General features: G+C 70.2%; 43 protein-coding genes and 5 pseudogenes (2 of these 48 cut by a window edge). 31 read left to right on the plus strand and 17 right to left on the minus strand.

The features are described from left to right. The 3 genes from OG900_12680 to OG900_12690 all read left to right on the plus strand — a co-directional run. A protein-coding gene (locus OG900_12680) for an IS982 family transposase (protein ID WUH90867.1) crosses the window boundary here: on the plus strand, positions 1-632 show its 3' portion. 235 nt of this gene lie to the left of the window's left edge; 632 of the gene's 867 nt are visible here — the last part of the coding sequence; its start codon lies beyond the left edge, outside the window; it ends in the stop codon at positions 630-632. A gap of 25 nt (positions 633-657) precedes the next feature. Further along, positions 658-1,895 (plus strand): IS3 family transposase gene (locus OG900_12685; protein ID WUH90868.1). Its coding sequence is split into 2 segments (ribosomal slippage): positions 658-981 and positions 984-1,895, totalling 1,236 coding nucleotides; the frame shifts between segments, so codons are not numbered across the junction. Next, positions 1,892-2,017 (plus strand): hypothetical protein, encoded by a 126-nt coding sequence (locus OG900_12690; protein WUH90869.1) that lies wholly within the window; start codon positions 1,892-1,894, stop codon positions 2,015-2,017. Before OG900_12685 ends, OG900_12690 begins: the two co-directional genes overlap by 4 nt. Positions 2,018-2,275: 258 nt before the next feature. Here OG900_12690 and OG900_12695 read toward each other — a convergent pair. From OG900_12695 to OG900_12710, 4 genes are all read right to left on the minus strand, one after another. Further along, a protein-coding gene (locus tag OG900_12695; protein ID WUH90870.1) for an IS3 family transposase occupies positions 2,276-3,513 on the minus strand; the annotation gives its coding sequence in 2 pieces (ribosomal slippage) (positions 2,276-3,187 and positions 3,190-3,513; 1,236 coding nt in all). A gap of 168 nt (positions 3,514-3,681) precedes the next feature. Further along, positions 3,682-3,990: a hypothetical protein gene (locus tag OG900_12700; GenBank protein WUH90871.1), complete on the minus strand. Its 309-nt coding sequence runs from the start codon at positions 3,988-3,990 to the stop codon at positions 3,682-3,684. Then, positions 3,987-4,277, minus strand: coding sequence for a hypothetical protein (locus OG900_12705; GenBank protein WUH90872.1), 291 nt, complete (start codon positions 4,275-4,277; stop codon positions 3,987-3,989). Before OG900_12705 ends, OG900_12700 begins: the two co-directional genes overlap by 4 nt. After that, complete coding sequence (locus OG900_12710) at positions 4,270-4,776, minus strand: bifunctional DNA primase/polymerase (GenBank protein ID WUH95733.1); 507 nt, start codon at positions 4,774-4,776, stop codon at positions 4,270-4,272. The genes OG900_12705 and OG900_12710 overlap by 8 nt, the downstream gene beginning before the upstream one ends. A 394-nt stretch (positions 4,777-5,170) precedes the next feature. On the opposite strand from OG900_12710, the gene OG900_12715 reads away from it, so the two are divergent. Further along, on the plus strand, positions 5,171-6,424 hold the full coding sequence (locus OG900_12715) for a hypothetical protein (protein ID WUH95734.1): 1,254 nt from the start codon (positions 5,171-5,173) through the stop codon (positions 6,422-6,424). A gap of 10 nt (positions 6,425-6,434) precedes the next feature. On the opposite strand, the gene OG900_12720 is transcribed toward OG900_12715, so the two are convergent. After that, positions 6,435-7,373 (minus strand): aminoglycoside phosphotransferase family protein, encoded by a 939-nt coding sequence (locus tag OG900_12720; GenBank protein WUH90873.1) that lies wholly within the window; start codon positions 7,371-7,373, stop codon positions 6,435-6,437. Positions 7,374-7,923: 550 nt separating this feature from the next. On the opposite strand from OG900_12720, the gene OG900_12725 reads away from it, so the two are divergent. The 3 genes and pseudogenes from OG900_12725 to OG900_12735 all read left to right on the plus strand — a co-directional run bounded on the left by OG900_12725 (position 7,924) and on the right by OG900_12735 (position 9,825). Then, entirely contained in the window at positions 7,924-8,382 is a 459-nt protein-coding gene (locus tag OG900_12725; GenBank protein ID WUH90874.1) for a winged helix-turn-helix domain-containing protein, read from the plus strand. Continuing rightward, positions 8,379-8,905, plus strand: a pseudogene (locus OG900_12730) (transposase). Before OG900_12725 ends, OG900_12730 begins: the two are co-directional and overlap by 4 nt. Before the next feature lie 98 nt (positions 8,906-9,003). Then, positions 9,004-9,825, plus strand: coding sequence for a maleylpyruvate isomerase family mycothiol-dependent enzyme (locus OG900_12735; GenBank protein ID WUH90875.1), 822 nt, complete (start codon positions 9,004-9,006; stop codon positions 9,823-9,825). Positions 9,826-10,038: 213 nt separating this feature from the next. On the opposite strand, the pseudogene OG900_12740 reads toward OG900_12735, so the two are convergent. Further along, positions 10,039-10,876: pseudogene (locus OG900_12740) on the minus strand (IS5 family transposase). A gap of 855 nt (positions 10,877-11,731) precedes the next feature. Here OG900_12740 and OG900_12745 point away from each other — a divergent pair. From OG900_12745 to OG900_12770, 6 genes and pseudogenes are all read left to right on the plus strand, one after another. Beyond that, positions 11,732-12,649: a tetratricopeptide repeat protein gene (locus tag OG900_12745; GenBank protein WUH90876.1), complete on the plus strand. Its 918-nt coding sequence runs from the start codon at positions 11,732-11,734 to the stop codon at positions 12,647-12,649. Between the two features lie 182 nt (positions 12,650-12,831). Beyond that, positions 12,832-13,920, plus strand: a complete 1,089-nt coding sequence (locus OG900_12750; protein WUH95735.1) for an integrase core domain-containing protein — start codon at positions 12,832-12,834, stop codon at positions 13,918-13,920. 103 nt (positions 13,921-14,023) lie between these two features. Further along, positions 14,024-14,350, plus strand: a complete 327-nt coding sequence (locus OG900_12755) for a hypothetical protein (GenBank protein ID WUH90877.1) — start codon at positions 14,024-14,026, stop codon at positions 14,348-14,350. 10 nt (positions 14,351-14,360) lie between these two features. Next, positions 14,361-14,648 carry a nucleotidyl transferase AbiEii/AbiGii toxin family protein gene (locus tag OG900_12760; GenBank protein ID WUH90878.1) on the plus strand — a complete coding sequence of 96 codons (288 nt, stop codon included), beginning with the start codon at positions 14,361-14,363 and terminating at the stop codon, positions 14,646-14,648. A gap of 2 nt (positions 14,649-14,650) precedes the next feature. After that, positions 14,651-15,136 (plus strand): nucleotidyl transferase AbiEii/AbiGii toxin family protein, encoded by a 486-nt coding sequence (locus OG900_12765; GenBank protein ID WUH90879.1) that lies wholly within the window; start codon positions 14,651-14,653, stop codon positions 15,134-15,136. Positions 15,137-15,387: 251 nt separating this feature from the next. Further along, a pseudogene (locus OG900_12770) lies at positions 15,388-16,311 on the plus strand (IS256 family transposase). Positions 16,312-16,890: 579 nt separating this feature from the next. Here the strand turns inward: OG900_12770 and OG900_12775 are convergent. From OG900_12775 to OG900_12795, 5 genes and pseudogenes are all read right to left on the minus strand, one after another. After that, the gene (locus OG900_12775) at positions 16,891-21,663 is read right to left on the minus strand and encodes an alpha/beta fold hydrolase (GenBank protein WUH90880.1); all 4,773 of its coding nucleotides are present in this window, start codon (positions 21,661-21,663) and stop codon (positions 16,891-16,893) included. Continuing rightward, the gene (locus OG900_12780) at positions 21,660-22,250 is read right to left on the minus strand and encodes a phosphopantetheine-binding protein (protein WUH95736.1); all 591 of its coding nucleotides are present in this window, start codon (positions 22,248-22,250) and stop codon (positions 21,660-21,662) included. The genes OG900_12775 and OG900_12780 overlap by 4 nt, the downstream gene beginning before the upstream one ends. A 390-nt stretch (positions 22,251-22,640) precedes the next feature. Further along, positions 22,641-24,104 (minus strand): annotated as a pseudogene (locus OG900_12785) (polyketide synthase). Positions 24,105-24,176: 72 nt separating this feature from the next. Next, positions 24,177-27,110 (minus strand): annotated as a pseudogene (locus OG900_12790) (acyltransferase domain-containing protein). Between the two features lie 86 nt (positions 27,111-27,196). Beyond that, positions 27,197-33,400 carry a type I polyketide synthase gene (locus OG900_12795; GenBank protein WUH90881.1) on the minus strand — a complete coding sequence of 2,068 codons (6,204 nt, stop codon included), beginning with the start codon at positions 33,398-33,400 and terminating at the stop codon, positions 27,197-27,199. A gap of 1,008 nt (positions 33,401-34,408) precedes the next feature. Between OG900_12795 and OG900_12800 the strand changes: the two genes are divergently transcribed. Continuing rightward, entirely contained in the window at positions 34,409-35,392 is a 984-nt protein-coding gene (locus tag OG900_12800) for an acetylserotonin O-methyltransferase (protein WUH90882.1), read from the plus strand. Positions 35,393-35,645: 253 nt separating this feature from the next. Here the strand turns inward: OG900_12800 and OG900_12805 are convergent, their stop codons facing one another. After that, the gene (locus OG900_12805; protein WUH90883.1) at positions 35,646-37,520 is read right to left on the minus strand and encodes a hypothetical protein; all 1,875 of its coding nucleotides are present in this window, start codon (positions 37,518-37,520) and stop codon (positions 35,646-35,648) included. A 512-nt stretch (positions 37,521-38,032) separates the two neighbouring features. On the opposite strand from OG900_12805, the gene OG900_12810 reads away from it, so the two are divergent. Beyond that, positions 38,033-38,275 carry a transposase gene (locus OG900_12810; protein WUH90884.1) on the plus strand — a complete coding sequence of 81 codons (243 nt, stop codon included), beginning with the start codon at positions 38,033-38,035 and terminating at the stop codon, positions 38,273-38,275. Between the two features lie 43 nt (positions 38,276-38,318). Here OG900_12810 and OG900_12815 read toward each other — a convergent pair whose 3' ends face one another. The 3 genes from OG900_12815 to OG900_12825 all read right to left on the minus strand — a co-directional run bounded on the left by OG900_12815 (position 38,319) and on the right by OG900_12825 (position 40,325). Further along, positions 38,319-38,483 (minus strand): hypothetical protein, encoded by a 165-nt coding sequence (locus OG900_12815; GenBank protein WUH90885.1) that lies wholly within the window; start codon positions 38,481-38,483, stop codon positions 38,319-38,321. A 67-nt stretch (positions 38,484-38,550) separates the two neighbouring features. Further along, entirely contained in the window at positions 38,551-39,510 is a 960-nt protein-coding gene (locus OG900_12820; GenBank protein WUH90886.1) for a sensor histidine kinase, read from the minus strand. Then, the gene (locus OG900_12825) at positions 39,507-40,325 is read right to left on the minus strand and encodes an MEDS domain-containing protein (GenBank protein WUH90887.1); all 819 of its coding nucleotides are present in this window, start codon (positions 40,323-40,325) and stop codon (positions 39,507-39,509) included. Before OG900_12825 ends, OG900_12820 begins: the two co-directional genes overlap by 4 nt. Positions 40,326-41,153: 828 nt before the next feature. Here OG900_12825 and OG900_12830 point away from each other — a divergent pair. Beyond that, on the plus strand, positions 41,154-41,288 hold the full coding sequence (locus tag OG900_12830; GenBank protein ID WUH90888.1) for a hypothetical protein: 135 nt from the start codon (positions 41,154-41,156) through the stop codon (positions 41,286-41,288). 246 nt (positions 41,289-41,534) lie between these two features. Here OG900_12830 and OG900_12835 read toward each other — a convergent pair whose 3' ends face one another. Further along, complete coding sequence (locus OG900_12835) at positions 41,535-42,029, minus strand: DinB family protein (protein ID WUH90889.1); 495 nt, start codon at positions 42,027-42,029, stop codon at positions 41,535-41,537. A 315-nt stretch (positions 42,030-42,344) separates the two neighbouring features. Here OG900_12835 and OG900_12840 point away from each other — a divergent pair, with 315 nt between their 5' ends. From OG900_12840 to OG900_12905, 14 genes are all read left to right on the plus strand, one after another. Beyond that, positions 42,345-44,507, plus strand: a complete 2,163-nt coding sequence (locus OG900_12840) for a glycoside hydrolase family 27 protein (GenBank protein ID WUH90890.1) — start codon at positions 42,345-42,347, stop codon at positions 44,505-44,507. 175 nt (positions 44,508-44,682) lie between these two features. Continuing rightward, on the plus strand, positions 44,683-45,990 hold the full coding sequence (locus OG900_12845; GenBank protein WUH90891.1) for an extracellular solute-binding protein: 1,308 nt from the start codon (positions 44,683-44,685) through the stop codon (positions 45,988-45,990). A gap of 1 nt (position 45,991) precedes the next feature. Beyond that, on the plus strand, positions 45,992-46,939 hold the full coding sequence (locus OG900_12850) for a sugar ABC transporter permease (protein WUH90892.1): 948 nt from the start codon (positions 45,992-45,994) through the stop codon (positions 46,937-46,939). Further along, positions 46,939-47,841, plus strand: coding sequence for a carbohydrate ABC transporter permease (locus OG900_12855; protein ID WUH90893.1), 903 nt, complete (start codon positions 46,939-46,941; stop codon positions 47,839-47,841). Before OG900_12850 ends, OG900_12855 begins: the two co-directional genes overlap by 1 nt. Next, a complete protein-coding gene (locus OG900_12860; GenBank protein ID WUH90894.1) occupies positions 47,838-49,949 on the plus strand; it encodes an alpha-galactosidase in 2,112 nt (703 codons plus the stop codon). The genes OG900_12855 and OG900_12860 overlap by 4 nt, the downstream gene beginning before the upstream one ends. A gap of 88 nt (positions 49,950-50,037) precedes the next feature. Beyond that, complete coding sequence (locus OG900_12865; GenBank protein ID WUH90895.1) at positions 50,038-50,799, plus strand: SDR family oxidoreductase; 762 nt, start codon at positions 50,038-50,040, stop codon at positions 50,797-50,799. A gap of 48 nt (positions 50,800-50,847) precedes the next feature. Next, positions 50,848-51,582, plus strand: a complete 735-nt coding sequence (locus OG900_12870) for an FCD domain-containing protein (protein WUH90896.1) — start codon at positions 50,848-50,850, stop codon at positions 51,580-51,582. After that, entirely contained in the window at positions 51,579-52,724 is a 1,146-nt protein-coding gene (dgoD, locus tag OG900_12875; protein ID WUH90897.1) for a galactonate dehydratase, read from the plus strand. Before OG900_12870 ends, dgoD begins: the two co-directional genes overlap by 4 nt. Next, positions 52,718-53,575: a hypothetical protein gene (locus OG900_12880; GenBank protein WUH90898.1), complete on the plus strand. Its 858-nt coding sequence runs from the start codon at positions 52,718-52,720 to the stop codon at positions 53,573-53,575. Before dgoD ends, OG900_12880 begins: the two co-directional genes overlap by 7 nt. A 106-nt stretch (positions 53,576-53,681) precedes the next feature. Beyond that, complete coding sequence (eda, locus tag OG900_12885; protein WUH90899.1) at positions 53,682-54,335, plus strand: bifunctional 4-hydroxy-2-oxoglutarate aldolase/2-dehydro-3-deoxy-phosphogluconate aldolase; 654 nt, start codon at positions 53,682-53,684, stop codon at positions 54,333-54,335. A gap of 172 nt (positions 54,336-54,507) precedes the next feature. Further along, the gene (locus OG900_12890) at positions 54,508-55,449 is read left to right on the plus strand and encodes a sugar kinase (protein WUH95737.1); all 942 of its coding nucleotides are present in this window, start codon (positions 54,508-54,510) and stop codon (positions 55,447-55,449) included. Next, positions 55,440-55,760 carry a hypothetical protein gene (locus OG900_12895; GenBank protein WUH90900.1) on the plus strand — a complete coding sequence of 107 codons (321 nt, stop codon included), beginning with the start codon at positions 55,440-55,442 and terminating at the stop codon, positions 55,758-55,760. Before OG900_12890 ends, OG900_12895 begins: the two co-directional genes overlap by 10 nt. A 159-nt stretch (positions 55,761-55,919) precedes the next feature. After that, a complete protein-coding gene (locus OG900_12900) occupies positions 55,920-56,447 on the plus strand; it encodes a sigma-70 family RNA polymerase sigma factor (GenBank protein ID WUH90901.1) in 528 nt (175 codons plus the stop codon). Between the two features lie 139 nt (positions 56,448-56,586). Next, positions 56,587-57,174 (plus strand): hypothetical protein, encoded by a 588-nt coding sequence (locus OG900_12905; protein WUH90902.1) that lies wholly within the window; start codon positions 56,587-56,589, stop codon positions 57,172-57,174. Here OG900_12905 and OG900_12910 read toward each other — a convergent pair. Continuing rightward, positions 57,161-57,505 carry a hypothetical protein gene (locus tag OG900_12910; protein ID WUH90903.1) on the minus strand — a complete coding sequence of 115 codons (345 nt, stop codon included), beginning with the start codon at positions 57,503-57,505 and terminating at the stop codon, positions 57,161-57,163. The two genes, OG900_12905 and OG900_12910, sit on opposite strands and share 14 nt — an antisense overlap. A 40-nt stretch (positions 57,506-57,545) precedes the next feature. Between OG900_12910 and OG900_12915 the strand changes: the two genes are divergently transcribed. Further along, positions 57,546-57,671, plus strand: partial view of a PQQ-like beta-propeller repeat protein gene (locus OG900_12915; protein ID WUH90904.1) — the beginning only. It continues 921 nt past the right edge of the window; the window shows 126 of its 1,047 coding nt (coding positions 1-126); it begins with the start codon at positions 57,546-57,548; its stop codon lies off the right edge, out of view.

Consider the following 57,671-nt stretch of genomic DNA (forward strand, 5'->3'; position numbering starts at 1 on the left):
GGCAGTCCGGCTACGGCAAGCGACTGCGGGCCGCGGCATCCCTGCTCACCAGCATGATCCGGATCCTCGCCCGGGACACCTCGCTGTGGAGCGACGATGTCTGGCTGGTCGACTCCACCCCGGTGGGCTGCGGGTGCTCCCGGGAGACAGCCAAGCGCTCGGACCTGGCCGGCTGGGCCCAGTACGGCTACTGCGCGTCGCACTCACGGTATTTCTGGGGCTTGCGTCTGCACCTGGTCTGCACGCTCGGCGGCCTGCCGATCCTGTTCGCACTCACCGGCGCAAAGGCCGACGAGCGCGAGACTCTGCGCGACATGCTCGACACCGCACCCGACGTAACCGCCTCCCATCGCGGCCAGACCATCATCGGAGACAAGAACTACTACGGCCGGGAGTTCGAGAACGACCTCACCGGACGTGACCTGATGCTGCTGCGTCCGGCCCGCAAGGGCGAGCCCGAACGGGCCGGCGCGCACCTGTTCAAACCGCTGCGTCAGGTCATCGAGTCGATCAACCAGACCCTCAAAGGGCAGCTCGACCTGGAAAGACACGGCGGTAGGACCCCGGCGGGAGTCACCGTCCGGGGGGGCCTCCCCCTGAGTGGTGGACACGCTGATACTGGATCTGCTTGATCCGGAGGAAGCGAGAAGACCGCCGATGGCGATGAAGGACTACTCGGACGAGTTCAAGGCCGATGCCGTGGCCCTGTACGAGTCCACACCCGGGGCGATCTACAAGAGCATCGCTGCTGACCTGGGCGTCAACCGGGCGACCCTGCGTGAGTGGGTGCTGCGGGACCGCGAACGCCGTGGCGTCACAGCCGCGGCTGCGACGCCGGGCGCCCGGCCTCGGGAGGCCGTTGCGTCCGCTGATCCGGTCGAGCGTGTGCGGCAGCTGGAGGCGAGGGTGGCCGAACTCGAGGCAAGTGAGCGCAAGCTCGCCACCGAGCGGGACATCCTCCGCAAGGCGGCCAAGTATTTCGCCGGAGAGACGAACTGGTGAGGAGCCGCTTCCAGTTCGTTGACGACCACCGGGACACCTACGAGGTGAAGCGGCTCTGCCAGGTCCTGGACGTGAACCGGTCCAGCTACTACAAGTGGCTCGCCGGCGCCGAGGTCCGGGCTGGCCGGCAGCGGCAGGACCGGGTCCTGGCCGAGGAGATCCGTCAGATCCACGGCGAGTCCGGCGGCGCTTACGGCTCCCCGCGAGTGGCGGCCGAGCTCCGCGAGAAAGGGCAGCGGGTCAACGAGAAGCGGGTCGCCCGGATCATGCGGACGTTCTCCATCACCGGCATCCGCCTGCGCAGACGCGTGCGCACCACCGTCCCGGACCCGGCCGCCTCACCGGTCCCGGACCTGTTCCAGCGGGACTTCACCGCCACCGAGCCGGGGCTCAAACTCATGGGCGACATCACGTATCTCCCGCTCGCGGGCGGGGAGTTCCTCTATCTCGCGACGGTGCTGGACTGCTTCAGCCGCAAGGTCATGGGCTGGTCCATCGCCGACCACATGCGCACCAGTCTGGTCTCCGACGCGTTGCGGATGGCCGCCGCGACTCGCGGGAGTCTGGACGGCGCGGTGTTCCACTCCGACCACGGGGCCCAATACGGCTCCCGGGCCTACACCGACCTCTGCGACCAGCTCGGGGTCACCCGGTCGATGGGCGCGATCGGCACCAGCGCCGACAACGCGGCCTGCGAAAGTTTCCACGCTTCTCTGAAACGCGAGACCCTCCAGGGCGCCCACGACTTCGGCGACGCCGGCACCTGCCGTCGGACTGTCTTCGCCTGGCTGACCCGCTACAACACCCGCCGCCGGCACTCCGCCAACGGCTACCTCAGCCCCAACGAATACGAACACCGACACCACACCGCTAAACTCACACTCGCCGCGTGATCAATAACCGCGTGCCCACCTTCATGGGGGAAGGCCCCATCCTCGCGCTGACCGCAGCGATCTGGCACAACGATCAGACAGACCAGCCAGTCAAGCGATCACTGATCGCCTACGACCACTAACCGTGACCCCATCCCTGGGACTCATTCATCTAGTCATGCCGTGCCTCATCCGTGGCCGATCCACGGGTGGGCCACATGGAACCACAGTCACCAGCGGGCAGCGCCCATGGCGATGGCCCCTGACCGTCATGCCTGGTCAGAGGCCATCTTCCGTGGTGTTAGAGCGGACGCTGCGGGATTTGAACACACGGTGGGTTCACTGCCACAACGGTTGTCAAGATGGGCCTTCCCCCATGAAGGTGGGCACGCGGTTATTGATCACGCGGCGAGTGTGAGTTTAGCGGTGTGGTGTCGGTGTTCGTATTCGTTGGGGCTGAGGTAGCCGTTGGCGGAGTGCCGGCGGCGGGTGTTGTAGCGGGTCAGCCAGGCGAAGACAGTCCGACGGCAGGTGCCGGCGTCGCCGAAGTCGTGGGCGCCCTGGAGGGTCTCGCGTTTCAGAGAAGCGTGGAAACTTTCGCAGGCCGCGTTGTCGGCGCTGGTGCCGATCGCGCCCATCGACCGGGTGACCCCGAGCTGGTCGCAGAGGTCGGTGTAGGCCCGGGAGCCGTATTGGGCCCCGTGGTCGGAGTGGAACACCGCGCCGTCCAGACTCCCGCGAGTCGCGGCGGCCATCCGCAACGCGTCGGAGACCAGACTGGTGCGCATGTGGTCGGCGATGGACCAGCCCGTGACCTTGCGGCTGAAGCAGTCCAGCACCGTCGCGAGATAGAGGAACTCCCCGCCCGCGAGCGGGAGATACGTGATGTCGCCCATGAGTTTGAGCCCCGGCTCGGTGGCGGTGAAGTCCCGCTGGAACAGGTCCGGGACCGGTGAGGCGGCCGGGTCCGGGACGGTGGTGCGCACGCGTCTGCGCAGGCGGATGCCGGTGATGGAGAACGTCCGCATGATCCGGGCGACCCGCTTCTCGTTGACCCGCTGCCCTTTCTCGCGGAGCTCGGCCGCCACTCGCGGGGAGCCGTAAGCGCCGCCGGACTCGCCGTGGATCTGACGGATCTCCTCGGCCAGGACCCGGTCCTGCCGCTGCCGGCCAGCCCGGACCTCGGCGCCGGCGAGCCACTTGTAGTAGCTGGACCGGTTCACGTCCAGGACCTGGCAGAGCCGCTTCACCTCGTAGGTGTCCCGGTGGTCGTCAACGAACTGGAAGCGGCTCCTCACCAGTTCGTCTCTCCGGCGAAATACTTGGCCGCCTTGCGGAGGATGTCCCGCTCGGTGGCGAGCTTGCGCTCACTTGCCTCGAGTTCGGCCACCCTCGCCTCCAGCTGCCGCACACGCTCGACCGGATCAGCGGACGCAACGGCCTCCCGAGGCCGGGCGCCCGGCGTCGCAGCCGCGGCTGTGACGCCACGGCGTTCGCGGTCCCGCAGCACCCACTCACGCAGGGTCGCCCGGTTGACGCCCAGGTCAGCAGCGATGCTCTTGTAGATCGCCCCGGGTGTGGACTCGTACAGGGCCACGGCATCGGCCTTGAACTCGTCCGAGTAGTCCTTCATCGCCATCGGCGGTCTTCTCGCTTCCTCCGGATCAAGCAGATCCAGTATCAGCGTGTCCACCACTCAGGGGGAGGCCCCGATCGTTCATGCATGTAGTGGTTCGGCCTCCCGTCCGGGCTGCGGCGCTGGGGCGCCGGTCCCGGCCGGGAGGCCGAACTCCTCTGTATGACCTGGTCAGGAGGCGGTGGCGGCTGCGTCCTCTGCGGACCACTCGTCCATCTTTTCCGCGAGCAGGCCGACCGCCAGCAGCGCAGAGAGGCGGAGGGCCGTTTCCGGGAGGACCTTGCCCAGACTTACCACGCCGTCGCCGAGGATGTTGACGTCCGCGCGCAGGGTCTCGAAGCCGTCTGCCAAGTCGGCGAGGGCGAGTTGTTCGGCCAGGATCTCGGCCGCGCGCCTGCCCTGCGCCCAGCCGCGGACGTACGGGACGCCGGGAGTAAGGGTGCCTGCGGGCTGGGCGCAGGCGCCGCGGGGGTCGGTCATGTCGGGTCTCCCTCTTCGGCAGAGTATGGGTGGACGAAGGCAAGGCCGCGACGGAGGAGTTCCGCCAGGCGTTCAGCCGTGTCCGGGGCTACGCGGCCGAGTTCGACGTACCCCTGCCCGCAGGCGTCGAGATCGGCGCGCAGGAAGGGGACGTCACTCTCCAGACCAGCCAGGGTCAGCGACTCCCGCAGGTTAGTGACCGCTTGCCGGGCCGCCCGCCACTCCGGGCTGTCGATCGCCGGAACAGTCAGGTCGTCGCGGCTCACGGTCGAGTCGTCTTCACGCATCGGCCATCTCCTCCCCGTACCGCTCGGCCCGCGCGATCAGGCGGGCGGATGCCGCGAGCATCACGCCGAGGGCAACGGTCTGGAGCGGCGAGCAGTGTTGAGGCCGCAGCATGGGGCTCAGCCACTCGAAGCGGTCTCCCGGCAGGGGGACAGGCCCCGGCAGGACGACGTACGAGCCGTCGCCCAGGTAGCGGTACGCAGGAGGCGTCACCGTCTCCCGCGCCACGGTCCGCTCGAAGAGGCCGCGCGTGCCGGGCGGCACCAGGAAGCCGGTCCGGCCCGCCGCACGGTCGATCAGCGCCGCACCGGCCGGCATCCCACGGCGCCGGAGTTGGTCCAAGGTCTCGATGCCGAGGTGCTGTGCCGTCACCACCACGTCGAACAGCGCCCCCGCCGCCACCACTTGAGGCTGGCGCGGGTCGTCCGACCAGATCATCCGGAACTGTTGCGGATCACCGGAAGCCTCGCTGAGCCATTCGATGCTTCGCCGCGTCACCATCTGCACGCGCCATCACCCCATGCCACCCCGCGACGGTCCTTCCGCCGCTGAGTCCAGCGTCGGGCGCCACGGCTGAGCAGGGCAGATGACGACGGGTGACGTCCAGGGGTGACGTGGGGGTGACGCGCCAGATACCCGCGTCGCTGTCCGTCATCCCCCGCGAGAGGGTGGGCGCCGTAAACGGGCCGAGCAGTGACGGTGCACGCGCGTACAGTGATGGGCCAGTCACCCGCGTGAGACAGGCGAGGAGGGCGCGGTGGAGCAGCCGAACGGGCGGGTCGCCGACGTGATCCGGAGTGCCCGTCATTCGCTCGGCTGGGGACAGCTACGGCTCGTGAGCGAGCTGCGGCGCGCAGCTGCACGACGGGGGAAGACGTTGGCCTCCGACGCCAGCGTGAAGCGCCGGATCGCGAGTTGGGAGAACGGGCACAGCCAGCCTGACGAGTTCTACGGTGGGCTGTTGGCCGACGCCTTGGGCGTCACGGCCACGGACCTCGGGCTGACGGCCGACGAAGCGCCGGACGGCTTCGTCGTCGCAGAAGCGCAGTACCCGGACAGCTCCGAGGGCGCCCTCACGACGATAGCGGGGCTGTGGCAAGCGGATCTTGCGGACGTGCCGACGCTGACGCAGTCACCCGTGTCGGATCGGGCATGGGCCGACGCGTCCTTACGCTGGCTGGTCTCCCCGGAGCGCAAGGTCCCCGCGTCGAGCCATCAGGGCGGAGCACGGGTCGGGATGGCCGACGTCGCCATGGTGAAGGCCACTGCGGACACCTTTGCCACGCTGGACGACCGGTTCGGCGGAGGTCACGCTCGCCGAGCCGTCATCCAGTACCTCAGCCACGATGTGGCTCCCCTCCTGCACGGCACCTACACGGAAGCGGTCGGCCGCGCCCTCTTCGCGACCGTCGCCGAAGCGACGTTGCTCGCAGGCTGGATGTCGTACGACGCCGGCCATCACGGGCTCGCGCAGCGGTACTACCTGCACGCCCTCCGACTCGCCCATGACGCCGGCGACCGGCGCCTTGCGGGAAGTGTGCTCTCCGCGATGAGCCACCAGGCCACCTTCGTCGGCCGGTTCACCGACGCTGCCACGCTGGCGCGAGCCGCACGGATGGGGATCTCCGGGGTGGCGACCCCGACTCTCATGGCGCAGTTCTGGGCGATGGAGGCCCGCGCTCTGGCCCGCACGCCCGACCATCGCGCGACGCAGCACGCACTCACCGAGGCCGAGCGCTTCTTGGACCGGCGCAACCACGCTGACGAGCCCGAGTGGATCACCTACTTCGACGACGCCGAGCTGTCCGCCGAGGCCGCGCACTGCTTCCGCGACATCAACAGCGCGCAGCGGTCCGTCGAGCACGCCGGAAACGCCATGAGCGGCAGCCACATCCGCAGCGACTTCTTCGCGACGATGGTCCTCGCCGACGCGCACCTACGGGCGGGCGACATCGAGGAAGCGTGCCGCGTAGCTCTGGACGCGCTCGACCTCGGCGAGCAGCTTCGGTCGGCGCGGGCCGTCAGCTACCTCGCGGAGTTCCGCACCGCGCTCACACCGGTGCAGGCGAACGCCCACGTACGGGACCTGCACGAACAAGTGAGCGACCACAGGCTGTGGACAGCAGCCGACAACGACCTCAGCGCGTAAAAACGCGGAGTCAGAAGGGTCGCCAAAGGTGCCGGTCGCCCCCTGTGCGGATCGACTCGACACGGCGGGCGAACTCCTCGGCCGCCTTGGGTTCCGCCGCCGCCTTGCCCCCGAGCCAGAGCGTCATCATCAGCTCGCGCAGGTCGGCCAGCACTTCATAGCCGGGCCAGTTCATGACGTCGAAGCCGTAGTGGTCGACGAACGACTCGTACTCGGCGCGGGTGTGCCAGCCGATGCGGTCGTAGAAGAGGGCGGTCTGGATCAGGTCCCATTCGCGTGGTGCGAGCGCGAAGCCGTCCAGGTCGATGAGCACGGCCCGGCCCGCGCGGTCGCGGAGCACGTTGCCGATGTTCGCGTCCCCGTGGATCAGGCCGAAGGGCAGGACGAAGTCGAGCCGCCCGTACTCCTTCTCCAAGCGGTCCGCCCGCTCACGGAGATACGCCGCATCCTCCGGCCGCACACCCGCGCCCAGTCCCGCCAGCCCGGCTCGCACCTTCGGCGCGGGATCGAAGTACGGCAGCCTCAGCGACTCCGGCTCGTCCAGCCAGTGCAGTTGCTTGAGCAGGTCCGCCAACTCCGGCAGGGTGGCGTACTCCTCCTCGTCCTGGACGCTCTCCCAGTACGTCACCGCGTGTCCCTGGATCACCCGCGGCTGCGCGATGGCCGGCACCAACCGGTTGGCCGGGAGGTCCACCTCCGCCAGCCACCGGGCGACGCCCACGGCCCGCTCCACCTCGGCCAGGTCCTCAGCGTCAGCAGCAATACGGACGATCACCCGGCCGTCAGCGAGGGCGTACACAGCATTGGACCCCAGCCGCACCAGCCGGGCACCCTCAGCGTCGAGCCCCACGGCCGCGCACGCCTCCCCCAGCGCGCGCCCCGCAGCGTCGACCGTGAACCCGGACTCGCCCCTGCCCGCCACATCCGCGCCCTGACCACCGCTCACCATGACCTCGACCCTACGGGCCACGCACGTCCCTCGCGTGGGGCTTAACGTCATAGGGGCGTAATGATCAAGCCGTTCCCCAGCCCTCACCACGCCGACCGCCCAGGTCAGCCCCTCAGATGGAGCAACGGCCTACCCAGCCTCCGGAGCCGTGTGCGCAGGTTCGAATCCTGCCGGGGGCACCACCGGATTTAGGCTCTGACCTGCAGAAATGCCGGTCAGAGCCTTTCTTGTACCTGTCAAAACGCACACGGTCTTTTGACCATTGCTCTTTTCGGATACAGCAGGGCCTGATCGAGACGTTCCCGACCACCTCTCCCCTGTATTTCCGCTGGTCAGCAGCCTTGGGTGACGCAGCGGGCGGGCGTTGCGGCCTGCATTCAGGACGGTTCGGACGGCTTGTGCGCCCTATGGGCACTTCCCTCGGGAAACCGCCCGTGACCTGCTGCCATGCCGTGAGAGCGCTCTGAAACGCAACTGAACTTGATTGGGCGATGTCGGGGAGGTTCGCCTGACGGCGGGCGGGCGGGCGGTGCCGGTAGCTCTGGGGTCCGTGAGGTACGCGCAGGGCGGTGGGTTGACCGACGCTGAGAGGGCAGTGCGAGAGCGGGTGCGGCTACAGGCCGTGGAACGCTTTGAGCGTGGGGCGCTGCGGGTGAGCGAGCGGTCGATCGAGCGGTGGCGCCGGGGGTGGCGTAATGCCCAGGTCGCGCGGTCGGAGCGGGAGTTGGAGCGTGGCCCGTTGGGGCACGGGTGGGCGGATCAGCGGTGGACGCTGGCGCGGGTGAAGACGGTGATCGGTCGGCTGTTCCACGTCTCCTACACGGTGGAGGGCACCTGGGGGCTGCTGGAGCGGCACGGCTGGTCGTGGCAGCAGCCTGCGCGGCGGGCGATCGAGCGCGACGATGGAGCGGTTGAGCTGTGGAAGAAGGAGGTCTGGTCGCGGGTAAGAGCACCGCGGCGGCACTCGGCGCCTGGATCGTCTTCCAGGACGAGGCCGGGCAGTCGATGACGCCGCCGCGCGCCAGGACCTGGGGACGTATCGGCCGCACACCGGTGGTGCGGGTGCGCGGCCGGGGCTCCGGTCGGGTGTCGATGGCCGGGATGGTCTGCTACAAACCCGGCCAGCGTTCAAGGCTGATCTACGCCGTGCGCGAGTACCACGGCCGCAAGGACGAGCCGAAAGGCTTCGGCTGGAAGGATCTGCGCAACCTGCTGGTGCGCGCCCGCATCCAGCTCGGCGGACCGATCGTGCTGGTGTGGGACACCGTACGCCTGCACCTGACTGTCGGCATGCGGGAGTTCATCGCCGCGAACGCGCATTGGCCCACCGTCTTCCAGTTGCCCCCTACGCGCCGGACATCAACCCGCAGGAAGGTATCTGAGCACTGGTCAAGCGTGAGATCGGCAACCTCGCCGCCGCTGACCTCGATCAGATCACTAGAGCCGTCAAGCGCCGGCTCAAGCAGATCCAGTACCGCCCCGACCTGGTAGACGCCTGCCTCGCCGCCACCGGACTGATGGCGGACGGGTGACGCAGTGCGTCACCCGGACACTCACAGGCGGGAGTATTCGATGGCAGGCCACGGCTCCTGGCTGACAAGCTGTGTCCATGTGTCCCGAGTCCAACGGCATGTCCGGCATTTCTTGGCTGGGTAACCCGATCGACGCGCGTGCGCTATTCGGTCCGGAGCTCAGGTCGCTGCTCGATACCCTGCGCGGTCTGACACCCTCCGACTGGAGCCGGAAGGCAGCTGGCCACTGGACGGTGCACGATGTTGCCGCCCACCTCCTCGGTGACTACTACGGCCGCCTCGACCACGGCTACCGGAGCGGCTTCGCCGATGGTGAGACGCTCGAGGCGTTCATCCACCGCACGAATCAGGAATGGGTCGACCTGCACGCCGATGACAGCCCTGCTTCGCTCATCGACGCCCTGGCAGCGGCGGGCATCCAGCTCGCCCAGCGATTCGCCACAGCCAACCTTGACGCTCCCGCCCTGGGCGTGTCGTGGGCAGGCGTCGACCCCGCGCCGGCGTGGCTGGACATCGCCCGGGAGTTCACCGAGCACTGGACTCACCGGCAGCAGATCCGCCACGCCATCGGCCGCAACACCGACCCGGAACCGCATGCCCTGGCCATGGTCCTCGATACCTTCATGCGGGCCCTGCCCCACACGCTCCGCCACACGTCAGTACCGATCGGGGTGCAGGTCCAGGTGATCGCCGAGGGCCCTGCCGGCGGCGGCTGGACGGCGACTGCCACAGCGGACCGATGGTCGTTGTCCGAAGCGCCGAGCGGCCGACCAACCGCAGTCGTACTGCTGGATTCAGAGACCGCCTGGCGATTGTCTACGCGGAACATCGATCCTGCGGATGCCTTCTCGCGCGCCCATGTGCGAGGAGATCGTCGGCTCGTCGAAGCCGCGTGCCAGATCGTGTCCATCATCTACTGAATCGACGCTGGCCTCACCGGCCACCGTGCCTGACAACAACAGCGCCGGCGATGGGCACCGACATCACGCATTCAACTTCAGAAGCGGCGTCGAGGGTCGTTGCTCTTGGCTAACAGCTTCGCGCCGCGGCGGATTTTGTAGGATCCCGACACTCGTTTTCCGCATCGAATCTTAAAGAGCGTTTTGTCCTGCGAGGTGTGTTTGATTCGGGCTTCAGGTGTCGCGCCAGTTCGGGGTGGATTCATGGGTGAGTCTGCGGCTTATGAGATCGATCATGGCGAGGTGGATCATGGCTTCGGAGCGGTGTGGGTGGGTTTCGTAGTCGCGGGCGAGGCGGCGGTGGTGCATGAGCCAGCCGAAGGTCCGCTCGACGACCCACCGTCGGGGAATCACCTTGAAGCCTTTGACGCCCGGCTCGCGTTGGACGACTTCGACGTCGATGCCGAGGGTGGCTCCGTGGTCGATGACTTTGGTGCGGTAACCGGAGTCGGCCCAGGCCTTGGCGATGCGGGGGTGGGTTTGGGCGATGTGGGAGAGCAGGTGGATGCCGCCGGTGTTGTCCGACAGGCTCACGGCGGTGACCCAGACGGCCAAGAGGAGACCGAGGGTGTCGACGCCGATATGGCGTTTGCGGCCGGCGATCTTCTTACCTGCGTCGATGCCCTGGCCTGAGGCAGGCACGTTGGCGGGGTCTTGACGCTCTGGGCGTCGAGAAGGCAGGCGCTCGGTTCGGCATCGCGCCCCTCGGCCTGCCGTACCAGTTGGCGCAGCAGACCGTTGAGCTGGGTGGACACGCCGTCTTTCTGCCAGGCGGCGAAGTAGCCGTAGACCGTTTCCCAGGGCGCGAAGCCGTGGGGCAGGTAGCGCCAGGGGATTCCGGTCCGGTCGACGTACAAGATGGCGTCCATGATCCGCCTCAGGTCGTGCCGGGGAGGGCGTCCGATGTCCAGAGCGTTGCCACGGCGGTCGGCTCGCCAGGCTGTGAGGGCGGGTCCGATCAGCTCCAGCGGGCATCGGACAGGTCACTGGGGTACGGGCGCTGTCGCGTCATGTTTCGGTAGTACCGTCGGGCGTGGTCCGGCCGCAGGGCGTAAATGGGGGCGGACAGAGGCTTCTTGGGATCAGACAGGAGTGAACGGGTCGAATCCGGCTCGCTTCAGTCCTCGTTCGTTACACCTGCCACAGAAGCCTCTGCAGACTCAGTAGCCCCGGCACTCCAGTACTGGAGATGCCCACCAAACACACCCCACAGGACAATACGCTCTTTTACTGAGCTTCTTCGAGTTGGTCCCCGATCGGGTGACGTTCCACGAGGTGCAACGAGCGAGCAATCCGATCAACAGATCCCGTCCGGAGGCCTGATCGCCGGCTGGGGGCGCGTGTTGCAACAAAATTCACCTCTGTGCGCTTCCATGCGCCCGCGCAGATCGGACACGGATGCAAGACAGTAGTGCTGGGTACTCGCAGGGGTGACGCCGATGGCGGCCGGGGGCGACCATGACGATATGGGTGGCGTGCGCATGGGGACTGCTAGGGGCCGTGCTCGTGGAGATGCGCGGTCTGTGGATCGCGCTCCAGCCGTTCCGGGCCCCGAAGTGGCCCTGGCGCGATAGCAGAGGCCGCGCTCAGGTGGCGGGCTATGCCATCGCTGTGGCCTGCCGGTTCGGTATGGCGGCCGGGCTGAACGCTGTGTATGCCGCTGCCCACCAGATCGCGGGTCCGCTGGGAGCCGTGACGATGGGCATTGCGGCACCGCTACTAATTCAACAACTGGCTCTCCAGAACGAGCCTTCCCCCATGGATCCGCCCAGGGCGAAGGCATCTGCGTTGCCTCGGCACGCCTCAACTAGTGGGCGGAACGAGGCAGAACTGGCCACCGGGGCCGGTGAAACGACGGGAGGCGTAGATGCCCGTTGACCTGAGCAATGTGTTCCGAACAGCCCGAGTACACCTGAGGGGCCGCCCGCTTGAGCCCCTGCCGCCGCGCCGGACTCTGTGGGGCTGGGTCCGTGCTGCGCTGGCGTTCCAGCAGGCCCATCCGCAACTGCCCGACGATCTCGCTCCAGACGATAACCATTTTCGCTACCTCAGACGGCTCCACGCCAGGATCGGCTCACGGCTCGGCAATCAGATGGACCGGTCTGCCGACCGTGGGTTCCGGTATGCCGTATCCCAACTGGCCGTCGGGGACTACGAGGAGGGGACAAGGGCCTTGTCGGCCGTTCTACAGGCGGAACCGGAACACGCCGCGGCCCTGGCTGCCAGAGCCGCGGCGTACCGCCTGAAGGAAATGGACGATCTTGCGATCGCCGACGCTTCCCGAGCCGTGGAGCTCCAGCCGGACTTGGCCTGGGCGTACGCCACGCGTGGAGCGATTCACCGCGTAGAGAAGAACTACTCGCAGGCAATTGCGGACCTCGACAGAGCGATCGAACTGCGACCCAACTATGAGTGGTGTATCGCGGGCCGCGGCGAAACCTACCGTCTGATGGGGCAGCCCCAGAGGGCGCTCGTCGATCTCAACCGCTCCTATGAGCTGAATCCGCGCAACGAGTGGGCCCTCCAGTGCAGGATCTCGGCGTACATGGACTTGCAGGATGGGCTGACTGCGTTCCGTGTCTTTCGTGAAGGCATGAACGCATTCCGCGACGGTGATGTCCTGCTAGGCATGGGACTGCCAGCGCTGACCTACCGTCTGATGGGCATGGATCTCACTCGGTATGCCGACGACCCTGACGCCAGCGAACCGCCCCCACGGTCGGCTTCGGAACGTCGGCGGTGGGGGTGGACCGGCCGCAGACGGCGTTCAGACCGGGTGCACTGAGCTTTTTCGAGATGGCCACCCGGTCCGGTGACGGTCCGCGAAGCGCAATGAGCGCGGCTCCCGAGCTGTTGATCGAGATGTCTGACGTCTCAACCTGTCCCGCTCGGAAACACGATTCTTGGCGTGACCTGCAAACTCTTCCTCCCGGGCAGAGTCCGCACAGCATCTGGGACGATGCCTCGATGGTGCTGTCGATCGTTACCGCGTTGGCCAGGAACCTGGTCATGGTGCCCGTTGCCGTGCTGCGCAGCCGCGTGGCCAAGGACGCGGAGGTGTTGGCGCTCCGGCACCAGATTGCGGTGCTGCGCCGTCAGATCGCGCGGGTCCACTACGAGCCAGCCGACCGGATCTGGCTGGCCGCGCTCTCGCGATTGGTCCCCCGCGGGCGATGGCGCGAGGTCTTCGCGGTCACGCCGACCACGCTGCTGCGCTGGCACCGGGAGCTCGTCAAGCGGAAATGGACGTTCGCCCAGCACCGTCGTCGCCCGGGTCGCCCCTCCACTGCGCCGACGGTCAAGCAGCTCATCCTGCGCTTGGCCCGCGAGAACAGTAGCTGGGGGCACCGCCGCATACAGGGCGAACTCGCCCGCCTCGGCTTCCCGATCGCCCCCTCCACGGTCTGGGAGATCCTGCACGCCGCCGGCATCGACCCCGCCCCGCAGCGATCCGGACCGACCTGGCGCCAATTCCTCACCGCCCAGGCCCACGGCATTATCGCCGCCGACTTCCTGCACCTCGACACCATCACCCTCAAACGCCTGTACGCCCTGGTCTTCATCGAGCACGGCACAAGGCGCGTTCACCTCGCCGGCATCACCGCCCACCCCACCGCCGAGTGGACCACGCAACAGGCAAGGAACCTCACCATGACGCTGGGATGCCGGATGGACTCACTACACTTCCTGCTCCGCGACCGAGACTCGAAGCACACCCGGTCATTCGACACCGTCTTCACGGCAGACGACGTGGAAGTCCTACTCAGCCCACCACGGCCACCGAAATCCAACGCAATCTGCGAACGAGTCATCGGCACCCTACGCCGCGAGATCCTCGACCGGACACTCATCCACAACGAAGCCCACGCCCACGCAGTACTCACCGCCTACCTCAAGCACTACAACCAGCACCGCCCCCACCAATCCCGACTACAACTACCCCCGGACAGCAGCGAACCACCGACCCCGGCCACCGTCACCGACCTCCACGCCCATCGCATCCAGCGACATCCCGTCCTCAACGGCCTCATAAACGAGTACCACCACCCGGCCTGACCAAGCCGCATCACCGCAGCTCACAGGTCTGAACCGTATTTCCGAGCGGCACACGCCTCCCGCAGGCTCGCCCCTCCCCAGCCGCGCGGGGCATACTGCCTGTATGCAGCCAGGGGTGCGCTACGCGGACATCCGCCCATACACGGTTCCCGAGGTGCTCAACGAGTTGGCCGGGCCGACGAGCGGGATCGTCAGCCTGCCCCTGAGCCTGGACTGGTCCCAGCAGAGCCGCTACGACCTCAGCATCGACAAGGACCGGCGTCGCCTCTACGAGACAGTCATCCGCGAAGCCATGGACGTCTCCGACCTGCGGATGTTCCTCGACGAAGGATTGCTGCTGCGTCTGTGGCCCTCGCTCTGGCTCCCTGTACGCGCGAAATCGCTGTGGCAGGAGAGATTCCCCCAGCTGAGGCCCGCTGCCGCCGCATAGTGTGATCCGCATGGACCACCTCCACGCCCGTCTCACCCGGCTCGCCCTGGCGGCCGCAGCCGGGGACGGCTTCGTACTCGCCGGCGGATACGCCGTCCAAGCCCACGGCATCCTGAACCGCGTCTCCGACGACGTCGACCTCTTCACCAATCAGGGTGATCCGCAAAGATTCGGCACCGCGGTGGACGCAGTACAGGACGCCTACACGTCCGACGGACTGACGGTCGAGGTGATGCGATCCGGAGACTCCTCGCCCGCCTTCTGGTCACCGATGAAGACGGCCGACAGACGAAGGTAGAGATGGGCTACGACTGGCGCGCTGAACCGCCCGTCATGATGGAATTCGGCCCGGTCCTGCACCCCGACGACGCCGTCGCCAACAAAGTCTCCGCCCTCTACTCCCGCGCGGAAGCCCGCGACTACGTCGATATTCACGCCGCGCTCACCAGCGGACGCTACTCGGCAGAGGACCTCCTGCGCCTGGCCGAAGAGCGCGATCCGGGCTTCGACCACCCCATGTTCGCCCAGGCGCTGCGCGCCTCACGACGCTGGGACGACGAGGACTACATGAGGTACGGCCTCGACGCCGAAGCCGTCACCCGCCTGCGTTCCGCAATGGAGTCATGGGCCGATGAACTGGAACTCGACCCCCGACAGGCCGGCGGGCAGCCGCAGTCACCGGGCACCCACCGGAACCCCACCACCCAGCCGCCGACCAGCCATCTAACTGCCAAGGCCCCGAGGCCTCTACCAGGCGACGACTCTGGGACCAGCAGGAACCACTGACCGCCCGCCGGGGTTGCGTCCTTGGAAGTGGTGTAGCGGGTTGGACCTGATGCGGGGGTTTGCTCCGGCGTCCGGGTTGGTGCCCGCATAGAGAGACGGCCACCGGCTGATCTTCGAAGTGTCGAAGCCTCGAAGGAGATCAGCACGATGACCGCACCAAACAGTCTGCCCCTGCATGCCCTCACCGAGGACAACCTCGCTTCGGCGAGTCCGGATCTGCTGCGGGCGATGGTCAAGACGTTCACCGACGCGTTGACGCCACCGCCTACCTCCTCGGCGTCAGCACCCGCCGGGTGGAGAAACTCGCCCAGCCCCTCGGCGTGACCCAGCTGTCGAAGTCACAGGTCAGCGCGATGGCGAAGCACCTGGACGAGCAAGTCGCGGCTTTCCGGAACCGGCCGCTGGACGCCGGGCCGTATGCGTTCGTCTGGGTCGACGCCCTCACCCAGAAGGTCCGTGAGGAAGGCCGGATCATCAACGTCCACGCCCTGGTCGCGGTCGGCGTCAACGCCGACGGACACCGCGAGATCCTCGGCTTGGACGTGGCCACCGCCGAGGACGGCGCCGGCTGGCCGGCGTTCCTGCGATCGCTGACCGCCCGCGGCCTGGGCGGAGTCCAGCTCGTCGTCTCCGACGCCCGCACCGGACTCGTGGCCGCGATCGGAGCCGTCCTGCCAAGCGCATCCTGGCAGCGCGGCCGCACCCACTATGCGAGGAATCTGCTCAGCCAGGTTCCGAAATCTGCCCAGCCCTGGGTGGCCACCTTGCTGCGGACCGTTTTCGAGCAGCCCGATACCGACGCGGTCAACGCCCAGATGCGGCACGTCCTGGACGCCCTGGAGACCAAGTTCCCCAAGGCCGCCGACCACCTCGACGCCGCCCAAGCAGACCTGCTGGCCTTCACCGCGTTCCCCCGCGAAATCTGGCGGCAGATCTGGTCCAACAACCCCCAAGAGCGGCTGAACAAGGAGATCCGCCGCCGCACCGATGTCGTCGGGATCTTCCCCGACCGCACCGCCGCCATCCGCCTGATCGGCGCCGTCCTGGCCGAGCAGAACGACGAATGGACCGAAGCCCGCCGCTACATGAGCCGTGAACTCCTCACCAAAACCCGAACCCACCCGAACGAGTCACAAAACGACGAGACCACCCTGCCCACCCAACTCACCGCATAGCCTCAAAACAAGATCACCGAGTGGCCGTCGATACCACTCCAGCGGACATGACCGGGGGTTTTTGCTTGCAGCAGGTCTAGGCCACTACAGGCGCCCAAAGGCACCTCCAGGGCGGAGTCTGTGGCGCATTTGTGGCGCGAAATCGCGGCGCGGTTCAGCGTCGAGCGCCGAACGGGGTGCGGCCTCGGACAGGTGTCCGGGGCCGCGTCGGGTCGTGCAGAGAGGGCGCGGACCCCGCTCCAGCTCCCGCTCCAGTCTGGCGATCTGGTCTTCGCTGAGCCGAGGCCTTCCTGGAGACCCCTTCGACAGGACTCCCGCTACTCCGCTCTCACGCCAGGGTGCCGGCAGCCAACTGTCAGGCGAACGGCTCCGACATCACCCGATCAAGGTCAGCAGCTCTGGAGGCGTCGGAGAAGGCTGTGGGCCTGGCGGGGACACCTGGGAAATTCTCGTGCCGGGTGACCAAGGTGACGCGGTACGCCGCTCCATAGGGGAGGGGTCCGGGTGCTTCCTGAGTGGGCGAGTTCCGGGAACACTCCTTTCCTTGGCCGGCTGACGGACCTGTTTCCGTGGGCGGCGTCAGCGTCGGCCCTCTCTGTCCTGGTTGAGGAATCGTTCCAGTGCGGTGTTGAACGGGGAGCCGGTGTTCTGCGTGCCGTGCCCGCCGGGGATGATCAGCCGGTCACCGGCCGTCTGGTCGGCGAGCGCGTCGCTGATGTCCTCGAACATCTGGCGCTGACCGCCGCTGATGACCAGCTTGCCGAACGGCGTGGCACGCAGCGCCGCCAGGTCGACTGCGGCGTCCCAGGGCCATCGCACGCTGCGGCGTGCCATCCGGGCGAAGGACACCAGCGGTTCCGGGAGCGGTTCCGGGTAGCTTGCTGTCGGTTCCAGTACGGCGAACAGGGTGCGGAAGAAGTCCTCCGGACGGTCCGGCGGCGCCGCGATCAGCTTCCGCATCGCCCGTTCGTACTGGTCGACCGCGGGCTTGCCGCGGGCGATCGCGCTGAGTGGGCTTTCGATCATGGTGAGTGAGCGCACTCGATCGGGGCGACGCAGTGCCGCTTCCATCGCGCCGAGAGTGCCGTAGGACTGCGCGACCAGGTGTCCACCGCCGTCGAACTCATCGAGCAGCTCCGCTACCAGCCGCCCGTCCTGGAGGTAGTCCTCGGGGTCTCCTTGGGCGCTGCTGCCGTAGTTGAGTCGGGAGATGACGACCAGTCGCCAGCGTTCGGCCAACGGTATTTGGGTGTGCCAGGCGTCCAGCCCGCCGAAGGCGCCGCCGTGGACGAACACGATCGGCTCGCCGGCGCCGAACTCCACGATGTGCATTCCCCCTGGGCCGAATCTCTCGGACCCCTGTGGCACGGCCGGTGCGGCGGAAAGCAGCGTCGAGAGAACCCGGTCGCGCAGGCCCTGGACCGTGGGCGTGTCCAGGAACCAGGCGGCGGGCGGTGATGTGCCCAGCGCCGCGGCCACCCGCTCCCTGATCTCCATCGCGAGCAGCGAGTCCATTCCGAGCTCGTGCAGCGGTACGTCCGGTGTGATGCCCGCGCGCTCGGTGCCGAGCACGCCTGCCGTCTGGTCGATCAGGACGGATTCGACCAGGCCGGCGGCCGCTTGGTGGTCACCGCGACGGACCAGTTCGGCGAGTCGGGCCGACTCGTCCGGACTGTTCACGAGGGCAGCGGCCGGCACGCGCGGCCTGGCGACGGGGGCGGTCCTGATCGCGTGCTCGAGCGCGTCGCGATCGGTGATCTTCAGATGCGCGCCGGTTATGCGCGCCACATCGGTACCGTTCTCGCTGGTGAGAGCGATGTCCGCGCAGACCGTCCCGGTTGGCGTGGGGTCGTCTCTGAGCACAATGTGGCAGAGCAGTTGGCTGCCGTCGTAACCCTGGAACGAGTACTCTTCGATCTCCAGGAGTATGACGACGGCCTGCTGTGATGTGCTTGGCGGGAGGCAGGCGAACGTCATCTGCAGCACCGAGTCGATGATTCCCGGGTGCAGGTGGTAGCCCTGGCGCAGTTCTTCCTCGTCCGCCGCGCGTAACCATGCGACGGCTTCGCCGTCGCGGCGCGCGATCCGCGCCAGCCATCGCGCCGACCGTCCCAGATGGATCTTGCGCTGCCACAATGACCGGTAGAAGGTCCTGCCGTCGATCTGCTCGGTGCAGCGGGTGAGTGCGTCGTCCATGTCCGCCGGCGCCTGTGGTCTCGGCGCCGAGCCGAGCGTTCCTTGGGCGTGCAGGACCCATTGCCCGGTTTCCTGCCGTCTGCTGTGGTAGCTGAACCGGGTCCGGCCACCGGCGGAGTCGGCGAGCACCAGCTGGCTGGTCACCCGGCCGTTCTCGGGCAGGACCATGGCCTGCGGGATGGTCAGTCCTTCGAGTCGTATGGCCGCGTCACCGCGGGTCCGTTCGGCCGCCTGGGCCACGGCCTCGATGTAGAAGCCGGCGTTGACCACCGTGGTGGACCCGGATGTGCAGTCGGCTAGACCGGGATGCAGGTCCACGGTGAGGTCCGCCTGGAACTGGGCGGCATCCAGCGGAGAGCTGACCGGAAAGCCGAGCAGGGTTGCGCTGGGCTCCGAAAGGCTCGCCACCGGCTGTGGTAAGGCGACCGGGACGGTCTGTTCCGGCACGGTGAACCAGTGCCGCTTGCGCGTGAACGCGTACGTCGGCAGCTCGACCCGACTGCGGCGGTATGCGCTGTCCAGGCCGCCCCAGTCGATCTGCACCCCCGCGACGTACGCCTCTCCCAGACTGCGCAGCAGCATGCGCCAGTCGTCGTTCCCCTTGCGCATCGACGGGAGCAGCCGATGGTCCCCGTCCGGCATGCCGTCCCTGGCGATGCCGCACAGATGCGGTGACGGGCCGATCTCGACCAGCACCTGGCAGCCGAGTTCGGTCAGTGTGGCCAGACCGCCTGCGAACTGGACAGGCTGGCGCGCGTGGTTGCGCAGGTAGGCGGCGTTCATCGAGTCCGGCCCGAGCACCTCGCCGGTGAGGTTGGAGATCAGCGGCAGGTCCGGTGCGCGGTAGGCACGTTCGGCTGCGGACTTCTCGAACTCGTCGAGCACCGGGTCGAGCAGCGGCGAGTGGAATGCCTGAGAGACCGCCAGGTCCCTGCTTTTCACACCACGCTGGGCGAGCTGGTCGAGGACGCGGCGCAGCACCTCGCTGACGCCGGAGAGCACCACGTGCCGCGGGCCGTTGACCGCCGCGATCGCCAGGTCGTCCGGGTACGGGGCGACGGCTTCCCGCACCTCGTCGAGGGGGGCGAAGACGGCCGCCATGGCGCCTCCCGCGGGGAGGCGGTCCATCAGGCGTGCCCGTTCGGCAACCAGCGCCAGACCGTCTTCCAAGGTGAACACGCCCGCCATGCAGGCAGCCGCCAGTTCGCCGACGCTGTGGCCGAGCACAGCGTCTGGGACCACACCCCAGCGCACCCACAGCCGCGCCAGCGCGTACTGCAGGACGAACAACGCCGGCTGCGTATAGCGGGTCCGGTCGAGCAACCCGTCCGGCTCCCTCTCGCCGAACATCACGGCGAGAAGCCCCGGCTCCAGACGTCCGCGCAGGATGTCGTCGCAGTGGTCGAGATCCGCACGGAACGCGGGCTCCGTGTCGTACAACTGCCGTGCCATCCCGACGTACTGGGAGCCCTGACCGGTGAACAGGAAGCCGACCTTGGGGCGGCCGGTGCGCACTGTCCCGGCACGCACGTCCCGGTCGGCTTCGCCCCGCAGGTAGTGGTCGAGGCGATCACCCAGCCGGGCGCTCGTGTCGGCGACGACGGCGAGACGGTGCCGGAAGTGCGCCCGGCCGGTGTTGGCGGTGAACGCGACGTCCGCGAGCTCCGGATCGTTCTGCGACAGGAGCCGACGGTACCTGTCGGCCAGCTGGGCGAGGGCTTCGTCGTCGCGGGCGGACAGTGTCACCAGATGGACCGGGCGCTCGACACCCGTCCGCGCCTGCTCGGCTACGGGCCCCTCCTCAAGGACGAGGTGGGCGTTCGTGCCGCTCGCCCCGAACGAGCTGACACCGGCCAGGCGGGGCCGGGATCCCCGCTGCCACGGGAGCAGTTCGGTCGCCAGCCGCACGGGCAGCGCGTCGATGCCGATGTCCGGGTTGACCTCCCGCAGGTGCAGCAGCGGGGGAATCTCCTCGTTGCGCAGGGCCAGCACGGTCTTGATCAGGCCGGCGACACCCGCGGCGGCCTCCAGGTGCCCGATGTTCGTCTTCACCGAGCCGAGCACGACCGGTCGCGCCGGGTCACGCTGCGGCCCGAGTACGGCGGACAGGGCACGCACCTCGATGGGGTCTCCCAGCGCGGTGCCCGTGCCGTGGGCCTCCACGTAGTCGATGTCGGAACCCGCCACGCCGGCGGCTGTCAGCGCGTCGCGGATGACCTTCTGCTGGGCCTGGGCATTCGGGACGGTGATCCCGCTGCTGCGACCGTCGTGGTTGACCGCGGAGCCGCGGATGAGCGCGAGGATCCGGTCGTTGTCGCGCTGTGCCGCGGACAGGCGTTTGAGGACCACCACACCGCAGCCTTCGCCCCGGACGTAGCCGTTGGCGGACCTGTCGAAGGTTTTGCACCGGCCGTCGGGGGAGAGCATGCCGGCGTTGCCCACCACCAGGAAACCCTCCGGTGCGAGCAGCAAATTCACGCCACCGGCCAGTGCCGTGTCGCAGTCGCCCGTACGCAGGCTCTGGCAGGCCTGGTGCACCGCCACCAGCGAGGACGAGCATGCGGTGTCGATGGACAGGCTCGGCCCTTGCAGGCCGAGCCAGTAGGAGAGCCTGCCCGCCATGAAGGTCGACGCCGAGCCGCTCATGACGTATCCGTCCAGCTCGGCGGGCGGCAGGTGCTTGAGGAGCGTCATGGTGTAGTCGAACCCGGTGACCCCGACGAAGACCCCCGTCCGGGTGCCGCGCAGCTGGTCCATCGGTGCACCGGCGTCTTCGAGCGCTGCCCAGCCCACCTCGAGGAAGAGACGCTGCTGCGGATCCATGTGCTCCGCCTCGCGGGGGGAGATACCGAAGAACGCCGCGTCGAAGCTGTCGACCCCGTCGAGGAACGAGCCGCGCCAGGTCTGCCCGAGACCGGCGGGAGCCACGGCGCTCCAACGCGACGACGGCACTTCGGTCACCGCGTCGGTGCCGCTGCGCACCAGTTCCCAGAATGCGCCGGGATGGTCAGCCCCCGGCATCCGGCAGGCCATGCCGACGATGGCGATCGGTTCGGTTCGTGCCCGCTCCCCTGCCTCCACCGTCTCGCGCAGCTCGCGTATCTCGGCGATCGCGCGTCGCACGGCGACATCGCGTCGGTCTTCCTGGCCACTCATCGCGTTCGTACCCCTTCGCGAGTGCTTCGGGAGTGCTCGATCTCGGCTTCCAGCAGAGCGACCAGATCATCGCCGTACATGTCCGGTGCGGCGCGTTCCGGCGGCTCAGGAACGTGGGATGGCAGTACGTCGGCGGGCGCCGGCTCCGGTGTGCCGGCCGAGGAGTCGGACAGGAAATCCACGAGTGCCGCCACGGTGGGCTGCTCGAACAGCACGGTGCTGGGCAGCTCTGTCCGCAGACGGGTTTCGAGTTCCTTGCGCAGCTCGACGGCCAGCAGCGAATCCATGCCCAGCTGGAAGAAGCCGTCGTCCTGGTCGATGTCGCCGGCCGGCAGTGCGAGGAGATCGGACGTGAGGCCCACCACCAGGTCGAGCAGTTGCTCTCGGCCCGCGCGCGAGACGGCGCGGACGACCGGCGGTGCCTTGACCTTGACCGGCCTGACCGGGGCGCGTTCCTTCACGGGCGTCGCGGTGGGAGCAGCCTCAGGTACCGCAGGGGGCCAGTAACGCGCTCGCTGGAATGCGTACGTCGGCAGTTCGACCGGACGGACGTCATCGCCGAAGACCCGCCGCCAGTCGAGCGCCATCCCGTGCACGTGTGCCTGTGCCAGGGCGTGGAGGAAAGCGTGCTGCCCGTCCTCGTCGGGTGCGGGAACCACGATGACCGGTGCCTGCTTGCCCGACGCTTCGACCGTACGGCGCAGTTGGTCGGTCAGCGCCGGATCACGGCCGAGCTGGACGACGGCGTTGTGTCTTTGCGCCAGCAGGTCGGGAACCGCCTCGGCGGTGATCACCGTGACCGCGTCCGCACCGGTGCACTGCTGCCACAGCTCGGCCAGGTCGTCCCCGGACAGGGGGTCGGGGCTGACAAACACCGGCCGGATGGTCCGAGCCGTGGCGGTGACGACACGGGCGTCGTCCACACCGTCCGCCACCGCGGCAAGCCCCGCGAGCAGTTCCGCGCGAGTCCCGGCAACCACCGTGGCCCGGTGCCGCAGTGCACTGCGGGTGGTCGCCGCCGACCACCCGATGTCGGCGACGGCCAACTCGGGCCGAGCCGTCACGTGGTCGTGGAGCCGCTGCGCCTGCGCGCGCAGGGCGTCCCGGGTGTGACCGCAGACCGGCACCACGACCGGCACGGGCGGCGCAGCGGCATCGTTGACGGCCGCAGGTGTGGACACGGCGGCCTGCTCGATGATCACGTGCGCGTTGGTCCCGCTCATCCCGAACCCCGACACCGCCGCTCGTCGCGGCTGCGGCCACGGTTGTTCCTCGGTGAGCAGCCGCACCGTGTCGGCCGACCAGTCCACCTGCGGGCTGGCCTGACCGGCGTGCAGCGTCCTGGGCATCAGGCCGTTCCGCATGGCCTGGACGACCTTGATCACGCCGCCGACGCCGGCCGCGGCCGCGCTGTGCCCGATGTTCGACTTGAGCGAGCCGAGCCAGACCGGCCGATGAGCGGGTCTGCGCACGCCGTAGGTGGCCAGCAGCGCGTTGGCCTCGACCGGGTCGCCGAGCGCGGTGCCCGTCCCGTGTGCCTCGACGAGGTCGATGTCCTCGGGGCTCAGCCCGGCATGTGCCAGTGCCGAACTGATGACCCGCTGCTGGGCCAGGCCGTTGGGCGCGGTGAGGCCGTTGCTGGCGCCGTCGGAGTTGACGGCGCTGCCACGCACGACTGCCAGGATCTGGTGGCCCAGCCGGCGGGCGTCGGGCACCCGTTCCAGCACGAGCATGCCCGCGCCCTCGGCCCACCCGGTGCCGTCCGCGCCCGCGCCGAACGCCTTGCACCTGCCGTCGGCGGCCAGTCCGCGCTGCCGGCTGAAGGCCACGAAAGCCTCCGGCGTCGCCAGCACGGTCGCGCCGCCGGCGAGCGCGAGGCTGCTTTCACCGGACCGCAGTGACTGGGCGGCCATGTGCAGGGCCACCAGGGACGACGAGCACGCGGTGTCCACCGTCACCGCCGGTCCCTGGGTTCCCAGGCAGTAGGCGATCCGTCCCGAGGCGACGCTCGGCGCCCGTCCCGTGCCTTGGTAGGCGCTCAGTTCGTCGCTCCGGCACTCGTAGTCCTGCATCGCGATGCCGACGAAGACGCCGGCCTCGGTGCCGCGCAGGGACCCTGGGTCGATACCGGCGTGCTCGCATGCCTCCCACGCGGTCTCCAGCAGCAGCCGTTGCTGCGGGTCCATGGCCAGGGCCTCGGGATCGGTGATTCCGAAGAACGACGGGTCGAACCCGGCGGCATCGTCGAGGAATCCGCCCTCGCGGGTGTAGCTGGTGCCGGGATGATCGGGGTCGGGGTGGAAGAGGTCGCTCGGCCAGCCGCGGTCAGTGGGGAAGCGGGAGATCGCGTCTACCCCGTCCGCAACCAGGCGCCACAGGCCGTCCGCGCTGGTCACTCCGCCCGGGTAGCGGCAGGCCATCCCGACGATGGCGATCCCCTCGTCCTCCTGCGGGTGCGGCGGGTCGGAGACGGCTTCCTGCGGCCGCAGGACGCTCAGAGATGCCAGTAGCGCCTCGGGCGTGGGGTGCTCGAAGGCGAAACTGCTCGGCAGGGTCAGGCCGGTCGCGGACTCCAGGCGCCGGCGGAGCTCCATGACACCGACCGAGGTCAGGCCCAGGTCGCGGAAGCTGGTCGTCAGCTCGACGGCGTCGGGTTCGCCGATGCCGGTGACCGCGGCGAGGTTCTGGACGAGCACCGACTCCAGCCAGGCCGGGGAGGCCTCGTGCGGCGGGGTGCCGGGGTCCGGCTCCGGCTTGTCACCGGCGGGTTCACTGGTCGGTGCGGGGGACCGGGCGACGGTGTGCGACCACCAGTACCGCTGGTTCTGGAACGCGTAGGTCGGCAACTCCACGCGCCGCGGGTCGGCCTCCGCATATACCGCGGCCCAGTCGACTTCGGCGCCGTGGGCGTGGATACCGGCCAGCGCGGCCTGGACTGCGCGCACCTCCGATCCGTCCGCCCGAACGGCCGGGATGGTGACCGCGCCGGGCCGGACGTCGAGGCAGTCCCCTGCCAGTGCCGCGGCGCTGCCGTCGGGACCCAGGTCGACGAACACGGTCGCACCGAGGTCGCGCGCGGCACGGATGCCGTCCAGGAAACGCACGGGGTGCCGTGCCTGCCGCACCCAGTGCGTCGGCACTGTCAGGTCCGCGTCGGTATCCAGGCAGGAGATGACCGGGATCCGTGGCGCCCGGTGTACGGCACCGGCGACGAACGCCTCGAACTGGCCGAGCATCGGGTCGAGATGAGCCGAATGGAAGGCGTGGCTGACCCGAAGTGTCGTGGCCCGGTGGCCGGCGGTCTTCCACTGCTCGACAAGTTGCAGCACCGCGGCGTCGTCACCGGAGACCACCACGGAGGACGGCCCGTTGACGGCGGCGATCTCCACTCGCCCACCGAAGGGGCGCAGCGCGGCCAGCACGTGCTGCTCGTCCGCCTGCAGCGCTGCCATGGCGCCGCCGGCCGGCAGCGCGCCCATCAGCCGGCCGCGCGCCGCCACCAGCGCAGCGGCCTCGGGCAGCGTCCAGACCCCGGCCACGTAGGCCGCGGTCAGCTCGCCGATCGAGTGACCGATCAGCACGGTGGGCCGCACTCCCCACGACCGCAGCAGGGCGTACAGCGCAGCCTCGAAGGCGAACAGCGCCGGCTGCGCGAACACGGTGTGGTCCAGCAGCGCCTTGCTCTCCGGGCCGGTGCTGAACATGACCTGACGCAGCGGCTGTTGCAGGTGCTGGTCCAGCTCCGCACAGATCTCGTCGAGGGCAGCGGCGAACACCGGGTACCGCTCGTGGAGTTGCGCTCCCATGCCGGCTCTCTGAGTGCCCTGACCGGCGAACACGAACGCGAGTCCCGCTTCCTGCGCGGTGCCGGTCACCACGTTCGCATGGTGAAGGCCGCCGGCAACGGCGTCGAGCCCTTGGCGCAGATCCTCGAGCGCGTGAGCCGTGACGACGGCCCTGCGCTCGAAGTGCGAGCGGGTGGTCGCCAACGAGAAGGCGAGATCGGGCAGCCGCACCTCATGGCTGTCGAGATGGGTCCGCAGCGCGGCAGCCTGCGCACACAATGCGGCCGGGCTTCTGGCGCTGAGGGTGAACAGCAGCGGGCCGTTCGGCTGCGGGTCCACGCGATCCTCGCGGAGCTCGTCCTCGCCGGCGCCGGCCTGTTCCAGGACGAGATGGACGTTCGTGCCGCTGATGCCGAACGACGACACCCCGGCCCGGCGCGGCCGGGACACATCCGGCCATGCCCGCGCCTCGTCCAGTATCCGGACGTCTCCTGCGGCCCAGTCGACGTGGGGCGTCGGACTGTCGACATGCAGCGTCGCGGGGAGCCAGCCGGCGCGCAGCGCAAGCACCGTCTTGATCACGCCGGCCATGCCGGCGGCGACCTGCGGGTGCCCGAAGTTCGACTTGAGCGAACCGATCAGCAGGGGCTCGCCGCCCGCGCGGTCCCGCCCGTAGGTGTCCAGCAGCGCGTCGGCCTCGATGGGATCACCGAGCTTCGTGCCGGTTCCGTGCGCCTCGACGACATCGACATCCGCCGGGGACAGGCCGGCGTCGGCCAGCGCCGCCCGGATGACGTCGCGCTGCGCGGTCCCGCTGGGAGCGGTCAGACCGTTGCTCGCACCGTCCTGGTTGATCGCCGACCCGCGGATCACGGCCAGCACGGGAAGGCCCAGCCGCTCGGCCTGTGACTGGCGGGCGAGCAGCACCACGCCGACGCCTTCGCCGAGCACCGTGCCGTCGGCCGACGCGGCGAACGGCTTGCAGCGGCCGTCGGCGGCCACTCCTTGCTGGACGCTGAACTCCACCAGCGCCTCGGGGGCGGCCATCACCGAGCCGCCCGCGGCCAGTGCCAGGTCGCAGTCGCCCGCACGCAGTGCCCGCATGGCCTGGTGGATGGCTGTCAGCGAGGTCGAGCACGCGGTGTCGAGTGTGATGGCCGGCCCTCGCAATCCCAGCAGGTAGGAGATCCGTCCTGAGGCGACGCAGACCGCGCTGCCGAGCGGGGCGTATCCGGCCAGTTCGGGTGGTGTCCGGTCCATTCCGGGGTAGTAGAAGGACTCGCCGATACCCGCGAAGACGCCGGTCCGGCTGCCACGCAGCCGCAGCGGATCCATCCCGGCTCTCTCGACCGCTTCCCAGGCGGTTTCCAGCAGCAGTCGCTGAGCGGGATCGATCGCCACTGCTTCCCGGGGGGAGATGTCGAAGAAGGCGGGGTCGAACTCACCGGCGCAGTCGAGGAAACCGCCATGGCGCGTATAGCTCCGGCGGGGGCGGCCGGGAACCGGGTCGTACAGCTCGTCCACGTCCCACCCCCGGTCCTCCGGTAACGGGGACACCACGTCGGCCCCGTCGCACAGCACTCGCCACATGTCCTGAGGCGTACGGACGCCGCCGGGAAGACGGCACGCCATCGACACCACGGCGACCGGCTCGGTCGGCATGGCGCGCAGAGCGGCGTTCTCCGCGAGCAGCCGCTGGTTCTCCTTGGCGCTGTGCCGCAGCGCGGTGACGATCTCCTCCCGCGTGGTCACCGGCGCTCACGTTCCACTTCGGTGGAACCGGGGTTCACCATGGCCACAAGTGCCGTGATGTCCATCTCGTCGATCTGTTCCGCCGAGACCACCTCCGCCGTATCCGGCGCAGCCGCGGCGGAAACGGCTTCGGGGGACGCGCCGTCGCCGTTCTCCGCCGATGGCCCGAGCAGCGTGGCGAGGTGTTCGGCCAGTTCGGCGGGGTTGGGGTACTGGAACACCACGGTGGGCGCCAGCCGGACACCGGTCTGGGAGGTCAGCTTGTTGCGCAGCTCGACCGCGGTGAGCGAGTCGATACCCAGCTCCTTGAACGCCCGGTCGCGTCCGATCGCCTCCGGGCCGGAGTGGCCGAGCACGGCGGCCGCGTGCGCCCGGACGATCGCCACGAGCGCTGCGGTTCGTTCGGGTGCAGCCATCCCCGCGAGCCTGCTTGGCAGTGACCTGTCCGAGGTCGTGGAAGGGCTGCCGGCGGCCACCCGGCGGGCGGGCGCCGCGAGGCCGCGCACCAGCGGAGAAGCCCCGCTGCCGCTGATCTCCACGTTCATCGCGGCGGTGGCCAGCACCGCCCCGCCGTCCGAGCGTGCCGCGTCGAACAGGGCCAGCCCCAGCTCATCGGGCATCGGTCGCATGCCGCTGCGAGCCAGCCGTTCGCGGTCCAGGTCGGCCAGGTGGGCGGTCATCCCGCTGGCGCTCTGCCAGAATCCCCAGGCCAGGGATTGGCCGGGCAGGCCGGCGGCCTGCCGCCGGACGGCGATCGCGTCCATCGCGGTGTTCGCCGCGGCGTAGTTGGCCTGCCCCGGTGAGCCGAGCGTGCCGGCCATCGACGAGAACAGCACGAACATCGCAAGGTCGAGGTGACGGGTGAGCTCGTCGAGGTGGGACGCCGCGTCCGCCTTGGGGCGGAAGACCGCCTCGAACCGCTCGGGCGTCAAGGACTCGACGGTGCCGTCGTCGAGGGTGCCCGCGGCGTGCACTATTCCGGTCAGGCCGGAACCGATTCCGGCCACCAGGGCTTCCGCCTGGGGCCGTTCGGCCACGTCACAGGCGACCACCCGGGCATGTGCTCCGAGCTCGGCCAGTTCCGCCACCAGTTCGGTGCTGCCCGGGGTGTCCGGCCCCCGGCGGCCGGTCAGCACCAGCTCCCGGACGCCGTGTTCGGCCACCAGGTGCCGGGCCAGCAACCGGCCCAGTTTGCCGGTGCCGCCGGTGATCAGAACGGTACCTGCGGGCTCCAGCGCCCGCGGCAGGGTGAGCACGTTCTTGCCGACGTGCTTGCCCTGGCGCATGAAGCTCATCGCCTCACGGGCCTCCCGCACGTCCCAGGCTCGCAGCGGCGGCAGTTCGGTCAGTTCACCGGTCTCGAACAGACTCAGGACATCGCTCAGCAGGCGGCCCAGCACGTCGGCATCCATAGCCGTCAGATCGAACGGCCGGTAGGCGACGTCCAGCGCGGTGGGGTCACGCAGGTCGGTCTTGCCCATCTCGACGAATCTGCCGTTCGAGTCGAGCAGCTGCAGGGAGGCGTCGAGCAGCTCGCCGGTCAGTGAGTTCAACACGACATCCACCGTCCCGAACCGATCGGCGAACTCCGCTGTGCGGGACGAGGCGATGTGGTGGTCGTCGAGTCCGAGTCCGCGCAGCACCGGCCACTTTCCGGGGCTGGCCGTGCCGAACACCTCGGCGCCGAGCCACTTGGCCACATGGACCGCGGCCACGCCGACGCCGCCGGCTGCGGCGTGCACCAGCACTCGTTCGCCGGGGCGCACACCGCCGACGTCGCGGAGTCCGTGCAACGCGGTCATGTAGGCGACAGGGACCGACGCCGCCTGTGCGAACGACCATCCGGCCGGGATGCGGGCCACCAGCCGCCGGTCGGCGATCACCACGGAGCCGGCCCTGTCGGGCCAGTAGCCCAGGACCCGGTCGCCGACCTTCAGGCCGGACTCTCCGGGGGCGACCTCCACCACCACACCGGCGCCTTCCAGACCGGTCGTCGACGAGCCGGGCACCATTCCCAGTGCGATCAGGACGTCCTTGAAGTTCAGCCCGATCGCGCGGGCCGCGATACGGACCTGCCCGGCCTCAAGCGGCGTGCTCGCGGATTCGTCCGGCACAGCGGCCAGACTTGTGAGCGTGCCGACCTCGGTGGCGGTCACGTGCCACGACGGTGCCGCCGGGAGGATCATCCGCCGCGGGTCGGCCGCCCGTACCAACCGGGGCACCGACACGATGTCACCACGGATCGCCAGCTCGGTCTCGCCGAGAGCGAGCGCGGACGACAGCGACGCATCCGATGTGTCCCGGTCGTCCACATCGACGAGCACGAAACGGCTGCCGTGCTCGGCTCTGGCCGTGCGCACCAGACCCCATACGGCCGCCTGGGCCGCGTTCACCTCGTCGCCCGGATCGCACACCACGGCGTTGTGTGTCACCAACGCCAGCATCGCCGACCCGGTGCTGTCCTCGCGCAGCAGCCACTGCACCGCAGCCAATGCCCACGCGGCGGCTCGCCGCGGGTCGGTCTCCTCGCAGCGGCGCACGGTGATGTCCAGGATCGGGCCGCCGGCTCCTGGCGGTGCCGCGACCGCGGACCACTGGACGCGTAGCAGTGAGTCCGCGGTCGACAGCCGGCCGGCGGACAGCTGATCCAGCGAGAGCGGGCGGGTCGTCACGGCCTCGATCGACAGAACGGGCTGGCCGGCGGGGTCGGTGGCGGTGATCGCGACCTCGTCGCCGTGGAAGGCCAGCCGCACCCGTAGTGCCGATGCTCCCGCGCTGTGCAGCCGCACCCGGTTGAACGTGAACGGCACGCGCGTCTGTCCACTCGCGGCGGAGTCGACGGCTGCCGGCAGCAACGCCGCGTCCAGGAGAGCCGGATGCAGGATGAACCGTCCCGCGTCGGCCCGGACCGGTTCGGTGAGGGCCGCCTCTGCGAACATCTCCGTACCCCGACGCCAGGCCGCCCGCAGACCGCGGAACGCCTCGCCGTAGAAGTAGCCCGCAGCGGCGAGTTGGTGATGGAAGGCTTCCACGTCGATCGGGTCGGCACCGGTCGGCGGCCAGGCTTCCGCGCCGTCCTGCTCATCCTGCCCGGCCGGCAGGACCGACCCGGTCGCGTGACTGGTCCAGCTACCGCCGACGGTGCTGCGGTCGCCCGCCGCGAGACGGGAGCGGACGCTCGCTTTCCGCCGCCCGGTGTCGTCCTGACCGCCGATGACGACCTGCACCGCGACCGCGTCCTGCCCGGGAAGCACCAGCGGTGCGGCCAGCACGAGTTCCTCCAGGAAACCGCAGCCGACCTCGTCCGCGGCCCGGACGACCATCTCGACCAGCGCCGCGCCAGGCACGATGACCGAGCCGTGCACACCGTGATCGGCCAGCCAGGGATGCGTGCGCGTGGACAGCGTGCCGCTCAGCAGCACGCTGTCGTCGGCGAGTTCGACCGTCGCTCCCAGCAAGGGATGGCCGGTCGACCCGAAGCCGTGCAAGGCCGAACTCGCGGTCGCCGATGCGTTGCCCAACCAGAACCTCTGCGTCTGGAACGCGTAGGTGGGCAGATCCACCCGGCGGGCGTCGAGACCGGCGAACAGGGCTTCGCCGTCGATCGGCAGACCGTCCACGAACGCCTGGGACACGTAGCGCATCACGTGCTGCACGGCACTGTCCGTGCCCGCCTCACCGCGGCGCAGCGAACCCACCGTTGCGGCCTCGGGGGCGCCGGCTTCCGCGGCCACCTCCTCGATCGCCGCCAGCAGCAGGGGGTGGGGGCTCGCTTCGACGAAGTGAAGGACGCCGTCACCCAGCACGGTGCGGACGGCGTCAGCGAACCGCACCGTCTGCCGGAGGTTGGTGTACCAGTACTCCGCCGTCAGCGCGGCGGTGTCGAAGAGCTGTCCGGTCACGGTGGAGTAGAAGGGAACCGCCGATGTCCGCGGCGCGATGCCGGCCAGTTCGGCGAGCAACTCCTCGCGGATCTGCTCCACTTGTGCGGAATGGCTGGCGTAGTCCACCGGCAGCATGCGCGCCCGCTCGTCCTTGGCGGTCAGGTCGGCGACCAGTTCCTCCAGCACGAGGCGGGGACCCGCGAGCACCGTCGCACTCGGCCCGTTGACCACCGCGATGCTCACGCCCTCGGCGAGGTGGGGCCGTACCTGCTCGGGTGTCATGGCGAACGAGGCCATCGCGCAGTCGCCGGTCAGGTTCCTGATGGCCTTGCTGCGCAGCGCGACCACCTTCGCCGCGTCGTCCAGCGACAATGCACCCGCGACGCACGCGGCGGCGATCTCACCCTGCGAATGACCGACGACGCACGTCGGTTGCACGCCGTAGTGCGCCCACATGCGGGCGAGCGAGACCATCATGGCGAACAGCGCCGGTTGCACCACGTCGACCCGGTCCAGCGACGCTGCACCCGGTGCACCGTTCAGGACGTCGAGCAACTCCCAGTCGCAATAGGGCGCGAGAGCCTGGGCGCACTCGTCCAGGCAATCGGCGAAGACCGGCGACGCCTTCGCCAGTTCCCTGGCCATCCCCGGCCATTGCGCCCCCTGGCCGGGGAAGACGAATGCCGTACCGCCGGAGGTCTTGGTCCGTCCCGCCACGACGGACTCGGCGGGTCTGCCCTCCGCGATCGCGTTGAGCCCGGTCGTGAATCGCTCGAGATCGGAGGCGATCACGACGGCCCGATGCTCGAACCGTGCGCGGCTCGTGGCGAGCGAGAATCCGACGTCGACCAGGTCCAGTCCCGGATGCGCGGCCACATGCCGTCGAAGAGCCAGCGCCTGGTCGCGTAACGCCTCCTCGGTGCGTCCGGACAGGACCCACGGCACGATCGCGGCGTCGCCCCGGTCCGCTGTCCGCACCGGGGCGAGTTCCTCGGCCGGCGGGGCCTCTTCGAGGACGACGTGCGCGTTGGTCCCGCCTATGCCGAACGAGGAGACCGCGGCACGCCGCGGCCGTTCTCCGCGCGGCCAGGGGGCCGCCTCCTCCAGCAGCTGTACGGAACCGCTCGACCAGTCGATCCGGCTGTTCGGCTTGTCGACGTGCAGGGTCCGGGGCAGCACGTCCTGCCGCATCGCCTGGACCATCTTGATGACGCTTCCGACCCCGGCCGCCGCGGTGGTGTGACCGAGGTTGGACTTCAGCGAGCCCAGCAGCAGCGGCCGGTCCGACGCCGGCCGCTGCCCGTAGGTGGCCAGGATCGCCTCGGCCTCGATCGGGTCGCCGACGCTGGTCCCGGTGCCGTGCGCGTCGACTGCGTCGACCTCGTGCACGGCCAGACCCGCATCGGCCAGCGCCCGGCGGATCAACCGCTCGTGGGCGCCGCTGTTGGGCACGGTGAAGCGGTTGCCGTCGCCGTCGTGGTTGACCGCCGAGCCGCGGACGACCCCCAGAACGCGACGGCCCGCGCGTTGCGCGTCGGACAGCCGGGCCAGCAGCAGCAGGCCCACTCCCTCGCTCCATGCCGCGCCGTCGGCCGACTCCGCGAACGCCTTGCACTTGCCGTCCGACGCCAGTCCGCCCTGTCTGGTGAATTCGGTGAACTGCCCCGGGGTCGCCTGGAACGAGGCGCCTCCGACGAGAGCCATCGAACTCTCACCCGAACGCAACGACTGCATCGCCAGATGCACACCGACCAAAGAGGCCGAGCAGCCGGTGTCGACAGTGATGCAGGGCCCGGACAGGCCGAAGAAGTGGGAGAGCCGGCCGGATGCCGCGCTGTGCATCGTCCCGGTCATCAGCTTGCCCTCGACATCCGCGGCGGATTCGTGCCACAGCGGCCCGTACTCCGGACTGTGGATGCCGACGAACGTCCCGACGTCCTGGCCGCGCACGGCGTCCGGAACGATCCCCGCGTGCTCGAACGCCTCCCACGCCGTCATCAGCAAAAGGCGCTGCACCGGGTTCATCGCCACCGCGTCGCGCGGCGAGATCCCGAAGAAGTCGGCGTCGAACATGGCGGCATCGGCCACGACACCGCCGCAGTAGCGGCTCGAACTTCTCCCCGGCAGTGTTTCGTCCGGATGAAACAGCCGCCCCAGGTCCCAGCCGCGATCCTGCGGCATCTCGGCCACGGCGCACCGCTCGGCCGCGACGAACTCCCACAGGTCTTCCGGAGACACGATATCCCCCGGATATCGGCAAGCCATCCCTATGATCGCTATAGGCGCGGCGACGTGATCACCGGGCAGTTGTCTCATCACTCTGGGCGTCCTCATTCTCTACGAGGTCGTGGACACAGGGGAGGAACTCTTCGGAACGATGGTTACGGTGGAGTTACGAATAGCTGCGCCACACCCTCGGGGCGGCAGAGAATTGCGAACGACCGATTGCATCGTCGTGAACGCGATGGAGAAACCGGCGCCCGAAAGGTGAAGATCAACGAAAGTCAGGGGCTTCGCAGAACGCGCCGCCCTTACGTTCTCTCCGCTTCCGGGGTAACGCCGACCGCGGGCCTGTTCGGCCGGAAATCGGCGAGCCGGCGACTGCCTTGTGCGGACTCTCGTTTCTGCCCGGGTTCTGGCGCCGCGCTGCTTGTATTGCAGTCCGGTCGCAGTCCGGCGGTGAGATCGGCACGAGCCATTCGGGAGCCTCGGCACTCGTGTGTGCGGTGGCTGACGCGGGTCAGGCACCCCTGCTGACCTGGCCGTCAAGAAGCTCTTGGCGCACGTGCGTCATGCCGCCCCTGAGGAGAGGGGCGGACCGGTCGCTCACTCTCACAATGCTGATCTGTCATCGGACTCGCCAGGGTCATCGATCCGGGAACCCGGTCTGGCGATCACGCGGACAAAGTGAGTCGGTACGTTAAGTCGTGGCGCGACTCTATACCGTGACCGTCACGGAAGCAAGGGCCGCAAGGCCGGTGCCGTTCGGGTCGTGGAACGCTTGACGCACTCCCTGCGTGGAGGCGAAGCTGCTCGGAAAAGGTAATTCGGCATTGGAAGATCGCCACCCCGGGAAGGCACACCCACGGACGGGACATCGGTTTTGCGCCAACGGTGTCCCAGCCGTCCGGTTCCGTGCTGCACGGCTCTCGGTCACGCCCGCACAGCGCCTCTTCCGCGACAGTGTGGGAATCAGCCACGCCACGACCTGAATGCCCGCCCTACCCGCACTTATCTGCCTCAACGCAGCCTTTGGCAATCGCCGGGCTCGGAGCGAAGGGTTATGCTATGACGAGCGCAATTGAGGCTTCACAGGTCCAGATCATGCGCATGTTGCAAGCGCCATTGGTCACCCAGGCGCTGACCGTGGCCGCCGAGTTGGGGATCGCCGATCTCGTCGCCGGGGGACCACGCACCGTGGAGGATCTCGCGGCCCAGGTCAAGGCCGATCCTGCCGCGCTGTACCGGCTGTTGCGGGCGCTGGCCGGGTCGGGTGTCTTCACCGAGGTGTCCCCCCGGACGTTCGCCTCCACCGCGCTCGCCGAGCCGCTGAGGCAGGACGGGGAGGGCTCCCTGCGGAACATCACGAGGCTGTGGGGGATCCCGGAGCGGCAGGCGGCCATCGGGGCGCTGCTGCACAGCGTGCTCACCGGTGAGCCGTCCTTCCCCCACCTCCACGGCATCACCTGGTGGTCGCACCTGGCGGCGCGACCCGACCAGGCCGCGGTTTTCGCCGCCGCCATGGGGGATCTGTCCCGGCGTCTGCACGCGGCCGCGTGCGACGCCTACGACCTGTCGCACGTGGGAGAGCTGGTGGACGTCGGTGGCGGGCACGGGCACCTCGTGGCCGCGCTGCTGCGCCGCCACCCCGCCCTCAGGGCCACCGTCTTCGACCAGCCGGACGTGGTCCAGCACGCCTCGGACGTCCTGGCGGGAGCGGGGGTTGCGGACCGGGCGCACGTCGTGGGCGGCGACTTCTTCGCCGAGGTGCCCGCAGGCGCCGACGCCTACCTGATGTCGATGATCCTGCACGACTGGGACGACACCGGGGCGCTGTCCGTCCTGAAGAACGTGCGGCGGGCCATGGGCGCAGGCAGCGAACTGCTGGTGATCGACCTCATCCTGCCGGAGGGCGATGTCCCGCACGTCGGCAAACTGAGCGACCTCGTCATGCTCACCCTGCATCCCGGACAGGAGCGCACGAGGGCAGAATTCGAAAACTTGTTTGAGTGTGCGGGGCTGCGGCTGCGCGAGACGCGTGACATGGCGTCCTCCACCGGTCTGCTGGTCGCAGTCCCAGCATCCTGACCGCGTGCGCCGCCTGCGCAAAGTCCTGGTGAAAGCCCTGTACTCCGCGATGGAGCAGGGGAGCTGCGCAGTCATCCGCTGAACCACATCCGGTGCCGGGTTCCGAAGCAGGCCAGGTCCGTCGACCCGATGGGCGGTCGAGGCCTCCCGATCCTCGACCACGCGCCGGCCCCATGGCACCCCCGTTGCCCAGCGGATGCGCGTACCGCAGCCGGTCCCATCACCGAATCCGTCGGCAGCGGGCGGCCGCCCTCTACGGCAGGGCGCCGACGGGGACGGTCAGGGCGGTGGCTTCGGCTTCGGTGTCGGGGGCGATGGGGATGTCCGGGGTGCGGAACCAGTCGAGGAAGCCGAGGGCGATCGCGGGGATCACCAGGTACAGGAGGAGGACGATGAGGGCCTGGGTGGTTCCGTGGCCGTCGAAATAGACGGTGTTGCGGAGCAGGATGTAGGCGTTGCGGGGCGGCAGGTACGGGCCGACGTCGCGCCAGAAGGCGGGGAGGTAGGGGACTCCGTTGGCTCCGCCGGAGGAGGGGTTGCCGAAGAACACGATGAGGACGACGGTCACCAGAGTTCCGGCGGCGCCGAGGAGCTTTTGCAGTACGGCGGCCACGGCGGCCACGGCGGCGATGACCAGGGCCATGATCGGCCAGATGATCCAGAACTCGTGGGCCGGGTAGCCCTGTAGCCAGAAGGTGGCGATCAGGTCGATCACCAGGGCGGCGACGATGGCGTAGGCGTACAGGGCGAGTCCCCGCCAGCGTCCTGTCGGGGTACCGGTGCTCGCGCGGAGCATGGTGGAGCTCATGTAGCCGCCGACGAGCAGCGGCACCAGAACCAGTGACGAGACGAGGCCGAAGGGGTCCTTCTTCGGCAGGGCGTGCGGCGCGTGCTGCTGGATGGTGAGTGGCTGCCTGAGCGCTGTCGCGGCCGCCTTGAAGTTCCCGGCGAGGTCGAGGGGGGAGACGTCGCTGATGGTGGGGACGACGATCAGGGTGCTCGATTTCGGCCCGGCGACGAGTGCTCCGTAGATATCTGCCTGGTCGATCGCGTGTTTCGCGGCCGCCTCGTCCGGATACCGGGTGACCTTCAGCGAGAGATGCGTCTGTGCTGTCGGCAGCAGCAGAGATCGGCCGACCGCACCGAACGGCATATCGGTGGCGACGGGTTCGTGTGCGGAGCTCATGTAGTTGGCGGTGAGCAGGCACTGCATCAGCCCGGCGATCGCCAGTGCGAAGACGACCCGCACAGCCCTCTTCCGGCCCGAGCCGGATGCCGCGGTGCCGGCGGGCTCGGCGGCATGTGCGGCCCCGATCCTCCTGACCGGCCGCCACCGTCCCAGATACCCGATGACGGCGGCCCCGCCCAGCGCATACAGGCCGAGGACGATCAGCGGCTCGGTGATGTTGTTCCCGTTGAAGTACAGGACGTTGCGGATCAGGGTGATGGCGTGCTGGGGCGGGAAGACGGCGCCGAGGTGCTGCCAGTACACGGGCAGCAGGGAGAGCCCGATGCCGCCGGCGGCCGATCCGCCCAGGATGATGAACAGCACCACCACGACCAGGGTGCCTGCTGCTCCGACGAGTCGCTGGAAACCTGCGGCGGCCAGCGAGACCGCGGCCGCGATGAGGATGAAGCACGGCAGCAGCGGCCAGAAGCGGTTGTTGGTGTAGGCGCCGATCCCCGGCCCGGCGATCAGGTCGGTCACCAGCGCGCCGACCGCCGAGTAGCCCACGAGCATGGCCACATGCCAGGGCGCCGCGGCGGTCTTCGTGGCCTTGAGTACCAGGACGGCGGCAAGGTAGGCGCCGATCAGCAGTGGGATCAGGAGCAGGCCGGCGACACCTCCGAGCCGGTCCCTCTTCGGCAGGGGTTTGGCCGTCTGGACCGTCAGCGGCCGGTGCAGCTTCTTGGCCGCGTCCTCGAACGCCGCCTGTAGTTCCACGCGGCCGAAGAAGCTCTTGGCGGGGACGACGATCAGCGTGTCGTTCCTGAGACCGGGGAGGTACGCGCCGTAGAGCTTGCTCTGGTCGATCGCACCGCGTACTTCGGACGCGTCCGAGTAGCTGAGCTTCTGGAGGGACACCTTCGACGACACCGCTGTGACGACCGGGGAAGCGCCGGTCACCGAATGGCACGTTGCGCACCACCAGCAGTTGCAGTGCGCTGATCAGGCACAGTGCGAAGAGGGCTTGCAGGACCAACACGATCCCCAGCGCAACCAGAGTCTTTTTCAGCACGCGAACTCCCACCGGTGTGCGGAGGCCTCACGGGGTGACCCGTGCCCGCCTTGACCGGGACGGCCTCCGGACAGCAGCCCGGTGCTCCCGCCGGCGACGCCTGCTAGACCGGGGGTGGTGCGTTCCACGCTCATGCGCGCACGCTAGGCGTGTGCCACCGGGTGCCCCGAGAGGCGCAACCGGACAAGCTGCCACGCCACCCCATTGGCCATCCCTGCAGGCAGCCGCCAGGTGCCGTTCAGGAGCTTGCCGAGACGCTGCGCGGCCGCACCCGGGTGCGCTTTCCGCCTCTGAACAAGCACACAGAGCAGCTTCGGTCGCGGATGCCCGGATGCCCTGTGGACGCCGGCCAGCTAGGGCGTGTCGTTCGGATCATCTGATCGTTGGTCCGGGTGTGCCGTTGACTGACGCACAGTGGGCGCGGATCGAGCCGTTGCTGCCGGACCGGACGCCCAGGCGGGGCGGTGACCGCAGGGCTCCCGTCGTCGCCTTCCACCTCGGCTCGGCAGGGACCGAGACAGAGGCAGGCTCGGGCGACGGTCCCGCGGCTGGCGCGGTCCTCCTCGCGGTCCGCGTCAACGACGACCTGCTCGGCGGATGGGAACTCACGCCGTCCGGGGAGATCACCTTCGCTGAGCGTTGATACACCGAGCCAGCCGGCTGTCCACGTCATAGGGGCGTAATGATCAAGCCGTTCCAGGCCGCCCAAACGGCCGAGCGCCCAGCTCAGCGCCCCGAGCCCAGCGGCAGGCGCCGTAGCCCAGGTGGGGGACGGTGTCCTGGTCGATGTCGCCGCTGACGCGCAGGACCGCGCTGGTCGCGTCGAGGTGTTCGACAGTCACCAGGAGCACGTCGTTCCTCCTCGTTCCGGATCTGGGCTGTGTGCCGTTTGTCCGATGGAGGTGAGGGCGAACCGGGTCAGCTCAGGGCGGTGATCATTCTGACTGTTGTTCCGTCCTGGGTGGTGCGGATCTGGACGAGGTCGCAGAGCTGGTGGATGAGCCACAGCCCCCGGCCGCCGATCTGGTCGTGGCTCGGGCGCAGGCGTCCGGCCAGGGGGTCCTGGAGGTGTCCGGTGTCGCGGACTTCGCAGATGAGTTCGTTCTGTTCGGTCCAGATGCGCAGGGTGCCGGTGCCGCCGCCGTGGCGGATGCTGTTGGCGGCGGCCTCGGTGACGGCCGCGAGCAGGTCCAGCAGCCGCGCGGACTCAAGGTGGTGGGCGCCGGCGCAGGCGGTGACCTTGTCCCGTACCTGGGCCAGGTCCCCGGCGTGGAAGACGAACTCCTGGTGGGGGTCGCAGGGGGCGCTCAGGTCCGGGAACGGGTAAGGGCCGTCCTGGTAGTCGGCATTGGGGCCGCTCTGCGCGTCACGCAGCAGCGGATGGTTGCTGCGCGCTGATCGCAGGACATCCGCCTCGACGCTGGTGGTGTCGTAGGGGCACAGCAGCCACCAGGCCGGAGTGGCGGTGAACGCCCGGTTCAGGAGCCATTCGTGGTAGTGGAGTTCGGCGCGTTCGCGCGGTGTGCGGCCCGTCCACTGGGATTCACTGATCGCGCGGACCGGTTGTCCTTTGGCCGTGCTGTCGGTGATGCGGTCGGCCCAGGCGGCGATCAGCCGCCCTGGGCGGCGGCCCAGTTCTGCGGCATCCAGGTAGGTGACGGACTTGGCGGCGTCGGTGCCGGCCAGTTCCTGGCGCAGGATCTCCTGCTTGGTGGCGCCGACGGCCACCAGGACGGTTTCGCTGCCGGCCACGGCGTCCTCGATGAAGGATACGGCGCCCTCCAGGAAGGCGGTCTCGCCCTGGTAGGGGAAGAGCTCGTGGCGAAAGCCCCGGCCTTTCGTGTCCGGGTCGGCCTGTGCTGTCACGTGGTCGTTCACGGGACCAGCTCCACCGGGATCTGCGGGACCTGGTATCCGGCCAGGGACCAGTTGCGGCGCACCGTGGAGTTCGCTCCCTCGATCAGCACCTTACGGCCCTCGACCGACAGGACCGCTTCGATGAGGGCCTTCATGGCGGCTGCGTCCATCAGCAGCAGGTCATGACAGTGCAGACGCAGGGTGGCCGCGGAGGCCAGCAGTTCGCGCACCGCGGTGCCGAAGGCCGCGGCGCCGTCGAAGTCCACCACCCCGCTCACGCTCCAGCAGTCCTTTCCCACACAGAACATCCGAAAGTCAGGCACCTTCATCCGTCTGCCCGCGTGGTGCGGATGCACGCCCGCGACCAGCTCCAGCGCGGGCACCGAGAAAGACTCGCGCGGGTAGGAGCACACGACGATCGCCTTACCGGAGGCGGCCACGGCGTCCAGGCCCATCTCGTGGCGTGCCACCTCCCAGGCACTGGCGCCGCTGGGCCATGTGCGGTCCATCTGCGCCAGGACCCGCAGCGCCCGGAACCCCTGACCCGCCGCGGTCTGCGCCTCGCGGCGCACCAGGCCCAGCAGCGTCTCCGCGTCCCAGGGCCGCCCCTCGGCGCGCTCGACGACAGGGTCCACCAGCAGGCCCTGGGGCAGGTGCTGCTCCAGCCAGTGGGTCCGTGGCGTGCCGATGACCAGCATCTTGTCGCCGGCGCGCTCCCCACCGGTCAGGTAGGAACGGGCGGTGCCGTGGTAGTCGTCGCCGGACGCGACCAGCCAGCACACATGGTCACCCACGTCCACCGAGTCAAGGGTCGCCACCTCGCGCGCGATCCTCACACCACACCCCTTCACCTGCCCGGCGCCGCACCAGCGAGCACCACTGTGCCATGGCCGCCCACGCTGCGGGCACGGCCCCGCCCACCCCCCGGGCATCGGCCGCCACCCGGACCAGCGGGACCGGAACCCGCAACCGCCACCACCCCCGGCTCCGGCGAGCGCGAACCCCGCCTTCCCACCTGCCCCGGCATTGTGCTTCGTACTCGACGCTGTTCGAGGCCGGTTACCTCCCTGTCGAAGGGCCCGGCAGACACGAACTGCCGGGCAGCAGTACCCGAAGTCGCAGTACGCACGACGGTGCGGCGGTGGAGTTCCGAAGCCAGAGCGGTTGCCAGGCGGCGACGGGGCTGACGGCCGGACCGGGTGGCCCGCAGTGTTCAGGGGCCGCCGCGAGCAGGACCGCAGTGGCGGGACCAGCAGTGCGCAGTTCAGGTTTGGTAAGAGTTGATCCAGAGGGAAGGACGGAGGAGCCGAGCGCCATCGCAGGATCGCCCGGCCGGATTCACTGGGCCGGGTACCGCAGGACATCGATAGTGAGGTGGTCTCCGGTCAAGCAATCGCGATCCCCGCACTTGCCGTCCACCCCCGCGGTGGCGGTGCGGACTCAGTAAGCCGGCGCAGCGTGAAGGGCCGGCAGATGGTGCAGCAGTTCCTCCGGGGCCCTGGTGCCATGGCGCACCAGGGCCCCGTCCGCCTGGCTCCGGACGGGCATCCCAGCACTGCCTGGGCTCCGCCGTGACCGCACGAGCGTCGGACGAGGGCGGCGGGCGGATCTCGGACCCTCCCGGGAGCGGGCACCGACGCGGCGGGACGATGACCTTGGCGGGCATGTTGGAGGCCGCGGCGCCGGTGGAGCCGCTCGACGTGGTCGCGAGGATGCTCGAAGACCACCTCGGGGTGATGCCGGTGCCGTTCCCGTCCTCTGCTCGCGTGCTGCGGCTGCCGCCTGCCACCCGGCTGTAGGCCCGCGTGGTGGTTGCCGTGGAGCGGGACAAGCCGACGCGACGGCACCCCTCATCCACCCGGGTGCGCGGGCTTTGAACCGCCATCTTCCGCAATCATGGCCGCCCGCACCCGCTGCTCCTCCCGAAGGGAGCCGATGTCCCGTTCCAGGGGCGTGCGGCTCACGGCGGTCGCGAGGTCCTCCAGACTGTTCGACCTGCTGATCTGAGACCCGCGAGGAAACCTGGCGGGCCATCAGGAAAGGAGTCAGCGCCCGGTCGTCCCGTCGATCTGTTCGCGCAGGATATCGGCGTGGCCGGCGTGCCGGGTGGTCTCGCTGCTCATGTGGGCGACGACCCACCGCACCGAGTGCAGCGTGCCGTCGACCGGTATCGCGACGGGCTTTTCCAGGTCGCCGACGGAGAGAATCGCGGCGTCGCTGGCCGTGATTGCCGCGTGGTAGTCGGCGAGCACCTGCACGGCGCTGCGACCGGCCGGCACCTGCATGCCGACGTCCCCAGGGTGGTCCGACTCCCGACCGGCCACGTGGTAGCCGAACCAGAACCGCTCCGCCAGAGTCAGGTGATGGACCAGGCCCAGCAACGTGGTCCCCGACTCGACCAGGACCCGCCGCAGTTGCTCCTCCGTCAGGCCCTCGGTCTTCTTCACCACGCACTGTCTGGCGAAGGACAGGAAAGCCGTCGCGGTGTCCAGTTCACCATCGTCGTTGCGGGGCACCGGGCGGCGCTGGGTCTCAGCCATGCAGGTGACTCTAGCGGCACCCGTCCCGCACCGCGTCGGGCCCTCGCGCGGGTTCTCCACAGGTGCCGGCGGTCGCCGGCCCGCGCCGCGTCAGGCGGGGCCGACCGCGGATCCCCCACGGGCGGGGGCGAGTCCACGTCTGCCGTGTCGAGCCAGGTCAGGGGTGGAGAGCGGCCAGCGGGCCCTAATTTTAGTTTATTAGTAATAATCGTTGACACCTCCTGGTGCCGCCCGCACAGTTCTCGTCGTGGCGGACACCCCCCGGACCACCAGGGGATGTTGTGCCCCGATATCCCCAATGTTCGGGAGAATCAGATGACTTCGCATCGTTCAGGGCTGACACGCGCCCCCAGGGCGGTCGCCGCGGTGGGCGCCGCGGCACTGCTGGCGCTGGCCGTTCCCGGTACGGCCCAGGCGGTCGGCCACCACCACGGTCCGGCCGGACAGCCGGCCGCCGGGGTGCCCGCGTACTACGACAGCGGCCTCGCTCCGACGCCCTTCATGGGCTGGAACACCTACTACGGGCTGGGCGCGCCGACCGAGACCCAGGTCAGGAGCGTCGCCGACTACCTGGTCGCCAGCGGGCTGCGGGAGAGCGGCTACGACATCGTCTGGCTCGACGGCGGCTGGCAGGCCGCCACCCCGCGTGACGCCGCGGGCCGGCTGACCGCCGACCCCGAGCGCTTCCCTTCGGGCATCCCGGCGTTGGTCAAGTACCTGCACCAGCGCGGGCTGAAGGCCGGCATCTACACCGACGCGGGGGACTACGACCCGGCCAGCTGCGGGCTCGGCAGCCGGGGCCACTACCAGCAGGACGCCGACCAGTTCGCCGGCTGGCAGATCGACGCCGTCAAGGTCGACTTCCTGTGCGGGATCGGCGAGAAGCTCGAACCGGGCCCCGCCTTCAAGGAGTTCAGCGACGCGGTGGCCAAGTCCGGCCGCCCGATGCTGCTGAATCTGTGCAATCCGCTCACCGACGACTGGGGCCTGCCGCACACCCCCGGGCAGGACGCGCACAACACCTTCGTCTACGGACCGACGTCCGCGGACTCCTGGCGGACCGGGACGGACATCGCGTGGGGCTCGCCGACCGCGGGTGAGTTCCCGAACGTGCTGCGCAACATGGACGCCAACGCCTGGCACCCCGAGGCCCAGGGGCCGGGCCGCTGGAACGACCCCGACTACCTGGTCCCGATGCGGCAACTCAGCGACGGCTCCTACGAGATGAACCAGGAGGAGTCCACCACCCAGCTGGTGATGTGGGCCGAGATGGCCTCGCCGCTGATCATCGGCTCCGACCCGCGCACGCTGCCGAAGGCGATGATCGACACCCTGCGCAACCCGGAGATCCTCGCCGTGGACCAGGACCCGCTGGGCATCCAGGGTGTGCGGGTCGCCACGGACGGCACCGGCGACACGTACAGCAAGGTCCTCCAGGGGTCCGGGCGCCGCGCGGTCGTCCTGCTCAACCGCTCCGACCAGCCGGCCGTGCGGACCCTGGCCTTCGCCCAGGCCGGGCTGACGGGCGCGGTGACCGTACGCGACCTGCGGGCCCGCGCGGACCGGGGTACGCACACCGGCACCTACGCGGTCACGGTGCCCGCGCACGGCACCGCGATGTTCGGGCTGACGGGTACCGACGACGCCCCCGGTGTGAAGCTCGGCGGCCCGTCCTCCGTCTCCGCCGCCGATCCGGCGCTGGTGCGCGACGGCGACACGCTGACCGCCTTCACCCAGGACGCCGACGGCTCGCTGCGCGCCACGACCGGCCGTGACGGACGCTGGTCCGGCTCCGGCACCGGCCTCGGCGGCCCGACCGGCGGCCGGTTCCTCGGCCAGCCCGCCGCCTACGCCTCCCCGGGGCGGATCGATGTCTTCGTCCGCGGCATGGACGACCACGCCTACCTGCGGACGTACGCCCAGGGCAGGTGGGGCCGCTGGCAGGACCTCGGCGGGCGCATCGCCGACGCGCCCACCGCCGCCTACCGGGGCCCCGGCGCCTGGACGCTGTTCGCCGCCGGCGCCGACGGCACGGTGACCAGCCGGGGTCCCGCCACCGGCTGGACGTCGATCGGGGCTCCGGCCGGAGTGGCGCTCTACGGCCGTCCGTCGGCCGTGGCGGACGCCGCCGGCCGGGTCCACGTCGCGGTCCGCGGAGCGGACGACACGGTGTGGTCGCGGGACGCGGACGCCTCGGGCACCTGGTCCGACTGGACCTCGCTCGGCGGCACGATCAGCGCCGCCCCGACGCTGGTGACGACCGGCGGCAGCGTGCAACTGCTGGCGCGCGCCGCGGACTACACGCTGTGGCAGCGCACCTACGACGCCACGCAGGGTAGTTGGGGCGGCTGGTTCCCGCAGAGCGCCTTCGTGAGCAATGCCTTCGACGGTGCGATGGGCGCCACTTCCGGGCCGAACGGCCAGGTCCTCGCCGTCTCGCGCGGCGTGGGCGGTGTGGTCCGGCAGAGCTCGTTCTGACCCTGCGGAACATCAGGTCCGCCGAGCCGACCGCAGTCCTCCGACGGTTCCCGAGACACCCGGAACCGGACATCTCGGGAACCGTCAGAGCGGTTACTCAATAAATTACCAATTAATCTTGACGTGGTGCGGGCGTCGCGCCAGTCTGTAGCAGCCGACAAGGGAGTCACTGTCCATGAACACCGCACCCATCCCGCCGACCAACCGCCGCCAGTTCCTCGCCGGCGCCGGCGCCATCGGCGCCGCCGCCCTGATGAGCGGCTGCGTCACCTCCAGCTCGTCCGACGCGGGCGGCACCAGCCAGTCGTCCGGCGGCAGCGTGACGCTCCAGTCCAACCTGTCCTCGCCGCAGGCGAAGACCGCGATGGAGAACCTCACCGCCGCCTACAACAAGCGCGGCGGCGGCAAGGCCAAGCTCAACACCGTCGCCTCCGAGACCTTCCGCACCCAGCTGCCGACGTACCTCACCTCCGCCAACCCGCCGGACCTGCTGACCTGGTACCCCGGCTCGGTCGCGGACGCGTACGCGAAGAAGGGCCTGCTGCTCGACGTCAGCGAGATCTGGACCAAGGGCGAACTCGCCGGCTACTCGGACGCGCAGAAGAAGCTGTGCAGCGACTCCTCCGGCGCGAAGGTGTTCGTCCCCGCCAGCTACTACTGGTGGGGCGTGTTCTACAAGAAGTCCAACTTCGCCAAGTGGGGCGTGCAGGAGCCCAAGACCTGGGACGACTTCATAGCCCTGTGCAAGACGCTCAAGTCCAAGGGCGTCGCCCCGATCGGGCTCGGCGCCGGCGGTGACACCGCGTGGGTCGCGTCGGCGTGGTTCGACTACCTCGACATCCGCATCAACGGCGCCCAGTACCACCGCGACCTGCTCGCCGGACGCCACAGCTTCGACGACCCGCAGGTGCACAAGGTCTTCGACAAGTGGGCCGAGGTGCTGCCCTACTTCGACCCCAACGGCACGGCGCTCGCCTTCCAGGACGCCACCACGGCGATGCTCAACAACCGCACCGGCATGATGCTGATCGGCACCTTCTTCGCCGACGCGGCGCCCAAGGACCAGCTGGACGACATCGACTTCTTCCAGTTCCCGATCATCGACCCGAGCGTCCCGGTCGCAGAGGAGGGCCCCACCGACGGCTACTTCGCCAGCGCGCACACCGCGCACAAGGAGCAGACGCTGGACCTGATGAGCTACCTGGCCACGGCCGAGGCGCAGGAGCTGTACATCAAGGGCTCGTCCGGCACCTCGCTGCCGACCAACCCCAAGGCCAAGGATTCCGGCACCCCGCTGGTCAAGAAGGGCCGCGCGCTGATCGAAGGCGCCACCGAGGTCACGCAGTTCTTCAACCGCGACTCCAGCGACGCGCTGCAGCCGACCGCCGACACCGCGCTGACGAAGTTCCTCGCCAAGCCCAAGGAGATCAACTCCATCCTCACGGCCTGGCAGCGGGACGCGCAGAAGATCTGGAGCCAGTGAGATGGCGGTACTCACCGCCGCGGGCCGGCGCGCCACGGAGGGCGCCGGCCGGGGCGGGCGCACGACACGCGGCGGGGGCCGGCGGGCCACCCGGGTCCCTCCTGCGGTACTCGCCTTCGTCCTGCTGCCGCTGCTCGCCGAGGGCTTCTTCGTCTTCTGGCCCGCCCTGCAGGGCTTCTACCTCTCGCTGACCAAGTGGGACGGCGTCTCGGCGCCGCAGTTCATCGGCCTGGGCAACTACCGGGAGATGATCCACGACACGGTCTTCCACACCGCGATGCTCGACACCGTGCTGTGGCTGGCACTGTTCGGCGGGCTGTCCGCGCTCCTGGGCCTCGGCGCCGCCCTGCTGCTGCAGCAGGAGCGCCGCGGGGTCGGCTTCTACCGGGCCGCGCTGTTCCTGCCGGTGGTCTTCTCGCTCACCGCCACCGCCCTGGTGTGGCAGGCGATGTACCAGCCCGACGGGCTGATCAACAAGACCATGTCGGGGCTCGGGCTCGGCAGCCTCACCCACGCGTGGCTCGCCGACCAGGACACCGCGCTCTACGCGGTGATCGTGCCCGCGCTGTGGCGCCAGGTCGGCTACGTCATGGTGCTCTACCTGGCCGGACTCAAGGGCATCGACCCGGCGCTGTACGAGGCCGCGAAGGTCGACGGCGCCTCCCGGTGGCAGCAGTTCCGGCACATCACCCTGCCGCAGCTGCGCAGCGTCAACGCCGTCGTCCTGTCGGTGATCATCATCGACAGCCTGCGCTCCTTCGACGTCGTCTGGGCACTCACCCACGGCGGCCCGTACCACTCCTCGGAACTGCTCAGCACCTACATGTACTCCACCGCCTTCCAGTCCCTTCGGCTCGGCTACGGCTCCGCGCTCGCCGTCGTCATCTTCGTGCTGGCCTTCGGCGTCATCGCCTCCTACCTGGTCCGGGCGTTCAAGGAGGCCGACTGATGAGCGTCACCGACACCGCCCCCGACACCGCCGCGGGCCAGGACGCGCCGCCGGCCCCGCGCCGGTCCCCGAGGTCCGCGCGCGCCCTGTGGGGAACTGTCGCCTTCCACTCCGGCGCCGGGCTGCTGTCCGTACTGTGGCTCGTGCCCATCGCCGTCGTCCTGATCACCGCGACCCGGTCCTTCGACGACATCGCCTCGCACGGCCTGGGCAGCATGCCGCACTCCTTCACCCTCGGCGGCTTCCGGCAGGCCTGGGTGGACGGCGGGCAGCAGCAGGCCCTGGTCAACAGCCTGCTCGTCAGCATCCCGACGGTCCTGCTGTCCCTGCTGCTGGCCTCCATGGCCGCCTTCGCGCTGAGCCGGTACGACATGCCCTTCCGGCGGGCCCTGCTGCTGCTCATGCTCAGCGGCAACCTGCTGCCGCCGCAGATCCTGCTGATCCCGGTCGACAAGCTCAGCGAGAAACTCGGCATCTACGACTCGCTGTACGCGCTGATCGGCGTCCAGATCGGCTTCGGCGTCGGCTTCTACGTCTTCGTGCTGCACGGCTTCATGCGGGCCATCCCGCCGGAGATCCAGCAGGCCGCCGTGATCGACGGCGCAGGACCCTGGCAGATCTACACCCGTGTCATCATGCCGCTGGCCCGGCCCGCGCTGGCCGCGCTGACCGCGCTGGCCTTCACCTGGATCTTCAACGACCTGCTCTGGGCGATCACCGTCCTGCGCTCCGAGGAGAAGATGCCCATCACCGCGTCCCTGCTGAGCCTGCAGGGGCAGTACGTCTCCCAGTGGAACGTCATCGCGGCCGGATCGGTGATCGCCGCCGCCCCGACCGTCATCGTCTTCCTCCGTTTCCAGCGGCACTTCGTGGCCGGACTCAACCTGGGAGCCGTCAAGTGACCACCGTACGACCGCAGGACCCGGCCGGTCCCTGGCTGCTGCGTACCGAGCACACCGTGTACGCGGTGCGCCTGGCCGGCGAGGGCCGCTGGGCGGAACTCGCCGCGTGGGGACCGCACGGGGCCGAGACCGGTCCCTCCCCGCTGGACTGGTCCGAGCGCACGCACTTCGTCACGCCCGCCGACGCCGCTCCCGCCGAGTACATCCCCTACGGGCTGCGGCCGTTCACCGGGGCCGACCTCACCGTCCGCCGCCCCGGCGGCGAACGCGGCCTGTGGTGGACCTTCACCGGCGCGGAGTACGACGAAGGCAGCGCCCTGCGGCTGGAGTTCACCGACCGACCGACCGGGCTGCGCACCACGCTCCGCTACGCGACGGTGCCCGGCACCGACGTGCTGCTGCGCTGGACCGAGCTGCACAACGCGGGCACCGAGCCGCTGCACCTGGAGCGCCTCGACTCGGCCGGCGTCAACGTGCCCGTCCAGGGCGGCGCCCGGCTCACCTATCTCGCCGGACAGTGGTCGCAGGAATTCGGCCGCCATCAACTCGACCTGGCACGCGGCCGGTTCGAGATGGCCTCCACCCAGGGTGCGCCGGGCCACGCCTACGCCCCCTGGCTCGCCGTGCAGGACGCCGCCGAGGCCGACGGACCCGCCTACGGCGTCGCGCTGGAGTGGTCCGGCAACTGGCACATCACCGCGGACGCCGAACCCGGCGGCGCGGTCCGGATCAGGGCCGGCCGCGTCCCCCACGAGGGAGCGGTCGTGCTGCGGCCCGGCGGCAGCCTCGACACCCCGCGGCTGGCCTGCGCGTTCAGCCCCGAAGGACTCGACGGGCTGTCCCGCGTCTGGCACCGCTACGAAAAGCGGCTGGCCGGCGAGCGGCTGCACCGCACCCGCAAGGTCCTCTACAACTCCTGGGAGGCCACCGGCTTCGGCGTCGAGGCCGACGCGCAGCTCGAACTCGCGGCGATCGCCGCCGAACTGGGCGTCGAACTCTTCGTCGTGGACGACGGCTGGTTCACCGGCCGCCACGACGAGAAGGGCGGCCTCGGCGACTGGCGGCCCGATCCCGCCGCCTTCCCGGCCGGCTTCGACGACTTCATCGCGAAGATCCGGGCCACCGGGCTGGACTTCGGCCTGTGGGTCGAGCCCGAGGCGGTCAGCCCGGCTTCCCGCCTGTACGCCGAACACCCGGACTGGGTCTACCGGATCGAGGGCCGCCCGGCGACCCTGGTCCGCGAGCAGCTGCTGCTCGACCTCGGCCGCCACGACGTCCAGGAGTTCGTCATCGGCACCCTGGACCGGCTGCTCACCGGCCACGACATCAGCTACCTCAAGTGGGACATGAACCGCCCGCCCACCGAGCGCGGCCGCCCCGGCGCCGGCCCCGCGGGAGAGCTGGACCTCGACGCCGCCCACGTGGCCGGCTACCTGAGAGTCCTCGACCACCTCCGGGACCGGCACCCCCAGGTCACCGTCGAGGGCTGCGCGGGCGGCGGCGGGCGGGTCGAACACGCCACCCTGGCCCGTACCGACGTCGTGTGGCCCAGCGACAACACCGCCCCGCTGGACCGGCTCGCGATCCAGTACGGCTATCTGCACGCCCACGCCCCGCACACCATGAGCAGCTGGGTCACCGACGCCCCCGGTGTCTTCGACCCGCGGCCCCGCTCGCTCGCCTTCCGCTTCGTGCTCGCCGCGGCCGGCGTCCTCGGCATCGGCGCGGACCTGCGGCACTGGACCGCCGAGCAGCGCGCCGAGGCCGCCGGCTGGGTCTCCCGGTACAAGCAGGAGCGCGACGTGATCCACCACGGCGAGGCCCGCCTGCTGGGCACGCCCGCCGACGCGTGCTGCGCGGTGCAGTACGACGCCCCCGGCGGCGACCGCACCGTCGTCGCCGCCTGGAGCACCGGCCGCCTCGACGGCGCGCCTCTCGTCCCGGGCCGTGCCGTACGGCTGCGGCTGCGCGGCCTCGACCCCGGTGCCCGCTACCGGGACACTGCGACCGGCACCGAATACAGCGGCGCGCACCTGCTCCACTACGGCCTGCCGCTGGCCTGGACCGCCGACCACGACGCCGAACTGGTCACCCTGGTACGGCAGTGAACCCGCCGGGCACGGCGGCCCCCGACCCCGCACGCCGCCCGTCACCGCCGTCGCCGACACACCCGAACGCAGAGGAGCCGACCGTCCCATGAATGTCACCGCAGCCCGATTCGCCGGACAGGTGGCCGTCGTCACCGGCGCGGCCGCCGGTATCGGCGCCGCCACCGCCCGCCGCCTCGCGGCCGAGGGCGCCAGGGTGGTCCTCGCGGACATCGCCGCGGACGCGGGACAGGACGTCGCCGCCGACATCCGCGAGCGGGGCGGCGCCGCGCAGTTCGTGCCGGCGGACGTCTCCTCGCCGGAGGACTGGGACCGCCTCGTCACCGCCGCCCACGCCTTCGGACCGGTGGACGTCCTGGTCAGCAACGCCTTCACCGTCGACGTCTCCCCCGCCCACGAGACGAGCCTCGCTTCCTGGGAGCGGCAGCTGGCGGTCAACCTCACCGGCGGCTTCCTCGGCGTCAGAGCGCTGCTGCCCGACCTGCGGGAGCGCCGCGGCGCCGTCGTGCTGATCTCCTCCGTGCACGCGCACAAGGGCATCCCCGGCCACCCCGCCTACGCCGCCGCCAAGGGCGCGCTGCTGTCGCTGTCCGGCCAGCTCGCCGTGGAGTACGGCCCCGAGGTACGCGTCAACGCCGTGCTCCCCGGCCCCATCCTCACCGCCGCCTGGGACCGCGTGTCGCAGCGGGACCGGGACAGGAGCGTCGCCGAGACAGCCGCAGGCCGTTTCGGCTCGCCCGAGGAGGCGGCCGCCGCGATCGCCTTCCTTGCCTCGCCCGAAGCGTCGTACATCACCGGATCGAGCTTGCTGGTGGACGGTGGCTGGAGCGTCGTCAAGGGCTCCGCCTGACCGTGCCCCGCCCGACCGACACGCCACCCTGGAGAAAGGCAGAACGACATGACGCCATACGCGCGCCGCGGAGTGCACGGCCAGACCGTAGAGGTGCTCGCGCGCCGGGTGCTCAGCGGTGAGATCCCGGAGGGCGCGACACTCGATCTCGTGGCGTTGCAGGGCGAGTTGGACGTCAGTCTGACCGCCCTGCGCGAGTCCCTGAAGGTCCTCGCGGCCAAGGGCATGGTCGACGCGCGGCAGAAGCGCGGCACCTTCGTCCGCGCCCGCGCCGACTGGAACCTGCTCGACGCGGACGTGCTGCGCTGGCAGTTCGCCGGCGGCACCGCGGCCGGCGCCGACCTGTCGCTGCTGCGCAACCTCGGCGAGGTCCGCGGCATCGTCGAGCCTGCCGCGATCCGGCTCGCCGCCGTACGCCGCACCGACGACGACCTGGCCGCCCTCGACGCGGCACTCGCCGCGATGGCCCACCAGGACGGCGGTGCGGCCCACGCCGTCGAGGCCGACCTGGCCTTCCACCGCGCCCTGCTCGCCGCCACCCACAACGAACTGCTCGAACGCATGGAGATGGTCATCGAATCCGGACTCGCCCGCCGCGACGAGATCGTCCACAGCTCACCGCACGGCACGGACCCGGTGCCCAGCCACCGCGCCGTCCTCGACGCGGTGCGCGACCGGGACCCGGACGCCGCGGAGGCCGCCATGAGAGCCCTGCTGGACCAGGCGGTACGCGACCTGGACCTGGTGCACGGCGCCGACTCCGGGGCGGAGGACGCCCGGTGAAGATCGTTCGTGTCGAGACCTTCCTCGTGGCACCCCGCTGGCTGTTCTGCCGGGTCGAGACCGACGAGGGACTGGTCGGCTGGGGCGAGCCCGTGGTCGAGGGCCGCGCCGAGGTGGTGCGCGCCGCCGTCGACGTCCTCGCCGAACAGCTCATCGGCCGGGACCCGTTGCGCATCCAGGACCACTGGCAGGTGCTCACCAAGGGTGGCTTCTACCGCGGCGGCCCGGTGCTCTCCAGCGCCGTCGCCGGGCTCGACCACGCGCTGTGGGACATCGCGGGCAAGGCCTACGGCGCCCCCGTGCACGCGCTGCTCGGCGGCGCGGTCCGGGACACGGTCCGTGTCTACGCCTGGGTCGGGGGCGACGAACCGGCCCGGCTCACCGACGAGATCAACGCCCAGATCGACGCCGGCTTCACCGCGGTCAAGATGAACGCAGCGGGCCGCACCGACCCCCTCACCACCCCGGCGGGCACCGCCGCCGTCGTGGAGCGGGTGGCCGCCGCCCGCGAGGTGCTCGGCCCGCACCGCGATGTCGCCGTCGACTTCCACGGCCGCTTCACCCCGGCCGGCGCCCGGCGGGTCCTGCACGAGATCGCCCCGCTGCACCCGCTGTTCGTCGAGGAGCCGCTGCTGCCGGAACACGGCCACCTCACGGCGTCGCTGGCCGCGTCCACGCCCGTTCCGCTCGCCACCGGCGAACGGCTCTACGGCCGGGCCGAGTTCCTGCCCGTCCTCAGCGCCGGCATAGCCGTCGCCCAGCCCGACCTCTCGCACGCCGGCGGCATCACCGAGGTGACGCGGATCGCCGCGCTCGCCGAGACCTTCGGCGCGCAACTGGCGCCGCACTGCCCGCTCGGCCCCATCTCGCTCGCCGCCAGCCTCCAAGTCGCCTTCTGCACACCGAACTTCCTCATCCAGGAGCAGAGCCTCGGCATCCACTACAACAAGGACGCCGACTTGCTGTCCTACCTCGTCGACACCGAGCCCTTCCGCTTCACCGACGGCCACGCCCGGCGCACCACCCTGCCGGGACTCGGCGTCACCGTCGACGAGAACGCGGTCCGAGCCGCCGACCGCACCGGGCACGCCTGGCGCAACCCCGTATGGCGCCACGCCGACGGGTCGTTCGCCGAATGGTGACCGGGGCGCCGGTCCTGCGGGTGGCCACCGACCCCGCGCACGGCGGGCGTTGGACCTCGCTGTCGTCCGGGGCGAGGGAGTGGCTCTGGCACCGCGACGAGCCGCGCCGCCCCCGGGTACGGCCGGGTGACGCCTTCGCCGACGCGGGCGGTCTTGAGGAGTGCGTCCCCACGGTGCGCGGCCGCCCGGACCACGGCGACGCCTGGTCCCGGCCATGGACGCGGGACGGCGACACCGCGTCGGTGCGGTGCCCCGACTTCCACCTCACCCGTACCGTCACGGCGGCGGACGGCGGTGTCGTCGCCGACTACTGCCTGCGGGCCGAACCGGGCTACCGCTTCCTGTGGGCGGCCCACGCCCTGCTCGACGTCTCCGAGCACGGGCGGATCGCCCTCAGCGAGGGTGCGCCGGGGCGGCTCTACCGCGACGGCGGCTCCGACTGGGAGGCGTTCGCCTGGCCCCGGGTGGGGGCCTCCGGCACCGTCGCCGCCGCGCACCGCCCCGGGACGTCCGCGGTGTCCCCGGCCCCGGTGGCGCCGGACGTCCGCTTCGATCTGCTCGGCCCTGACGACGGCACGGCGCTGGGGGCGATCGTCGACACCACGCGGGCGACCGTCCACGACGGCCCCGACGGGCTGGAGTTCGCCCTCGAAGCGCCGGGCCAGCCGGTCTCCGTCGCCGTGTGGCGCAACCTCCGGGGCTTCCCGGCGGACGCACCGTACCGCTCGATCGGCGTCGAGCCGATGCTCGGCCGGGTCTTCGACCTGGCCGCGTCGGGGGAACGGGACGCCGCGCGCGTTCCCGCTTCGGGCGAGGTCCGCTGGCGGCTGGTGGTCACGGCGTGTCCGTGACGCGCCTTCCTCCCCCGGCCCGGCCGCGCGCCGGATCCGCCCGTCCCGCCCCGCCCGTCTCCCGCCGGGCCAACCGCCCGGCTCAGCAGAGGAAAGGAGCCCGCACGTGGACCTACTGACCGCGCTGCGCACCCACCGGCTCGTCGCGATCGTCCGCGGCACCGACCCCGAAGCCGCCCACCGGGCGGTGATGGCCCTGACGGAGGAGGGCGTGGCCCTGGTGGAGATATCGCTCAGCGGCAAGGGGGCGCTCGACGTCATCGCCCGGAGCCGCGCCGCCCTCGGGCCCGCCGCTCCGCTCGGTGCGGGCACGGTGCTCACCGCCGACGACGCCCGCGCCGCCCAGGCCGCCGGAGCCGACTTCGCGGTCACCCCCGGGCTCGGCGAAGGGGTCACCACCGCCCGCGAGTTGGGCATGCCGGTACTCGCCGGGGTGATGACGCCCACCGACATCGTGACCGCCCGCCGGATGGGTGCCGAAGCGCTGAAGATATTCCCCGCGGAGCAGGCCGGCGGCCCCGGCTACCTCCGCGCCCTGCGCGGTCCTTTCCCCGACCTCGCCTTCGTCCCGGTCGGCGGTGTGGACGCCCCCGCCGCCCGGTCCTACCTCGCCGCCGGTGCCACCGCCGTCGGCGTCGGATCCCCCCTGCTCGGGGACGCGGCCGACGGCGGCAGCCTGGACGCGCTACGGGTCAGGGCCCGCGCGTTCCTGGCGGCGGTAGCGGTACGGGACGCCGGCCGGGGACGGGGGGACCGGTGAAGGCCCGGCCCGTGACGCGGCCCGCAGCGGCGAGCACTGTGGCGGGGCCCCCGCGAAACGGCCGAGCACGCGCTGCGTCCGCCCGCCGCGGACACCGCGGCACGTCCGGTCCGCGGCGGGCCGCACGGTGATCCCCCTCGCCGAAGGCCCGATCGTCTGCGTCGGCGAGACCATGGCCGCGCTCGTCCCCGAGCCCGTGGGCCCGCTCGTGGCGGCGGCGGGACTGCGGGTCGCCGCGGCCGGCGCGGAGTCGAACGTGGCGATGTACCTCGCCGACCACGGCACAGCCGTGCGCTGGGTGTCGGCACTCGGTGACGACCCCTTCGGGCAGCGGGTGCTGGCCGAAGTGGCAGCGCCCGGGGTCGACACGACCGGCGTGCGCGTCGACCCGACCCGGCCGACCGGACTGCTGGTCAAGGACCCCGGGAAAGCCGGGACCCGCGTCCACTACTACCGCAGGGGCTCGGCCGCCTCGGCGCTCGGGCCAGGCCTGCTGGGCAGCGCCGCCGTACGGGACGCGGCGCTGCTGCACCTGACCGGCATCACCGCCGCCCTGTCACCGTCCTGCCTGGCACTGGTCGAGGAGGCCCTGCGCGGTCCCCTTCCGGTCAGCTTCGACGTCAACCACCGTCCCGCGCTGTGGACGGACGGCTCCGCCCCCGACCTGCTGGGAGCCCTCGCCGACCGCGCCGACCTGGTCTTCGTCGGCCTCGACGAGGCCCAGGCGCTGTGGGGCGACCGGATCGGCACGCCGGACGACGTACGGAGCCTCCTGCCCGGCCCGCGCCTGCTCGTGGTCAAGGACGGCGCGCACGCGGCGACCGCCTTCGACGGAGCCGTCGCGCACACGGTGACAGCCCTGCGGACCGAGGTGGTCGAACCCGTCGGCGCGGGCGACGCCTTCGCCGCCGGCTTCCTGGCCGGACTGCGCCGGCGCGAGACGCTCCCGCGAGCCCTGCGGCTGGCCCACCTCACCGCGGGCGCCGCCCTGCGGGTGCCCGGCGACCACGGCGTGCTGCCGCCGGCGGACCGGATCGCCTCACTGCTGGCCGCCTCGGCGGAGGAGTGGCGCCAACTCGGCCCGGCAGGGCGGCTGGACGCCGGGTGCGCCTGAAATCCGCCTCCCTGCGGAGATGTCTGACGCTTTACCACCTGAAGCGCGGCGATGCGCGCATACCGCGGGTGTACCCCTTCGACGGCGGCGTCGTCCTCACTCGCCAGAAGGGGACCGCCGCCTGCCCGCGGAACGGCCTCCGCGTCGTGGAGTACACCGCGTCCGTCCCGCTCGGCCAGGGCGGGGCCACCGCGACCGCCGCCCGTCTCCGGCTCGGCCTCGCCGACGGCACGACGCTCTTCTCCACGGGCGCCGCCCTCCCGAAGGACCAGATCGCCCGCACCGCGATCGCGGGCGGCGCACGGACCTGACCGGTCGCGTCACCGGGATCTCCCCCTGGGCGGTCCGTCCGACCGCTGGTGCTCCGGCTACCGCCGCCACGGTGTTCAGCCGACGTGGCCGGAGAGGCGTAAGACATCGCGTTGTGGCGGACATTGCTGAGTATGGACGCGGATGACCGGAGTGCGGAGATGGAACGACTGTTCCGGCAGTCCTTCCGCCGGGTGATGGCGTACTGCCTGCGCCGGACCAGCGAGTCGGCAGCGCATGACGTGGTGGCCGAGGTGTACGCGGTGGCCTGGCGGCGACGACGCCAACTGCCCTCGGACGAGGAGGAGGCGGTGTTGTGGCTGCTGGGCACCGCCCGCCGGGTGCTGGCCAACCAGGCCCGAACCCAGAGCCGTTGGGCCCGGCTGCTGCTGCGAGCCGCTGAGCGGACTGATCCCCCCGAGCCACCGCGCACCGAGAGCCACCACTTGCAGGACGGCGCCGACCTCCTCGCGGCGGCCCTTGCGCGGTCGTCAGCCGCTGATCGGGAACTGCTGCGCCTGGCCTACTGGGACGACCTGTCCCGCCAGGACATCGCCGCGGTGCTCGGCATCTCCGTCGGCGCCGTCGACACCCGCCTGCACCGGGCCAGAGCACGCCTGCGCGCGCGTCTTCAGGCAGCGAGCCAACACAGCGATCGGACAGAGGAAAAGAACCATGCTGAGCGATGACGAACTCGCCGGGATGCTCCGGAGCAGCGACCCGAATCCGGGCGGCAGTGCGACTGATCCCGGCTCAGCGACCGCCGCGCGGATCTTTGCGCGGGTGCGTGGGCGCGTACGACGGCGGCACCGACGGATCCTGGTTCTGGTGCCGGTGGTGGCGCTGACCGTGGCCGGTGTCACCGCGGGCACCCGTGCGTGGGTGGCCGGTGACGGCAAGGGCCACACTCTTGACTCGACCGCCGTGACTTGCGTCAGCGGCGACCACAGCGATGCCGGCTTCACCTTTGACTCCGTCAGCCAGGATCCGGTACGCATCTGCCGTCAGCAGTGGCAGGAGATGTTCGGCCGCCCGGCGCCCGGCAAGCTGACCGCCTGCGTCGACAGCTCCGCGCAGGGGTCCATCAAGGTCTACCCGGGGGGCCGGGACCAGTGCGGACGCCACCGCGCTGACCCCTACACCGGCCCGACCCGGGAGCAGCTCGGCCTTGCCGCGTTCCGAAGCGACATCAGGGCCCGCTTCGACGGGCGCACCTGTGTGACCTACCCGGAGTTCCGGCACGTGGTCGACCGGCTCCTGGCCGAGCACGGCCTCACCGGCTGGTCGAGCGGCCACTTCCAGACCGCTGAAAAGAAACCGGAGGGAGATTGCGCGGAGATCAGCTACTACGACGAACCGAAACGGACGATCTGGCTCGGGGACCACGAGGCCGGAACTCCCCTCACCTTTCTTTAGCAGAGCGCAGTTTGATTATCCCCGGAGGTGCCGTCGCGCGGCCGGTGCCGGAAATCCCGCGACGCCGACCCATTCGAAGCGTCAGCCAGAAGACAGGAAGTGTCTGTATGAGGTCCCTGGGTAAATCCACACGCCGGCTCGCCGCCGGCCTGACAGCCGTCGCTGTCTCCTTGGCCTTGGTGAGCGCCTGCCACTCCGGCTCGCCGAAATCCGGCGCCGAGCCGAGCGCGTCAGGCTCTTCAGCGTCGTCGAAGCCGTCGGCGCCCCCCACACAGAGCCGCAAATCCTTCGATCCGCCGACGAAATTCGCCACCGAGTCCAGTGCCGTCATACCCGACGGGCTGAAGCTGCTCCATGGTCAGGCGGTCTACGTGGCTCCGCCGAAGGACTCGGGTCTGCTGGGCACGTCGGAATCGAGTGAGCTGCGGATCATCGACGCCATAACCGGTACGACCCTGAACACCGTCCGCCCGAATCCGGGCCCGGGTGAAACGGTG

It is taken from the genome of Streptomyces sp. NBC_00433, from assembly GCA_036015235.1.
Classification (GTDB): domain Bacteria; phylum Actinomycetota; class Actinomycetes; order Streptomycetales; family Streptomycetaceae; genus Actinacidiphila.

Bases quoted from the DNA above. Each gene is read 5' to 3' on its own strand.
- OG900_12700 (WUH90871.1), bottom strand. From the start codon at position 3,990: ATGACCGACCCCCGCGGCGCCTGCGCCCAGCCCGCAGGCACCCTTACT.
- OG900_12705 (WUH90872.1), bottom strand. From the start codon at position 4,277: ATGCGTGAAGACGACTCGACCGTGAGCCGCGACGACCTGACTGTTCCG.
- OG900_12710 (WUH95733.1), bottom strand. From the start codon at position 4,776: ATGGTGACGCGGCGAAGCATCGAATGGCTCAGCGAGGCTTCCGGTGAT.
- OG900_12720 (WUH90873.1), bottom strand. From the start codon at position 7,373: ATGGTGAGCGGTGGTCAGGGCGCGGATGTGGCGGGCAGGGGCGAGTCC.
- OG900_12735 (WUH90875.1), top strand. From the start codon at position 9,004: ATGTCCGGCATTTCTTGGCTGGGTAACCCGATCGACGCGCGTGCGCTA.
- OG900_12745 (WUH90876.1), top strand. From the start codon at position 11,732: ATGCCCGTTGACCTGAGCAATGTGTTCCGAACAGCCCGAGTACACCTG.
- OG900_12750 (WUH95735.1), top strand. From the start codon at position 12,832: ATGGTGCTGTCGATCGTTACCGCGTTGGCCAGGAACCTGGTCATGGTG.
- OG900_12755 (WUH90877.1), top strand. From the start codon at position 14,024: ATGCAGCCAGGGGTGCGCTACGCGGACATCCGCCCATACACGGTTCCC.
- OG900_12760 (WUH90878.1), top strand. From the start codon at position 14,361: ATGGACCACCTCCACGCCCGTCTCACCCGGCTCGCCCTGGCGGCCGCA.
- OG900_12765 (WUH90879.1), top strand. From the start codon at position 14,651: ATGGGCTACGACTGGCGCGCTGAACCGCCCGTCATGATGGAATTCGGC.
- OG900_12775 (WUH90880.1), bottom strand. From the start codon at position 21,663: ATGAGTGGCCAGGAAGACCGACGCGATGTCGCCGTGCGACGCGCGATC.
- OG900_12780 (WUH95736.1), bottom strand. From the start codon at position 22,250: ATGGCGCTCGACTGGCGGCGGGTCTTCGGCGATGACGTCCGTCCGGTC.
- OG900_12795 (WUH90881.1), bottom strand. From the start codon at position 33,400: ATGAGACAACTGCCCGGTGATCACGTCGCCGCGCCTATAGCGATCATA.
- OG900_12800 (WUH90882.1), top strand. From the start codon at position 34,409: ATGCGCATGTTGCAAGCGCCATTGGTCACCCAGGCGCTGACCGTGGCC.
- OG900_12830 (WUH90888.1), top strand. From the start codon at position 41,154: ATGTTGGAGGCCGCGGCGCCGGTGGAGCCGCTCGACGTGGTCGCGAGG.
- OG900_12835 (WUH90889.1), bottom strand. From the start codon at position 42,029: ATGGCTGAGACCCAGCGCCGCCCGGTGCCCCGCAACGACGATGGTGAA.
- OG900_12840 (WUH90890.1), top strand. From the start codon at position 42,345: ATGACTTCGCATCGTTCAGGGCTGACACGCGCCCCCAGGGCGGTCGCC.
- OG900_12845 (WUH90891.1), top strand. From the start codon at position 44,683: ATGAACACCGCACCCATCCCGCCGACCAACCGCCGCCAGTTCCTCGCC.
- OG900_12850 (WUH90892.1), top strand. From the start codon at position 45,992: ATGGCGGTACTCACCGCCGCGGGCCGGCGCGCCACGGAGGGCGCCGGC.
- OG900_12855 (WUH90893.1), top strand. From the start codon at position 46,939: ATGAGCGTCACCGACACCGCCCCCGACACCGCCGCGGGCCAGGACGCG.
- OG900_12865 (WUH90895.1), top strand. From the start codon at position 50,038: ATGAATGTCACCGCAGCCCGATTCGCCGGACAGGTGGCCGTCGTCACC.
- OG900_12870 (WUH90896.1), top strand. From the start codon at position 50,848: ATGACGCCATACGCGCGCCGCGGAGTGCACGGCCAGACCGTAGAGGTG.
- OG900_12880 (WUH90898.1), top strand. From the start codon at position 52,718: ATGGTGACCGGGGCGCCGGTCCTGCGGGTGGCCACCGACCCCGCGCAC.
- OG900_12890 (WUH95737.1), top strand. From the start codon at position 54,508: ATGGCCGCGCTCGTCCCCGAGCCCGTGGGCCCGCTCGTGGCGGCGGCG.
- OG900_12900 (WUH90901.1), top strand. From the start codon at position 55,920: ATGGAACGACTGTTCCGGCAGTCCTTCCGCCGGGTGATGGCGTACTGC.
- OG900_12910 (WUH90903.1), bottom strand. From the start codon at position 57,505: ATGACGGCACTGGACTCGGTGGCGAATTTCGTCGGCGGATCGAAGGAT.